This window comes from Streptomyces curacoi, assembly GCF_001513975.1.
GTDB classification, from domain to species: Bacteria; Actinomycetota; Actinomycetes; order Streptomycetales; family Streptomycetaceae; genus Streptomyces; species Streptomyces curacoi.
The window spans coordinates 512,220-567,513 of record NZ_KQ947985.1; the positions used below are offsets into that span (position 1 = coordinate 512,220).

Annotated in this window: 55 protein-coding genes and 5 pseudogenes (1 of these 60 running past the window's edge); 25 read left to right on the forward strand and 35 right to left on the reverse strand. The window is 71.8% G+C overall.

What is annotated here, in order from left to right:
• The 8 genes from AQI70_RS07810 to AQI70_RS07845 all read left to right on the forward strand — a co-directional run.
• Positions 1-174, forward strand: the 3' end of a protein-coding gene (locus tag AQI70_RS07810; protein ID WP_062145825.1) for a carbohydrate ABC transporter permease. It extends 870 nt beyond the left edge of the window; the window shows 174 of its 1,044 coding nt (coding positions 871-1,044); the start codon falls outside the window, past its left edge; the stop codon is at positions 172-174.
• Entirely contained in the window at positions 171-1,007 is an 837-nt protein-coding gene (locus AQI70_RS07815) for a carbohydrate ABC transporter permease (protein WP_062145827.1), read from the forward strand. The genes AQI70_RS07810 and AQI70_RS07815 overlap by 4 nt, the downstream gene beginning before the upstream one ends.
• Positions 1,008-1,046: 39 nt before the next feature.
• Complete coding sequence (locus AQI70_RS07820) at positions 1,047-2,690, forward strand: glycoside hydrolase family 13 protein (RefSeq protein WP_062145829.1); 1,644 nt, start codon at positions 1,047-1,049, stop codon at positions 2,688-2,690.
• A 375-nt stretch (positions 2,691-3,065) separates the two neighbouring features.
• Positions 3,066-3,536 carry a hypothetical protein gene (locus AQI70_RS07825; protein WP_062145831.1) on the forward strand — a complete coding sequence of 157 codons (471 nt, stop codon included), beginning with the start codon at positions 3,066-3,068 and terminating at the stop codon, positions 3,534-3,536.
• A 115-nt stretch (positions 3,537-3,651) separates the two neighbouring features.
• The gene (locus AQI70_RS39040; RefSeq protein WP_003999519.1) at positions 3,652-3,924 is read left to right on the forward strand and encodes a hypothetical protein; all 273 of its coding nucleotides are present in this window, start codon (positions 3,652-3,654) and stop codon (positions 3,922-3,924) included.
• 53 nt (positions 3,925-3,977) lie between these two features.
• A complete protein-coding gene (locus AQI70_RS07835; protein ID WP_062145834.1) occupies positions 3,978-4,892 on the forward strand; it encodes an ABC transporter ATP-binding protein in 915 nt (304 codons plus the stop codon).
• Positions 4,889-5,794, forward strand: coding sequence for an ABC transporter permease (locus tag AQI70_RS07840; protein WP_062145836.1), 906 nt, complete (start codon positions 4,889-4,891; stop codon positions 5,792-5,794). Before AQI70_RS07835 ends, AQI70_RS07840 begins: the two co-directional genes overlap by 4 nt.
• Positions 5,795-5,910: 116 nt before the next feature.
• Positions 5,911-6,447, forward strand: coding sequence for a hypothetical protein (locus AQI70_RS07845; RefSeq protein WP_062145838.1), 537 nt, complete (start codon positions 5,911-5,913; stop codon positions 6,445-6,447).
• A 19-nt stretch (positions 6,448-6,466) separates the two neighbouring features.
• Here the strand turns inward: AQI70_RS07845 and AQI70_RS07850 are convergent, their stop codons facing one another.
• Both AQI70_RS07850 and AQI70_RS07855 read right to left on the reverse strand, forming a co-directional pair.
• On the reverse strand, positions 6,467-7,129 hold the full coding sequence (locus AQI70_RS07850) for a response regulator (RefSeq protein ID WP_062145840.1): 663 nt from the start codon (positions 7,127-7,129) through the stop codon (positions 6,467-6,469).
• On the reverse strand, positions 7,126-8,253 hold the full coding sequence (locus tag AQI70_RS07855; protein ID WP_062145842.1) for a sensor histidine kinase: 1,128 nt from the start codon (positions 8,251-8,253) through the stop codon (positions 7,126-7,128). The genes AQI70_RS07850 and AQI70_RS07855 overlap by 4 nt, the downstream gene beginning before the upstream one ends.
• A gap of 209 nt (positions 8,254-8,462) precedes the next feature.
• On the opposite strand from AQI70_RS07855, the gene AQI70_RS07860 reads away from it, so the two are divergent.
• Together AQI70_RS07860 and AQI70_RS07865 are read left to right on the forward strand one after the other, a co-directional pair.
• Entirely contained in the window at positions 8,463-8,906 is a 444-nt protein-coding gene (locus AQI70_RS07860; RefSeq protein WP_062145844.1) for a DUF6223 family protein, read from the forward strand.
• Positions 8,907-9,064: 158 nt separating this feature from the next.
• Positions 9,065-9,490 carry a hypothetical protein gene (locus AQI70_RS07865; RefSeq protein ID WP_062145847.1) on the forward strand — a complete coding sequence of 142 codons (426 nt, stop codon included), beginning with the start codon at positions 9,065-9,067 and terminating at the stop codon, positions 9,488-9,490.
• Positions 9,491-9,521: 31 nt separating this feature from the next.
• Here the strand turns inward: AQI70_RS07865 and AQI70_RS07870 are convergent, their stop codons facing one another.
• The 4 genes from AQI70_RS07870 to AQI70_RS07885 form a co-directional block, all read right to left on the reverse strand.
• Complete coding sequence (locus AQI70_RS07870; protein ID WP_062145849.1) at positions 9,522-10,076, reverse strand: mycothiol transferase; 555 nt, start codon at positions 10,074-10,076, stop codon at positions 9,522-9,524.
• A gap of 100 nt (positions 10,077-10,176) precedes the next feature.
• Positions 10,177-12,297 (reverse strand): SpoIIE family protein phosphatase, encoded by a 2,121-nt coding sequence (locus AQI70_RS07875; protein ID WP_425264604.1) that lies wholly within the window; start codon positions 12,295-12,297, stop codon positions 10,177-10,179.
• Between the two features lie 227 nt (positions 12,298-12,524).
• On the reverse strand, positions 12,525-13,541 hold the full coding sequence (locus AQI70_RS07880) for an ABC transporter permease (protein ID WP_079051191.1): 1,017 nt from the start codon (positions 13,539-13,541) through the stop codon (positions 12,525-12,527).
• A 40-nt stretch (positions 13,542-13,581) separates the two neighbouring features.
• A complete protein-coding gene (locus AQI70_RS07885; protein ID WP_062145851.1) occupies positions 13,582-14,619 on the reverse strand; it encodes a substrate-binding domain-containing protein in 1,038 nt (345 codons plus the stop codon).
• Between the two features lie 114 nt (positions 14,620-14,733).
• On the opposite strand from AQI70_RS07885, the gene AQI70_RS07890 reads away from it, so the two are divergent.
• The 3 genes from AQI70_RS07890 (at position 14,734) to AQI70_RS07900 (ending at position 19,375) form a co-directional block, all read left to right on the forward strand.
• Positions 14,734-15,501: an ATP-binding cassette domain-containing protein gene (locus tag AQI70_RS07890; RefSeq protein ID WP_062145852.1), complete on the forward strand. Its 768-nt coding sequence runs from the start codon at positions 14,734-14,736 to the stop codon at positions 15,499-15,501.
• A gap of 1,149 nt (positions 15,502-16,650) precedes the next feature.
• Complete coding sequence (locus tag AQI70_RS07895; RefSeq protein WP_062145854.1) at positions 16,651-18,168, forward strand: serine/threonine-protein kinase; 1,518 nt, start codon at positions 16,651-16,653, stop codon at positions 18,166-18,168.
• Positions 18,169-18,412: 244 nt separating this feature from the next.
• Positions 18,413-19,375, forward strand: coding sequence for a DMT family transporter (locus AQI70_RS07900; protein WP_079051192.1), 963 nt, complete (start codon positions 18,413-18,415; stop codon positions 19,373-19,375).
• A 39-nt stretch (positions 19,376-19,414) separates the two neighbouring features.
• Here the strand turns inward: AQI70_RS07900 and AQI70_RS07905 are convergent, their stop codons facing one another.
• The gene (locus tag AQI70_RS07905; RefSeq protein ID WP_063801556.1) at positions 19,415-20,704 is read right to left on the reverse strand and encodes a helix-turn-helix domain-containing protein; all 1,290 of its coding nucleotides are present in this window, start codon (positions 20,702-20,704) and stop codon (positions 19,415-19,417) included.
• 198 nt (positions 20,705-20,902) lie between these two features.
• Between AQI70_RS07905 and AQI70_RS07910 the strand changes: the two genes are divergently transcribed.
• Complete coding sequence (locus tag AQI70_RS07910; protein WP_062145857.1) at positions 20,903-21,640, forward strand: DUF4232 domain-containing protein; 738 nt, start codon at positions 20,903-20,905, stop codon at positions 21,638-21,640.
• 46 nt (positions 21,641-21,686) lie between these two features.
• Here the strand turns inward: AQI70_RS07910 and AQI70_RS07915 are convergent, their stop codons facing one another.
• The 16 genes from AQI70_RS07915 to AQI70_RS07985 all read right to left on the reverse strand — a co-directional run bounded on the left by AQI70_RS07915 (position 21,687) and on the right by AQI70_RS07985 (position 33,405).
• Complete coding sequence (locus AQI70_RS07915) at positions 21,687-22,730, reverse strand: ABC transporter substrate-binding protein (protein WP_062145859.1); 1,044 nt, start codon at positions 22,728-22,730, stop codon at positions 21,687-21,689.
• 101 nt (positions 22,731-22,831) lie between these two features.
• A complete protein-coding gene (locus AQI70_RS07920; RefSeq protein WP_062145861.1) occupies positions 22,832-23,644 on the reverse strand; it encodes an ABC transporter ATP-binding protein in 813 nt (270 codons plus the stop codon).
• Positions 23,641-24,732 (reverse strand): FecCD family ABC transporter permease, encoded by a 1,092-nt coding sequence (locus AQI70_RS07925; protein WP_062145863.1) that lies wholly within the window; start codon positions 24,730-24,732, stop codon positions 23,641-23,643. Before AQI70_RS07925 ends, AQI70_RS07920 begins: the two co-directional genes overlap by 4 nt.
• The gene (locus AQI70_RS07930) at positions 24,729-25,733 is read right to left on the reverse strand and encodes a FecCD family ABC transporter permease (protein ID WP_062145865.1); all 1,005 of its coding nucleotides are present in this window, start codon (positions 25,731-25,733) and stop codon (positions 24,729-24,731) included. Before AQI70_RS07930 ends, AQI70_RS07925 begins: the two co-directional genes overlap by 4 nt.
• 120 nt (positions 25,734-25,853) lie before the next feature.
• Positions 25,854-26,720: a GNAT family N-acetyltransferase gene (locus AQI70_RS07935; protein ID WP_062145873.1), complete on the reverse strand. Its 867-nt coding sequence runs from the start codon at positions 26,718-26,720 to the stop codon at positions 25,854-25,856.
• 234 nt (positions 26,721-26,954) lie between these two features.
• A complete protein-coding gene (locus AQI70_RS07940) occupies positions 26,955-27,464 on the reverse strand; it encodes a DUF5994 family protein (RefSeq protein ID WP_244181519.1) in 510 nt (169 codons plus the stop codon).
• Between the two features lie 183 nt (positions 27,465-27,647).
• On the reverse strand, positions 27,648-28,052 hold the full coding sequence (locus AQI70_RS07945) for a hypothetical protein (RefSeq protein WP_003999504.1): 405 nt from the start codon (positions 28,050-28,052) through the stop codon (positions 27,648-27,650).
• 55 nt (positions 28,053-28,107) lie between these two features.
• Entirely contained in the window at positions 28,108-28,395 is a 288-nt protein-coding gene (locus tag AQI70_RS07950; protein ID WP_062145876.1) for an SCO5918 family protein, read from the reverse strand.
• 73 nt (positions 28,396-28,468) lie between these two features.
• Positions 28,469-28,873 carry a CBS domain-containing protein gene (locus tag AQI70_RS07955; RefSeq protein ID WP_079051193.1) on the reverse strand — a complete coding sequence of 135 codons (405 nt, stop codon included), beginning with the start codon at positions 28,871-28,873 and terminating at the stop codon, positions 28,469-28,471.
• Positions 28,874-28,950: 77 nt separating this feature from the next.
• Positions 28,951-30,456: a DEAD/DEAH box helicase gene (locus AQI70_RS07960; RefSeq protein ID WP_062145878.1), complete on the reverse strand. Its 1,506-nt coding sequence runs from the start codon at positions 30,454-30,456 to the stop codon at positions 28,951-28,953.
• Between the two features lie 228 nt (positions 30,457-30,684).
• On the reverse strand, positions 30,685-30,888 hold the full coding sequence (locus AQI70_RS07965; RefSeq protein WP_007383480.1) for a cold-shock protein: 204 nt from the start codon (positions 30,886-30,888) through the stop codon (positions 30,685-30,687).
• Between the two features lie 231 nt (positions 30,889-31,119).
• Positions 31,120-31,458, reverse strand: coding sequence for a MerR family transcriptional regulator (locus tag AQI70_RS07970; protein ID WP_062145880.1), 339 nt, complete (start codon positions 31,456-31,458; stop codon positions 31,120-31,122).
• Positions 31,459-31,627: 169 nt separating this feature from the next.
• Positions 31,628-31,801 (reverse strand): hypothetical protein, encoded by a 174-nt coding sequence (locus tag AQI70_RS39555; protein WP_167358887.1) that lies wholly within the window; start codon positions 31,799-31,801, stop codon positions 31,628-31,630.
• A gap of 21 nt (positions 31,802-31,822) precedes the next feature.
• A complete protein-coding gene (locus tag AQI70_RS07975; RefSeq protein WP_062145882.1) occupies positions 31,823-32,179 on the reverse strand; it encodes a PRC-barrel domain-containing protein in 357 nt (118 codons plus the stop codon).
• Positions 32,176-32,685: a DUF5994 family protein gene (locus tag AQI70_RS07980; protein WP_062145884.1), complete on the reverse strand. Its 510-nt coding sequence runs from the start codon at positions 32,683-32,685 to the stop codon at positions 32,176-32,178. The genes AQI70_RS07975 and AQI70_RS07980 overlap by 4 nt, the downstream gene beginning before the upstream one ends.
• 300 nt (positions 32,686-32,985) lie before the next feature.
• The gene (locus AQI70_RS07985) at positions 32,986-33,405 is read right to left on the reverse strand and encodes a hypothetical protein (protein ID WP_062145886.1); all 420 of its coding nucleotides are present in this window, start codon (positions 33,403-33,405) and stop codon (positions 32,986-32,988) included.
• 258 nt (positions 33,406-33,663) lie between these two features.
• On the opposite strand from AQI70_RS07985, the gene AQI70_RS07990 reads away from it, so the two are divergent.
• Positions 33,664-34,185 carry a hypothetical protein gene (locus AQI70_RS07990; RefSeq protein WP_062145888.1) on the forward strand — a complete coding sequence of 174 codons (522 nt, stop codon included), beginning with the start codon at positions 33,664-33,666 and terminating at the stop codon, positions 34,183-34,185.
• A 232-nt stretch (positions 34,186-34,417) separates the two neighbouring features.
• On the opposite strand, the pseudogene AQI70_RS38395 reads toward AQI70_RS07990, so the two are convergent.
• The 3 genes and pseudogenes from AQI70_RS38395 to AQI70_RS08000 form a co-directional block, all read right to left on the reverse strand.
• A pseudogene (locus AQI70_RS38395) lies at positions 34,418-34,576 on the reverse strand (MerR family transcriptional regulator); the annotation flags it as partial.
• On the reverse strand, positions 34,512-35,339 hold the full coding sequence (locus AQI70_RS07995; protein WP_063801557.1) for a GAF and ANTAR domain-containing protein: 828 nt from the start codon (positions 35,337-35,339) through the stop codon (positions 34,512-34,514). The gene AQI70_RS07995 and the pseudogene AQI70_RS38395, both read right to left, overlap by 65 nt.
• Before the next feature lie 154 nt (positions 35,340-35,493).
• Positions 35,494-35,868 (reverse strand): STAS domain-containing protein, encoded by a 375-nt coding sequence (locus AQI70_RS08000; protein ID WP_062145890.1) that lies wholly within the window; start codon positions 35,866-35,868, stop codon positions 35,494-35,496.
• 379 nt (positions 35,869-36,247) lie between these two features.
• On the opposite strand from AQI70_RS08000, the gene AQI70_RS08005 reads away from it, so the two are divergent.
• Together AQI70_RS08005 and AQI70_RS08010 are read left to right on the forward strand one after the other, a co-directional pair.
• Positions 36,248-36,532 (forward strand): hypothetical protein, encoded by a 285-nt coding sequence (locus tag AQI70_RS08005; protein WP_062145892.1) that lies wholly within the window; start codon positions 36,248-36,250, stop codon positions 36,530-36,532.
• Positions 36,533-36,698: 166 nt separating this feature from the next.
• On the forward strand, positions 36,699-37,094 hold the full coding sequence (locus tag AQI70_RS08010) for a DUF5994 family protein (protein ID WP_062145894.1): 396 nt from the start codon (positions 36,699-36,701) through the stop codon (positions 37,092-37,094).
• A gap of 329 nt (positions 37,095-37,423) precedes the next feature.
• Here AQI70_RS08010 and AQI70_RS08015 read toward each other — a convergent pair whose 3' ends face one another.
• From AQI70_RS08015 to AQI70_RS08025, 3 genes and pseudogenes are all read right to left on the reverse strand, one after another.
• The gene (locus AQI70_RS08015; protein WP_062145896.1) at positions 37,424-37,645 is read right to left on the reverse strand and encodes a hypothetical protein; all 222 of its coding nucleotides are present in this window, start codon (positions 37,643-37,645) and stop codon (positions 37,424-37,426) included.
• Between the two features lie 169 nt (positions 37,646-37,814).
• Positions 37,815-39,038, reverse strand: coding sequence for a lipase family protein (locus tag AQI70_RS08020; RefSeq protein WP_062145898.1), 1,224 nt, complete (start codon positions 39,036-39,038; stop codon positions 37,815-37,817).
• Positions 39,039-39,199: 161 nt separating this feature from the next.
• Positions 39,200-40,443, reverse strand: a pseudogene (locus AQI70_RS08025) (L,D-transpeptidase).
• Positions 40,444-40,663: 220 nt separating this feature from the next.
• Between AQI70_RS08025 and AQI70_RS08030 the strand changes: the two are divergent.
• The 8 genes and pseudogenes from AQI70_RS08030 (at position 40,664) to AQI70_RS36835 (ending at position 50,091) form a co-directional block, all read left to right on the forward strand.
• Entirely contained in the window at positions 40,664-41,905 is a 1,242-nt protein-coding gene (locus tag AQI70_RS08030) for a lipid II:glycine glycyltransferase FemX (RefSeq protein ID WP_062145900.1), read from the forward strand.
• On the forward strand, positions 41,902-43,620 hold the full coding sequence (gene murJ, locus AQI70_RS08035) for a murein biosynthesis integral membrane protein MurJ (protein ID WP_079051195.1): 1,719 nt from the start codon (positions 41,902-41,904) through the stop codon (positions 43,618-43,620). The genes AQI70_RS08030 and murJ overlap by 4 nt, the downstream gene beginning before the upstream one ends.
• A gap of 23 nt (positions 43,621-43,643) precedes the next feature.
• Entirely contained in the window at positions 43,644-44,336 is a 693-nt protein-coding gene (locus tag AQI70_RS08040) for a response regulator transcription factor (RefSeq protein ID WP_062146534.1), read from the forward strand.
• Positions 44,333-45,904 carry an ATP-binding protein gene (locus AQI70_RS08045; RefSeq protein WP_079051196.1) on the forward strand — a complete coding sequence of 524 codons (1,572 nt, stop codon included), beginning with the start codon at positions 44,333-44,335 and terminating at the stop codon, positions 45,902-45,904. The genes AQI70_RS08040 and AQI70_RS08045 overlap by 4 nt, the downstream gene beginning before the upstream one ends.
• Positions 45,901-46,536 (forward strand): hypothetical protein, encoded by a 636-nt coding sequence (locus AQI70_RS08050; protein ID WP_062145904.1) that lies wholly within the window; start codon positions 45,901-45,903, stop codon positions 46,534-46,536. The genes AQI70_RS08045 and AQI70_RS08050 overlap by 4 nt, the downstream gene beginning before the upstream one ends.
• A 132-nt stretch (positions 46,537-46,668) precedes the next feature.
• Positions 46,669-47,244 (forward strand): hypothetical protein, encoded by a 576-nt coding sequence (locus tag AQI70_RS08055; protein WP_062145905.1) that lies wholly within the window; start codon positions 46,669-46,671, stop codon positions 47,242-47,244.
• Positions 47,245-47,638: 394 nt separating this feature from the next.
• A complete protein-coding gene (locus AQI70_RS08060; protein WP_062145907.1) occupies positions 47,639-49,150 on the forward strand; it encodes an SDR family oxidoreductase in 1,512 nt (503 codons plus the stop codon).
• Between the two features lie 16 nt (positions 49,151-49,166).
• Positions 49,167-50,091, forward strand: a pseudogene (locus AQI70_RS36835) (FAD-binding domain-containing protein).
• Positions 50,092-50,226: 135 nt separating this feature from the next.
• Here AQI70_RS36835 and AQI70_RS08075 read toward each other — a convergent pair.
• From AQI70_RS08075 to AQI70_RS39045, 6 genes and pseudogenes are all read right to left on the reverse strand, one after another.
• On the reverse strand, positions 50,227-52,080 hold the full coding sequence (locus tag AQI70_RS08075) for a PA domain-containing protein (RefSeq protein ID WP_159042630.1): 1,854 nt from the start codon (positions 52,078-52,080) through the stop codon (positions 50,227-50,229).
• Positions 52,081-52,843: 763 nt separating this feature from the next.
• Positions 52,844-53,266 (reverse strand): cytidine/deoxycytidylate deaminase family protein, encoded by a 423-nt coding sequence (locus tag AQI70_RS08080; protein WP_062145914.1) that lies wholly within the window; start codon positions 53,264-53,266, stop codon positions 52,844-52,846.
• A 21-nt stretch (positions 53,267-53,287) separates the two neighbouring features.
• A pseudogene (locus tag AQI70_RS40755) lies at positions 53,288-53,584 on the reverse strand (transposase); the annotation flags it as partial.
• 186 nt (positions 53,585-53,770) lie between these two features.
• Positions 53,771-54,016: a hypothetical protein gene (locus tag AQI70_RS08085; RefSeq protein ID WP_062145916.1), complete on the reverse strand. Its 246-nt coding sequence runs from the start codon at positions 54,014-54,016 to the stop codon at positions 53,771-53,773.
• A gap of 572 nt (positions 54,017-54,588) precedes the next feature.
• Positions 54,589-54,714: pseudogene (locus AQI70_RS40885) on the reverse strand (GNAT family N-acetyltransferase); the annotation flags it as partial.
• Between the two features lie 24 nt (positions 54,715-54,738).
• Entirely contained in the window at positions 54,739-55,287 is a 549-nt protein-coding gene (locus tag AQI70_RS39045) for a hypothetical protein (RefSeq protein ID WP_159042631.1), read from the reverse strand.
• Positions 55,288-55,294: the final 7 nt, after the last annotated feature.

Here is a 55,294-nt window from a genome sequence, read left to right on the forward strand (position 1 = left end):
TTCGGACCGGCCTCCGCGTACTCGGTGCTCCTCTTCCTCTACGTCTTCCTCGTCGCGCTGGCCTTCGTACGGCTGCTCGGCGCCGATCTGATCGGCGACGTCGGCGCGGGCGGCCGTAGGCGGAAAGGCAGCCGCATCCCGGCACTGCGCCGCCGTTCGGAGGTGACGGCATGACGACGCTCACGGCGAAGTGGCGCAGCGGACTGCTGTACGCGGGGGTCATCGCGGTCGTGGCCTACTGCCTGGCCCCCTTCTACTGGATGCTGGTCTCCAGCCTGCGCCGCACCTCGGACATCTTCGACACCTCGCTGTTCCCGTCCGTGGTGTCGTTCGAGAACTACCGTGCGGTCTTCGATCCGGCGCAGGGGTTCGGCCGCGCGCTGCTCAACAGCCTGCTCGTGGCGGGTGTCACGACCGTCCTGGCCCTGTTGCTGGCCACCTTCACGGCGTACGCGATGGCCCGGCTGGAGTTCCGGTTCAAGCGGCTGATCCTGACCCTGATCATCGCCACCTCGATGTTTCCGGTGGTCTCGATCGTGGTCCCGCTGCTGAAGCTGTTCACGGACATCGGCTGGATCAACAGCTACCAGGCGATGATCGTGCCGAGCATGTCCTTCGCGCTGCCGCTGGCGGTGTGGAACCTGACCACGTTCTTCCGGCAGATGCCGGACGAGCTGGAGCACGCCGCCATGGTCGACGGCTGCACCCGCGGCCAGGCGTTCCGCAGGGTCATCATCCCGCTCGCGGCGCCCGGCATCTTCACCACGGCGATCATCACCTTCATCGCGGCCTGGAACGAGTTCCTCATCGCCCTGTCGATGACCAACAAGCCCGGCATGCAGACCGCGCCGGTCGCCATCTCGAAGTTCACCGGCGCCACGACGTACGAGACCCCCTTCGGCAGCCAGATGGCCGCGGGCGTCCTCGTCACGGTCCCGCTGGTGGTCATGGTGCTGGTCTTCCAGCGCCGTATCGTCGCCGGACTCACGGCCGGCGCGGCGAAGTAGACACGTCCACCCTTTCGACTCCCGAGGAGCAACCCACCCGTGTCCCCCACCGCACCCTGGTGGCGCAGTGCCGTCATCTACCAGGTCTACATCCGCAGCTTCGCCGACGGCAACGGCGACGGCGTCGGCGACATCGCGGGCATCCGCTCCCGACTGCCGTATCTCAAGTCCCTCGGCGTGGACGCCATCTGGATCAACCCGTGGTACAAGTCGCCGATGGCCGACCACGGTTACGACGTGGCCGACTTCCGCGAGATCGACCCGCTGTTCGGCACCGTGGCCGAGGCGGAGCAGCTCATCGAGGAAGCGCACGCGCACGGGATCCGCGTCATCCCCGACATCGTGCCCAACCACACCTCCGACCAGCACGCCTGGTTCCGGGCGGCGCTGGCCGCCGGCCCCGGAAGCCCGGAACGCGAGCGTTACGTCTTCCGGCCGGGCCGGGGCCCCGACGGCTCACAGCCCCCCAACGACTGGGTCTCCTGCTTCGGCGGCCCGGCGTGGACCCGGCTGCCCGACGGCGACTGGTACCTGCACCTGTTCGCCCCCGAGCAGCCGGACCTCAACTGGCAACACCCCGAGGTGCGCGCGGAGTTCGAGTCGATCCTGCGCTTCTGGTTCAGCCGCGGCGTGGACGGCTTCCGCATCGACGTCGCCCACGGCCTGATCAAGCACCCCGAACTCCCCGACCTGCCGCCCCGGCCGGAGCCGGACGACCAGCAGCCCTGGCGGCACGTCGAGCACCCGCACTGGGACCGCGACGAGGTGCACGACATCTACCGCGCCTGGCGCAAGGTGGCCGACGAGTTCCCCGGCGACCGGTGCTTCGTGGCCGAGGCGTGGGCGGACACCCCCGAACGCCTCGCCGCGTACGTCCGCCCGGACGGTCTGCACACCGCCTTCAACTTCGACTTCCTGATGTCCACCTGGGACCCCAAGGAGCTGCGCGCGGTCATCGACAACTCGCTGTCCATGCTCGGCGCGGTGGGCGCCCCGGCCACCTGGGTCCTGTCCAACCACGACGTCGTACGCCACCCCAGCCGCTACGGCCGCAGGAGCCCCAGCCGGCGGTGGGTGGCCAACGATATATACCGCCCCGAAGGCCCCCTGGACCTGGAACTGGGCACCCGCCGGGCCCGCGCCGCGGCCCTGCTCATGCTGGCCCTGCCCGGCGGCGCCTATGTCTACCAGGGCGACGAGCTCGGCCTGCCCGAGGTCGAGGACCTGCCCGAGTCCGTGCTCCAGGACCCGGTCTGGGAGCGCTCGGGGCACACCCAACGCGGCCGCGACGGCTGCCGGGTGCCGATCCCCTGGTCCGGCCGGACCGCCCCGTACGGCTTCAGCCCCGAGGGCGCGACCGCCGCGCCCTGGCTGCCGCAGCCGGCCGACTGGGCCGACCGCAGCGTGGCCGCGCAGACCGGCGACGAGACCTCGATGCTGGAGCTCTACCGCGCCGCGCTGCGTCTGCGCCGCGCCACCCCGGCCCTCGGTGACTCCGCACTGACCTGGCTGGACGCCCCCGACGGGGTCCTCGCCTTCCGCCGCGACCCGGGCTTCGTGTGCGTCGTCAACCTCTCGGCCGAGCCGTACCCGTTGCCCGGCCACACCGACGTGCTGCTGGCCAGCGGCTCGGTCGAGGCCGGGGTCCTGGCACCGGACGAGGCGGTCTGGCTCGCGATGTAGGGGCGGGCGGCAGGGGGGGGACCGCTGGTTTTCGGCCTGGTTCAGGGCCGTGCTCCGGGTCAGTGGTCCACCCCCAGCTGGGGTTACTTCACTCGCCCGCAGCTGCAAACGCGTTTATTGGCCAAATGATCTAGGGCCGTGCTATGTTCTCTGCGCGTCGAACGCCCGTTCTGACCAAGCGGGTTGAGGCGGAAGGACCACACGGGCAGTACCTGCGTGCGCGGCCTGATCAACCGCCGGTGGGTCTGTGAAGTGCGTCCGAAGAGAAGTAATCGGGGGAAGAAGTCCGCGGGGGGACCTATTCGGTTTCCACGCCAGTCCAGGTCGCCCACATGGGCTTCCTCCCCTTGCGATTGAACGCAAGGGAGACTCTACATGAAGCGCAATACGCTGCGTCTCGCAGCCGTTTCGGCCCTGGCCGCCGTGACTCTCGGCACCGGTGCCGGTCTGGCGCAGGCCTCGGAGACCACGCACGCCCGTACGGCGGCCGCCGCCGAGGTGACCCTCTCCGCGGCCGACGCCCGCGCCCTGCTCGCCAACCGTGCCGCCGTGGCCGGCCTGAACGCCGCGGACGTGCAGTCGGTGCGCGCCGTGGCCGACGGCACCGCCACCAAGGCGCAGACCCGTGGCGCCGCCAGCAGCGCCGTCAAGGCTCTGTACAACCTGCTGAAGCGGCACGGCGGCAAGCTCTACGACGACGCGGTCAAGGCCGCCAAGAAGGGCTGGACCAAGTTCCGTTCGTACATGAACGGCCTGCCCTGGTACCACCCGGTCCGCATCGCCTGGGTCGCTGCCGGCGGTGAGGTGCAGTACGCGCTGTGGAGCTACATCAACAGCCTGTTCTAGGAGATGAGGGGGTGCCCGGGTACCGGCCGAGCGGCGGCCGTGACCCGGGCACCGCCCGCTGCCGCGCACCGCGCGGCGTTTTCGTACGGCCCGGCTCATCGCGAGGAAGACACCCATGGCCTCCACCACCGAAATGTCCTCCGCCCTCAAGAACCTGTGGGCCTCGCCCCTGTGCTTCATCACGGCGGCGTTCATCGCCTTCTTCGTGGTCGGAAACAACGACGCGGGCTGGGGCCTGATGGCCGCCGGGCTCATCGGACCGCTCGTCGCCCTCGTCTGGGGGGCGGTCCGGCGGGAGCGGCCCGACTCGTTCGTGATCGTCCCGATGGGAGCGATGGTGCTGTTCACCGTGCTCTTCGCCATCAACAAAGGCCTCCCCTGGTCCTGACCTCCGGTCGGAGGGGGACGCGCAGGGCTATTCGTACGGAGAGGAACCCAGCTGTGCCGAAAGGCGACGTGCTGGTCGAAGCACAGCACCTCCGGCGCTCGTTCGGCAGCAGAACGGTCCTCGACGATGTGTCGCTGACCCTGCGCGCGGGCGAGGTGACCGGTTTCGTCGGCGCCAACGGCGCGGGCAAGACCACCACCATCCGGCTGATGCTGGACCTGGCCCGCGGTGCGGGCACGACCCTTTTCCTCGGCCGCCCGCTGCACGCCTGGGGTTCTCCGGGCAACGTCGTGGGCGCCGTCCTCGGCGGCATCGCCGGCCACCCCAAGCACCGGGTGCGGTCGCATCTGCGGATGGTGGCCGCCGGGTGCGGCGCGTCCGACCGGCGCGTCGACGACATGCTGGAACTGGTGGGCCTCACGCAGGCGGCCGGGCTGAGACTCTCCCAGCTCTCCCTGGGCATGGCCCAGCGCGTGGGCATCGCGCAGGCGCTGCTCGGCGATCCGCCGGTGCTCATTCTCGACGAGCCCGCCAACGGCCTCGACCCGCACGCGATCCGCTGGCTGCGCGACTTCCTGCGGGACCAGGCGGCGCAGGGCAGGGCCGTCATGGTCTCCAGCCATCTGCTGGGCGAGATGGAGCAGCTCGCGGACCGCGTCGTGGTGCTGTCGCGCGGTCGCGTGGTGGCCGCGTCGCCGGTCGCGGAGCTGCTGTCCCGGGCGGGCAGCCGGAGCGTGGTGACGGTGCAGACGCCGGACCTGGCCGGGCTCACGCGCCTGGTGGAGGAGCAGGGCGGCCGGCTGCGGCCGGCCGGCGGGCCGAGCGCCCACATCACGGGCCTGGACCGGATCCGGGTCGGCGCCCTCGCGGCGGAGGGCGGCGTGGTTCTGCACTGGCTGTCCGAGGACATGCCGTCGCTTGAGGACTTCTACCTGTCCATCGCGGAAGAGGAGTTCAGGATCTCGTGACCGCGCCCGTGACACACACCGAGCAGGACACCGGTGCGCCGGCGTCCCCGCCCCCCGCCCCTCGGGTCGTCCCGGCCGGAGAGGCGTTCCGCAACGCCTGCCGGTACGAGTGGCGGCACCTCGCGGCGCTGCGGTCCACGTGGGTGCTCCTCGGCGTGGTGGCCGTGCTGAGCCTGCTCACCGGCCCCAGCCTGCTCCTCGACCTGGACCGGACGCGGGCGATCGGCGCGGCCCAGATGGGCGACGTGCTGGCCTGGTCGCCGATGGCCACCCAGATCCCCCTGCTGTGCTTCTTCGTGCTGATCCTCGGCACCGGCCCGGTCTCCACCGACCTGGTGCGGGGCGCGGCGCGCACGACCTGGCTGGCCGTCAACGGCCGCCGCACGGCCTACGCGGCGAAGTGCGCGGTCGGATTCCTGGTGGGCGCGGGCGTGGCGGCGACGAGCGCGCTGGTGGGCGCGGTGTCGGCGGCGGTCGTTCTGGCCGCGGCCGGTGCGCCGCAGCCGGCGTGGGCCGCGGTCCTGCTGCCCGTGGTGCGGTTCGTGCTGTGGATGGGCTGCTGGGCGCTGCTGTGCACGGCGCTGGTGGCGCTGCTGCGGAACAGGATCACGCCGGTGGTGCTGCTCTGCCTGTGGCCGGTGCTGGGCGAGCGGCTGGCGGGTCTGCTGCTGGGGTACGTCCCGGGGCTGGACGGCGTGGGCGACTGGCTGCCGTTCGCGGTGGGCCGGGCGATGCTCACCGACGTATCGGCGTTTGCAGGCGACGACAAAGCGTTCGCAGAAGTAATGGTGGGGTCGGATCTCCCGACCCTGGCGGCCCTAGTGGTCTACCTGCTCTACACGGCCGCCCTGACGGCGGCGGGCTACTGGGCGTACTGCCGCCGGGAGGCCCCGACGGGCTGAGGCACGGGAACGCGCGGGGCGCGTTCGCCCGTCCCTCATGACGTACGGCGCAGGGGATGCCGTACCACCCGACGTGCTGGCCGCCCGGCGGACAGCGACAGCAAAGGAACGACCGCATGCCCAAGGACCCGGAGCCGGCACCCGTCACCGAGAGCGTGGTGGAGGACGACCTCTTCGGCGTGATCACCGTGCGCCTGGACGTACGGCAGGGCGAAGTGACCGTCGAGGGCGAGTCGGTGCCCCGCATCGTGCTGCGCCGCGCCGCCGGGACCGAGGCCGCCGACCACATCCCGGTCGGCACCCGCGACGGCGCGCTCCTCACCCTGACCGTGGACGGCGTGGAGGCCGCCGTCGCCCCGGCCAAGGGACGGCTCACCCGGCACTCGTACCGTGTCGACGTCCGCCACGCGGGCCAGGTTTGGCGGCTGGTGCCCGACTCCATGGCGGGCAGCCGGCTGCTCCGCGACGAGCGGCACATCGGGGACTTCTCCTCGCAGGGCGACGGAGGGGTCTGGGCCGAGTGGCGGCAGGACCCCGCCCCCGACCCGACGGACGCGGCCCTCGGTTACGCCCTCGCCACCGCGTTCGGCACCGGTGCCGACCCCATGTGGGTGATCGCCGTCCAGATGGTCGGCGATCTGACCCCCGGCTGACGTCCAGGGCCCGTCGGGGTCACCGCTGGTGCGGGGCCACCAGGCCCGACTCGTAGGCGAGCACCACGAGTTGGGCGCGGTCACGGGCGTGCAGCTTGGTCATGGCCCGGTTGACGTGGGTCTTGGCGGTCATCGGGCTGATCACCATGCGGTCGGCGATCTCGTCGTTGGAAAGGCCCTGCGCGACCAGGGCGACGGCCTCGCGTTCGCGGTTGGTCAGCTCCTGAAGCCCTCTGGCGGCAGCGGGGTGGAGCGGCTGGCTGACGTACCGGTCGATCAGCTTGCGGGTGATCGCCGGGGCGAGCAGCGCGTCACCGCGCGCGGCGACACGTACGGCGTGCAGCAGGTCCTCCGGCACGATGTCCTTGACGAGGAACCCGGCCGCGCCGGCGCGCAGTGCGTCGAAGACGTACTCGTCGAAGCCGTAGTTGGTCAGGATGACGACATGCACCCCGGCCAGGGCCGGGTCGGCGGCGATGCGCCGGGTCGCCTCGATGCCGTCGAGGACCGGCATCCGGATGTCGATGAGCACGATGTCGGGCAGGTGTTCCCTGGCCAGGGCCAGGCCCTCCGCCCCGTCGGCGGCCTCGGCCACCACCTCGATGTCGTCCTCCAGGTCGAGGAGCGCGCGGAACCCGCTGCGCAACAGCGGCTGGTCGTCGACCAGCAGGACCCGGATCACGACGTGCCGTCCACGGGGAGCTCGGCCTGGACGGTGAAGCCTCCCCCGCCGCGCGGCTCCGCGCGCAGCCGGCCACCGAGGGCGGTGACCCGTTCGCGCATCCCGAGCAGCCCGACGCCGGGCACCGGGGCGGTGTCCGGGGTGGCCCGGCCGTCGTCGTCGACGCGTATCGCGAGGGCGTCCGGACGGCAGTCGATCCGGACCGACGCCGTGGCGGCGTCCGCGTGCCGGGCGATGTTGGTGAGTGACTCCTGGACGATCCGGTAGGCGGTCCGGTCCACCGCGGCCGGTACGTCCTGCCGCTGCCCTTCGATCGTCAGCGTCGCGTCCAGCCCGATGGCACGGGCCCGTTCCACCAGCTCCGGGACGTCGTCGAGGCCCCGCGGCGGTGCCGTGTCGTCGTCGCGCAACGCCCCCAGGGTCGCGCGCAGTTCCCGGGTCGCCTCCCGGCCGGCCTGCTGGATCGCCAGCAGGGCCTCCGGCACCTGCTCACCGCGCTTGCGGGCCACGTGGACGGCGACTTCGGCCTGCACCTTGATGATCGAGATCTGGTGGGTGAGCGAATCGTGCAACTCCCGGGCGATGTGCAGCCGTTCCTCGTCGGCGCGGCGGCGCGCGGTCTCCTCCCGGGTGCGCTCGGCCTCGTCCGCCCGCCGCTCGGCCTGCCGCAGCGCCTCACCGGCGGCCCCGGCCGCGATCAGCCAGGCCAGCTCAAGAGCGCCCCGGGCCCGCGCGAACGCCTCACCCGTGTCGTGCAGGCCCGAGGCCAGGGCCGCGAGGGGGAGGGCGGCCAGCATGGCCACGCTCGCCGCCACCGTGACCGCGCGGTGTCCGGCCCGTACGGCGGCGTACACCGCGAACAGATACGCGACGGCGGGTACGTCGAAACCGGCCGCCTGGTAGCCCACCGCGCACAGCCCGGTGACGGCCAGGACCGGAACCGGGGCCCGGCGGCCCGCCGCCAGCGCCAGCCCGCCGGCCGGCAGCAGCGCCCAGCCGAGCAGGTCGATGCTCGTGGCGGAGTGCTGCCCGGACAGCCCGGTGACCAGCAGGGCCGCCGCCACGCCGACGGCGACCGCCCAGTCTCTGACCCCGGCCGGGACGCCGGACAGCCCAGTACGCATGCGCGCACCCTAACCGGACGCCGCCGCGGGCGAGTCCGGCTTGCGAAGGAGGGGCCGCTACCGCGCCCGCGGTACCCGGGCGGCGTCTGCGGCGTCCGCGGCACCCGGGTGCGCCGTCGGCGGCAGCGCGAAGTGCCTACGTCAGCGGGACGACCGGCGGCGCGGGCGGCGAGAGGATCAGCCACATCCACAAGAGACAGGAGAGGGACATGAGTTCGTCAGACGCCCTGAGATCGGTCCGACGTGTGTGTGCCGTGGCTGGAGCCGCCCTGCTCATGGGCATCGGGCTCGCCGCACCGGCCGCCGCGCACGCCTCGGCGCAGCCGGTCGCCGTCAGTGTCACCTACCTGAGTGCCGGGCGGCTCGGGGCCTCCGTGGCCGCCGTGGTGGCGCTGATCGGCGTGGTCGTCGGCGGCCTGGCGCTGGCCCGCCCCGCCGGCCGTCTCGCCACCGGCTCCGGGCGACTGGGCACCGTCGTGCCCCTGGTGGCAGGGCTGATCGGCGTGGGCCTCGGCGCGCTGGTCGTGGCCACCGCCGAGAGCGGCCTCGGCACCGGGAACGGGCTGGGCGGGGCCCTCGTGGCCCTGGTGGTGGGGCTGATCGCCCTGGTGCTGGGCGGGCTGACGCTGACCCGTTCCCGCCGCACCGGCTGACCGCCGACAGCATCGAGGCGCCGCCGCGGGGGCTCCCGCCCCGAGGTACTTGGTACTTGGTACTTGGTACTCCGTCTTCGGTACTCGGTACTTGGTACTCGGGAGAGCTGAGTACTTCCGCTCTGGTCGGTGACGCGGTGGGCCGAAACGCTGGGGGCATGCGTGAAGGTCTGATGAAACCCGCTCTCCGGCTGCTGCCGTTCCTCGTGCCGGCCGGAGCCGCGATGGCCCTGTGGGCCGCCTGGCTGGGCTGGGACCAGCAGTACGACGTGCGGCCCGACGGCACGACGACCGGCCCGTACGCGGCGTGGCAGGTGGTCGGGCTGGTGCTGACCCTGCTGGCACCGGTGTACTGGGCGGCGTCCCGGCGCCATGTCGTAGGCGCCGTGCTCGGCACCACGGTGGGTCTGACCGCAGCCGCCTTCTACGACTGGTCGGACGATGCCACCGGCCTCTTCGCGGTCGGCGTCGGGATGGTCATGGGAGGAAGCCTCGGGGCGACGGTCGCCGTGTCCGCGGTGATCGCCGCGGTGAAAGGGGACGGACGACAGCTCCCCGCGCAGGGGCCGGGCCCCGCTTGCTGAGCTGTCCGGCCCGATCCGGGCGCGGGCCAGGTCACTGGCCCACTCGGCCGTCGACCCGTTCGCGCAGCAGGTCGGCGTGGCCGCAGTGCCGCGCGTACTCCCCGATGTGCGCCAGCAGGGCGTCGCGCAGCTGGAGCTGCCCGCCGGGTTCGGGGCCGAGGTCGGAGAAGCCGGCGTTGCTGGTGCCGAGGTCGGTGACGTCGGCCAGGTACCGGTCGGTGTGCTCCACCGCTGCCCGCCACTGCCGCCAGGCGTCCGCCACGACCGCCGCGTCGGCGACCGCGCCGGCCATCACCCGCCGGAAGTGCCGTTCCTCCTCGACCATGTGCCGCACCAGCCCGAGCAGCGACATCGTGGACGGCGGTACGGAGCGCCGGGCCATCTGCTCGGCGTCCAGACCCGCGCACTTCATTTCCAGGGTGAGGCGGTAGTGGCGCAGGGCGTCGAGCAGCGTGCTGCGCTCGTCGACGAGTTCGACGTCGGTCTCGCGCGGGTCGTCGTCCGGATCGACCCACATGTCGGGGAAGACGGTGGACCGCGTCCATCGGGTCACCGAGGGTTCACTGGCGTGCTCCGCTGAGCCCATAGGCGCGTGGTGGACCGCGCCGGCGGAGGGCCGCCACGGTGCGAGGCGCGTGCGGCGAGGGAACTCGCGCTCCCGGCTGCCGGGCGGCTACCGGGCTCGGCTACCGGGCCTGGATGAGGAGCAGGGCGACGTCGTCGCTGCGGTGTGCGCACTCCCGGGCGTCGTGGACGAGGGTGTCGGCGAGGGCCTCCGCCCGCAAGTCGCCGGCCCGGGCGAGGCGGTCGGCCAGCGCTTCGGTGACCTCGTCGAGGTCGGCGCCGGGGACTTCGACCAGTCCGTCGGTGTACAGCAGGAGGACCGCGCCCGGCGGCAGGGCGATCTCGCGGGCCCGGTAGGTGGCGGTGGGGTCGATGCCGAGCAGGAGACCGGGAGGCAGGCGGAGCACCTCGGCGTGTCCGTCGGGGTGGCGCAGGACGGGCGGCGGGTGGCCCGCGGTGGCCAGACACGCGTGGTGGCGCGCGAGGTCGAGATGGGCGTAGAGGCAGCTGGTGAACAGGCCGGGGTCGAGGTCCGTGAGCAGGCGGTTGGTACGGGCGAGTACCTCGCCGGGGGGTGAGCCGGCCGTGGCGTGCACCGCGGTGCGGACCTGGCCCATGAGGGCGGCGGCCTGCACGTTGTGGCCCTGGACGTCGCCGATGGCCGCGGCGGCGGTCGTCTCGTCGAGGCGGATGAGGTCGTAGAAGTCGCCGCCGATCCCCATGCCGCGCCCGGCGGGGAGGTAGCGGGCGGCGACGTCGAGCCGCGCCACGGAGGGCAGGGCGTGCGGCAGCAGGCCCGCTTGCAGGCTGTGGGCGAGCTGGTGTTTGGCGTCGTAGAGGCGCGCGCGGTCCAGAGCCTGGGCGATCAGTCCGGCCAGCGAGATGAGCACGGAGCGTTCCTCGGGGGTGAACGGGTGGGGCCGGTCGTAGGCGAGGACGAGCGAGCCGACGGGGCGTCCGGAGGTGAGCAGCGGCAGGAAGGCCCAGGCAGCCATCCCGTCCTGGAGGACGGCCGGGGGATAGGCGCGCTTCAGTTCGGCGAAGGTGCCGAAGAAGCTGGGGGCGCCGGTGGTCAGGCAGCGCACCGCGGGCGTGTCCGAGGTCAGCGGCGCGCCGTCGAAGCGGCTCATGAGCTCGGCGGTGTAGCCGCGGTGGCCGATGATCCGCAGTCTGCCCTCTTCCGCGGTCATCAGGGCCAGCGCCCGGGCTCCGGTGCCGTGCGGCACCTGGTCGGCGACCCGGTCGACGACGTCCTGCACCCCGACGGCCTCGGCGAGGGTCGCTGCCAGATGCATGAAGTGGTACAGCGCGGCGGCCCGGCCCGTGAGGTCGGGAGGGGCCGGGTGCGGCGATGGCGTACGGTCCCGTTCCCGCGCCGCCGGAATCGGGGTGATCCGCACGCTGATGCCCGAGGCGTTCGGGTAGAGGCGGAAGGACAGCCAGCTGTCCGGTGGGCGCAGGGCGGTGAAGGACGTGGGGGAGCGGCTGAACACCGCGGCCCGGTATCGGTCCTGGGCGACCGGGTTGTTCAGCCAGGGCAGCACCTCCCAGGGCAGGGCCCCGAGCAGATCGGACACGTCGGCGCCGAGGAGATCGGCGGCGCTGGCGGTGACGAAGGCCAGCCGGCCGTCCATGTCCAGCGCGCAGCAGCCACCGGGGAGGCGCTCGGCGAACTCCGCGGCGGCCGGTGCGCCGGACGACTCGGACGCGCCGGTTCCCGGCGGGGGCACCAGACGCGGTTCGGCATCGGGCACGACAGGGTGGCCGCTGTCGGCGGCCGCCCGCAGGAGCCGGCCCAGGCGGTGGCAGGCGTCGCCGATCGCCGCACGCTCCTGGGGGCGCAGCTCCGGGGGGTGGGCGCCGGACCACTGGAGCACGAGACCGCCCCACTCCCTGCCGTCGGTGGTGAGCGCGGCGGCGGCCAGCGTGAAGGGGTACGGCAGGACGAGGGCCAGCTGCGGGTAGCGGCGCGCCAGTTCCTCCTGACTGCCGAGCCACACCAGGCGGCGTTCCCGCAGGGCGTCGGCGACCGGGGTCGCGCCCCCGAGGGCGACCCGCGCCCAGGGCGCGGCGATATCCCCCGGGACTCCGCTCAGCACCGCGAGCCGCAGCACCCGCTCGCCCGGCTGCAGCAGGTACACCGCGCCCACCCCGGCTCCCGTGTCGCGCATGGCCTGCGCCAGAGCGTGCTCCAGCAGCTCCGGACCGGAGGCCGGGCCGGCCATGGAGCGGGCGTCCGACACACCCTCACCCCCTGCCGGTGACGACGTCCGGGCAGCCGCGCCCCGGTGACGGGCCACTCGCCCGTCCCCACCACAGAGCGGCGCGCCGACCACCCCGAGCGTCCATAACCGGACAATACGCCCGCATGGTGGCGGTGGCATCCGGATGCCACGGCAGCCCGCGCGAGGGAGACGCGAGGGAGAAAGGAGAAGGACGCCCGGCGGTGGCGGACCTGGGTGTCAGCGGGTCAGCGTGCGCCGCCGCCCCTGCGCAGGACCTTGTCCATGCCGACCGCCACGACGACGAGGGTCCCGGTCGCCACGTCCTGGTAGAGGCTGTCGATGCCCGCCTGGGTGAGCCCGGAACGGAGCACGTTGACGATGAGCGCTCCGATCAGCGTGCCGACGACGCTTCCCCGGCCGCCGAAGAGGCTGGTCCCGCCGATGACGACGGCCGTGATGCTCTCCAGGTTCGCCGTCTGGTACGCGTTGGGGTCGGCGTTGGGGATACGGCCGAGGGCCTGCCAGGCGGCGATGCCGTAGAGGAGACCGGCGATGACGTAGACCGACAGGACCGTGCGCCGGACGTTGATGCCGGTCAGGCGGGCGGACTCGGGTGCGTTGCCGACGGCGTAGATGTGCCGGCCCCAGCCCGTCTTGGTGAGCACGTACCAGAAGAACGCGTACAGGCCCAGGAGCAGGAACGTCCCCCAGGTGACGAGCACGCCGCCGAGGTGGACGCCGTGCCCCCAGAAGTCGAGCAGGTCGCTGGTCACCGGATAGCTGCGGGAACCGGAGTAGAGCCTGCTCGTGGAGTAGACGACGCTCAGCGCGCCGAGGGTGACGATGAAGGGGGGCAGGCCCAGCCGGGCCACCAGCAGGCCGTTGACGAGCCCGAGTAAGGTCGCCACGACCAGGCCGAGCAGCAGCGCCGCCGCGGGGTTGCCGCCCTCGAAGACGAGCTTGGCCATGACGATCGTGCCGAGGACGGCGATGGCCCCGTTCGCCAGGTCGATGCCCGCGGTGAGGATGATCAGGGACTGCCCCAGCGCCAGGGTGCCGATCACGATGGTCTGCTGCAGCACCAGGGAGAGGTTCCCCGGCGTCATGAACGTGTCCGTCGTGAGCGAGAAGACGAGTACGGCGGCGGCCAGGGCGGCGAGCGGGCCGACCGTCGGGGTGCGCAGGGCGTACCGCAGCGCCTCCCGCAGCGCGGCGCCCGGCTCCGGCTCTGCGTCGGGGCTGGTGGTCCCGGGAGATCTCATGATCCTTCTCTGGTTCCTTCCACCGGTCGGCGCCCGCAGGTCATCCCCAGCAGCGCTGGAGTCCCCAGGCCGTGTCGTGGGACGCCAGTCCCCGCACCGGCTGGTCGGTGATGAGTTCCGTGCCCGTGTCGGTGAAGCCGGACGGCTTCTTGCCGCTCCTGGCGAACTCGGTGACCGCGGCCACGCCCCGCTCGGCCATCCGGACCGGGAACTGCATGACGGTGGCCGCGTACTTGCCGGCCTTGACGGCCCGTACGCCGTCGCAGCCGCCGTCGATGGTGCCGATGGTCACCTGCCGGGTGAGGTCGCGTGCGGCGATGGCGGTGGAGGCGCCGTCGGCCACCGGTTCGTTGATGGTGTAGACGGAGTTGACGTCGGTCGTGCGCTGCAGCAGGTTCTCCGTCGCGGTCTGGGCCAGGTTGCGGTCGCCGTTGGTGTTCGCCCGGCCGCGGATCGCCGGTGAGTCGTCGTCGATTCCGAAGCCCTCCAGGAACCCGTCGTGCCGCTGCCGGCTGACCGAGGAGCCCTCGGTGCCGTCCAGCATGATCAGCTCGGGGGCCCGGTCGCCCAGCACGGCCCTGACATAGGCGCCCTGGAGGCGTCCGGCCTTGAAGTTGTCGGTCGCGTAGGTGGCGTCCACGGCGTCTTCCGGGTCCGTGGCACTGTCCAGGGCGATCACCAGGATGCCCTGCCGCCGGGCCTCCGCGATGGCGCCGAGGACCCCTGTGGTGTTCGACGGTGTGATCAGGATTCCCTGGACGTCGCGGGCGATGAGGCTCTCCATCGCGGCGACCTGGCCCTCGTTGTCGCCGTCGAACTTGCCGGCCAGGGCGATGAGCTCGGCGCCGCTGCGCTCGGCCGCGTCCGCGGCGGCCTTGCGCATGGTCACGAAGAAGGGGTTGGTCTCGGTCTTGGTCACCAGACCGATCGTGACCTTCCGCGTCCCGCCGTCCTCCCCCGAGTCCTCGCCCCCGCCGCACGCGGCGGCGAGCAGCACCGTGCCCGCCAGGAGGAGCGCGGCCCACGGCCGGCGGCGGCCTGGCCGGCTGCGCTTGCGGACGGTGTGATGGTGCGCCATCGGTGACACCCTCCTCCGGCCGACGCACATGGGAAGATGATTAATGAATATCCCATTTGTTCCCCTGATGGTGATCTGTCTGACCTGTTCCCGCGATCGGGCGGAGAAGGTGAGATGCGCGTGACCGAACCGCCGCTGCTGTCACTGCGTGGAATCTCCAAGCGGTACGGCGCCGTCCAGGCCCTGGAGGATGTCGACCTGGAGCTCCACCGGGGGGAGGTCGTCGCGCTGCTGGGCGACAACGGTGCCGGCAAGTCCACCCTCATCAGGGTCATCGCGGGCGTCGACCCCGCCGACAAGGGCGTCATCGAGTGGGAGGGCCAGGCCGTCCACATCAGGACCCCCCGGATCGCCCAGCGCCTGGGCATCGCGACCGTGTACCAGAGCCTGGCGCTGTGCGACGACCTCGACGTGGCCGAGAACCTCTTCCTGGGACGGGAACGGCGCCGCCCCGGGGTGCGGGGCCGCCTGTTCCGGCTGATGGACAACGGCGGCATGCGCGCGGAGGCGCGACGGCAGCTCGACGCGCTGGGCATCCGGGTGCCCGACGTGCGTGCCCCGGTCGCTTCCCTGTCCGCGGGCCAGCGGCAGACCGTGGCGATCTCCCGCGCGCTCCTCGGCCGGCCCAAGGCCGTCCTCCTGGACGAGCCCACCGCGGCGCTGGGCGTCCCCCAGGCCGGGCACGTCCTCGACCTCGTCGACGAACTCCGCGACAGGGGCATCGGGGTGATCCTCATCAGCCACAACCTGGGCGACGTCAAGGCCGTGGCGGACGAGGCGGCGGTCCTGCGGCTGGGCCGCAACAACGGCTTCTTCCACGTGCCGACCACGCCCCAGGACAGGATCTTCTCCTCCATCGTCGGCGCCACAAGCAACGCCTGACCACCCGGACCCGCGACCCCGCCCGGGATCACGGACCCACCCCGCAACGCCTCTCGCACGACGGCCATGGACGGCGGCCACGTGAGGCACCGCCCGGCCCGACGCCCGACCCCGCCCCGCCCCCCGCCCGCCCCGGCAGCATGCGGGCCAACGACCGCCGCCCCGTCCCACGCTTTGACCACCCGGGCCCGCAACCACGACCCCGCCGCTGCGCCCCCGCTCCGGTTGCCCGGGCCGGCGACCATGACCCCGACGCCCGCTCACCCGGACCCGGCCGCCCGGGACCACGCCCTCCCCGCATGCCTCGCCCCGCAACGCCTCGGGTACGACCGCCATGGGCGGCGGCCACGTGAGGCACCGCCCGGCCCGACGACCGACACCGCCCACCGCCCGCTCCACAAGCACCGGGCCCACCGCCACCGCCTCCTCCCACGCCCCGGCCGCCCGGGCCCGCGACGTCACCGCCCGCTACCACGCCCGGCTGCCTGGGCCACCGACCGCGACCCGCGTGCCTCCGCCCCGCAACGCCTCGGGTACGACCGCCATGGACGGCGGACACGTGAGGCACCGCCCGGCCCGACGCCCGACCCGGCCCCGCCCACCGTCCGCCCCGGCAGCATGCGGGCCAACGACCGCCGCCCTCTCCCACGCCCCGGCCACCCGCACCCACGACCACGGCGCCTGCTCCCCCGGCCCGCTCCCACGGCCCGGCCGCCCGGGTCCGCAACCACGACCCCGCCGCCCGCGACCCCGCCCCGGCCGCCCGGCCGCCCGGCCCGCCCGGCCGGCAGCCACGACCCCGCCCCGGCTGCCCGGCCGGCGGCCACGACCCCGCCCCGGCTGCCCGGCCGGCGGCTTCGCCCCCGCCGCCCGGGATCACGACCCCGCCCCGCGCGGCTTCCCCCCACACAGCACCTCGCGTACGACCGCCGTGGACGGCGGTCATGTGAGGCACCGCCCGGTCTCCGCCCCCGTCCGGCACCGGTCGCCGGTGACCGACGGGCACGGCTGGTCCGTCGCCCCCGTCCCCTCGGCGCTCCGCCTCACCTCCCCAGCCGTCCGCATGCGGTGGCCGGGCTCTTGGTGAGGTCGGTTACTGTGCAGGGCTAAGTGGCACGAAGGGGGGCAGAGCACGCGGAGGGAAAGGCTGTGTCGGACGAGGGACGGCTCGTCGCCGGGCGCTACCGGCTGGTGGAGCGCGTCGGGCGCGGCGGTATGGGCACGGTGTGGCGGGCCGAGGACGAACTGCTCGCCCGCCAGGTCGCACTCAAACAGCTCCATCTGCAGCCCCACCTGTCCGACGCCGAGGTCGCCACCCTGTACGAGCGGACCCGCCGCGAGGCGCGCAGCGCCGCCCGGATCGTGCACCCCAATGTGGTCGTGGTCCATGACGTCGTCGAGGACGACGGACGGCCCTGCATCGTCATGGAGTACGTCCCCGCGCCCACCCTCGGCGACATCCTCAAGGGCGACCGGACCCTGCCGCCGGAGGAGGCCGCCCGCATCGGACTCGGCATGATCGCCGCCGTCCGGGCCGCGCACGCCGCCGGTGTCCTGCACCGGGACATCAAGCCCGGCAACGTCCTGCTGGCCGACGGGGGCCGGGTCGTCCTGACCGACTTCGGCATCGCGCAGACCGCCGGGGCCTCGACGCTCACCCAGACCGGGGAGATGGTCGGCTCCATCGACTTCATGGCCCCGGAGCGGATCCGCGGCCGGCGGCCCGGCCCCTCCTCCGACCTGTGGTCGCTGGGCGCGACGCTGTTCCAGGCGGTCGAGGGGCGCCCGCCGTACCGCCGTGACACCGCCATGGAGACGGCGTACGCCATCGCCGTGGAGCCGCTGCCGCCGATGCGGCAGGCAGGCCCGCTGGAGCCGCTCATCGAGACCCTGCTGGCGAAGAACCCCGAGGACCGGCCCACGGCGGAGCAGACGGAGCGGGCCCTACGAGCCACCTGGTCCGGCGGCTCGACCACCACGCCCCCACACCGCGAGCCTGAAGGCACCCGGGACGCGGAAGCGACCTCCGCGACGCGCCCCGCCCCGACGCCGCCGCCGGAGAAGGACGAACGCGACCGCCCCCGGGGCCGTGCGCGGCGGCGCGTCCTGCTGTCGACCGTGGCCGTGCTGGCCGCGTCCGCCGCGGCACTCACCCTGTACGCCTCCTCGCACGACGGCGGCACCGCAGGAGGCGCCCGCACCGGCACCACCTCGGCGCCACCCTCGCCGGTCCCCGACGGCTACCACCTGGTCCGCGACCGGGAGCTCGGCGTCTCCTTCCCCGTGCCGGACGGCTGGAAGCCGAAGAAGGGGCCCCACGACGAGGTCACCTACGTCGACCCGACCGGGCTGGCCGGCATCACCATCGGCATGGTGGACCCGGCGGGCTCGCACCCCATCGAGCACTTCGCGGACATCGAGGCGAACACCAAGGCCAACTACTCCACGTACCGCAGACTGCGCCTGCAGAAGACCACGTTCCGGGGTAAGCCGGCCGCGATCTGGGAGTTCACCTTCCACGGCCGCGCCCGCGCCTTCCGCGCCATCGACCTGGGATACGGCACGGCCGGCGGCCGGGAGTACGACATCTATCTGTCGGCCCCGGAGGCCGAGTGGGACACCTACCGTCCCGTCTTCGACGTCGTCCGGAACGGGTTCGCCGACTGACCGAGCGGCGGGCGCAGCCCAACGGGTGGCCCCCGGGGGCGCCGTACGGCCGTGGCACGGCAGCTACCATCCCAGGGTGAACACCTACTGGCACGTCGTTCTGCCGCCTCTCTGCGCCTGACGGGCGCAGACACCGGTGGTTTGACTCCCGGCCCCGACCGGCCCGCAGGGCGGTCAGGGTTCTCGTCGTGCGCCCGTTTCGGATCCGGTCCCCAGACGCATTCGACGACGGAAGTTCACGACTGTGCCGAACCGCACCACCCCTCTGACCCCCGCGCGCCCGGCCGACTCCGGCCCGCGCCGCGCCCTTGCCGGTCTCCTCGGCGGCCCCGCGCCCATCCTCACCTCGGCCGTGCTGTGGGGAACCACCGGCACCGCCGGCTCCCTGGCACCGGCCGGCGCACCGGCCGCGGCCATCGGCTGCGCCGGTCTCACCCTCGGCGGCCTGCTGTTGTTCCTCACCTCTCGCGGCGCCCGCTCGTTGCCCGCCGCCTGCACCCGCGCCGAGCGGTGGCTGCTCGTCCTCGGTGCCCTTGCGGTGGCCGGCTATCCGGTCACCTTCTACCCGGCGGTGGCCCGCACCGGAGTGGCGGTGGCGACGGTGATCGCGCTGGGCAGCGCGCCGGTCTTCGCCGGACTGCTGTCCTGGCTCACCGGACACGCCAGGCCGACCGCACGCTGGACCTGCGCCACCGCCGCCGCCGTGCTGGGCTGCACCCTTCTGGTGCTGGGCCCCGAACTCACCGGACACGCCACGCCGATGGACCTGACCGGCGTCGCGCTCGCGGCCTGCGCCGGACTGTCGTACGCCGCCTACTCGCTGATCGGCGGCAGGCTCATCACCCGCGAACACTCCTCCGACGCGGTGATGGGCGTGCTGTTCGGCGCGGCCGGGCTGCTCGTCCTGCCGCTCTTCCTGTTCGTCGACACGCACTGGCTCGCCACCACCCGCGGCGCGGCGGTGGCGGTGTACCTCGCCCTGTTCACCGTCTACCTGGCCTACCGGCTCTTCGGGCACGGACTGCGCCACACCCCGGCATCGGTGGCCACCACGCTGACGCTTGCGGAACCCGCCGTGGCGGCGGTCCTGGGCGTCACCGTCCTCGATGAACGCCTTCCGGCCGCCTCCTGGTGCGGGCTGGCCGTCCTCGCCCTGGCCCTGGTCCTCCTGACCGCCCCCGCCGGCAGCGGCCGCCGGGCCCGGTAGCCCCACCCCCGGCGCTCCTGCGGTCCGGCCCCGGGCCCGCTAGCGCTCGACCCACTCGCCGCCGCCCAGCGGATAGTCGTAACCGGGGCGGTCCTTGTCGGCGCTGGTGCGGAACGGGCTGCCGTTGTCGTCGATGTGGACGGTGCCGCGGCGGCTGCCGCTGGACCACTCCAGGGTGAGGTCCCAGCGGACGTCGTACGCCTTGGTGTGGGCGGTGACGTAGAAGACCTCCGGGTCGGATTCGCTGACCTGGTACGGGAAGTCGCGCTGGCCGTTCTTGACGGTGACCGTGGGGCTGCCGTGGTCGAGGGCGACGTCGAAGGACCTGGTGTCGACGCCGCCGCCGCAGCCGACACCCATCGAGTAGTCGTTCCAGGCGAGCGGCGCGCCCTTGGTGAGGACGCGTACGTGCAGCTTCTCCAGGACGACGGTGTCCTCGCCGGTGCCCTGGACGGTGAGGGCGACCCGCTGTTCGCCCGAGGAGACCGCCCCGTACGCGTCGGCCCAGCGCGGAGCGTCCTGCTCGGTCGCCGGCGGGCCTACCTGCTCGGGTTCGCTGTCGACGAGGAAGTGCTGGCTGCACGGGCTGTCGTACACGTAGGGACGGGTGCGGACGGTGAGCGGGACGGCGTCGACGGCGTTGCCGTCGGTGGGCCGGGCGGCGCCCTGCCTGCCGTCGCCCTTCGAGGCGCCGGACCCTGCGTCCTCGGAGGCCGTGGGGGAGGCGGAGGCCGCGGCGGGTGGCTTGTTGCCCTTTCCGCTCGGGGACGGGCCGGCGGAGGGCTTTCCGCCGTCCGCCCGGCCGGCGGTCGTCTCCGTCGCGGTGCCCGCCTGCCCCGCCACCGTGTCGTGCCCGCCGCCGTCGGACGGCGGCAGGGTGAGCACCACGGCTGCCAGCGCTGCGGCCACTGCGACGGAGGCGATCAGCGCGGTACGGCGACGGGGGAGCCGACGGGGACGACGTGGCGGCGCGAGCTCGCCCGGCACGCCGGCGACAACCGGGTCACCGTTCGCGCTCTCGTCCGGTCCGGGCGACACCGCCGGGCCGGACGCCGCCGTTTCCGGCCCAGCCGCCCTGCGCCCGCGTGCCGCGTCCGCCAGGATCCAGCGCCGGTGCAGCTCCACCAGCTCCTGCGGGGTGGCCCGGCAGACCCGGGCGAGGCGCTCCACCGGTGCGTACTCGATCGGCACCGCGGTGCCGTTGCAGTAGCGGTGCAGCGTCGACGTGCTCATGTGCAGGCGCTTGGCAAGGGCCCCGTAGCTCAGTCCCGAGCGGTCCTTGAGCTCCCGCAGCAGCAGCGCTAACGCCTCGGTCTCTCCCGCTTCCATTGCCCCCGACACCCGTTCCCCTCTTCCCCCGCGTTCCAGTCGCGTATTCCAGGGCTACTGCTTTCTCCCTGGTCAGAGTGCATTCCGGTGTTCCAGTGTCCCCAACTGCCCGCTGTGCGTGGCGGTTGGGACGGATCACCGCACAGGCTTCGGTCATCCAATCACCACCGCACCCGAACACCGAAGGGGCACGGCCTCATGTCCAGTCTCCGCACCTCCCGCACCCGTCTCGTCGGCGCCGCCGCGACCGCCGTTCTCGCCGCGCTCTCCCTGACCGCGTGCGACGACGGAACAGGCGCCCAGGACGAGGGCGCGGCGGCGACCGCCTCCGCGAGCCCGTCGTCCGGCGCGCCTTCTTCAGGCACGGGCTCCAACTCCCCGGACGCCACGGACGACTCCGCGGACTCGTCGAACTCCACGGGCGCCACCGGCGCCACGGGCTCCTCCGCCTCCAAGCCCGCCACCGACTCGACGCCTCCCGCGTCGAAGGCGCCCTCCTCCTCCGGCAAGCCGGTCACCTGCGAGGCATCCAACACCAAGACGGTCGCGGCCCTGCTGAACCGCCCCGTGAACCACATGCTGCTCACGGTGACCAACACAGGCGGCAGGAGCTGCCACCTCTACGGCTACCCGGCCGTCCGCTTCGGCGAGGCCCAGGCCGTGCCTCCGGTCATCGAGGAATCCCAGCCGCAGGCGGTCGTCACGCTCAAGCCGGGCGAGTCGGGGTACGCGTCCGTGAGCCTGTCCGCCACCGACGGCAGCGGCTCGAACGGCCACACCGTGAAGTCCCTGGCCGTCTACTTCCGGGGCCCCTCCGGCAACGAGAGCGTCGGCAGGGGCGCCCACCCCGCACTGCCCGCGAAGGGTGTCCACGTGGACGACTCGCTCAAGGTGACCTACTGGCAGCAGTCGATGGACGACGCCATCAGCTGGTGACACCTGAGCGGTTCGCCCACGGGGGCCGGTCGCGGGCCCGTCGGGCCTACTTGGTGAGGTGCTCGTCCAGGTCGGCGAGCACTTCCTCGGCGGCCGTCACGCCGAGGCCGAGGTACCAGGTCTCGTCCGGGACGTCGTAGGCGTGACCGGCCTTGACGGCGGCGAGGTTCTTCCACAGCGGGTTGCTCTGGGCCTTGGACTTGTCCGTGGCCTTCGGGTCGCCGTAGACGCCGGTGAAGATGTAGTCGCCGTCCGCCTGGTCGATGTTCTCGGCGCTGACCTCGGTGGCGAGGTCGTTGACCTGCTGGTTCTTGGGGCGGGGGATGCCGGCGTCCTTCAGGATCGTGCCGATGAACGAGGCGCCCGCGTACAGCCGGATGACGCCGTCGGGCATGTAACGGACCATCGAGACGGTCGGCTTGTCGGCGCCGAGCTTCTCACCCAGTGCCTTCGCCTTCTTCTCGTAGGCCGCGAGGTTCTGCTTCGCCTCGGCGGTCCTGTCGAGGGCGGCGGCGTTGAGGAGGTAGTTCTCCTTCCAGGTGAAGCCGGGGCGGAGGGAGAAGACAGTCGGCGCGATCTGCGACAGCTCGTCGTACTTGTCGGCGGCCCTCAGCTGACTGCCCAGGATCAGGTCGGGCTTGAGCCCGGCGATCGCCTCCAGGTTGAGGTTGTTGATCGTGCCGACGTTCTTCGGGCTGCCCGCGTCCTTCTTCAGGTAGGAGGGCAGTTCGGGGGAGCCCTCGGTGGGGGCGAGGCCGACGGGCTTGATGCCCAGCGAGACGACGTTGTCGAGTTCGCCGACGTCGAGGACGACGACGCGCTTGGGCTGGGCCTTCAGCTCGGTCTCGCCCATGGCGTGGGTGATGGTGCGCGGCCACTCGCCGGCCTTGGCGTCGGTGCCCATGGCGGCCGTCTTCCTGGCCGCGTCCGCGAACTCGTCCCCGCCCTGGGCGACCGCCTTCTTGTCGCCGGCTCCGGCGGAGGGCCCGGAGGTGCCCGCACCGTCGGAGGAGCCGCCGCACGCCGTCAGGGAGAGGGCGGCGGCGAGGGCGAGGGCTGCAGCGGCGGTGCCGCGGCGGCGGACGGACATGGAGGACTCCCGTCGTACGGTGGAATCTCGGGCAATTCTTAGGCGAGCCTTACCTTATGAGAATCCTGTGAAACGGCCACATCCGGAGGGTGTGGTTCCGATCACGCTCCGCGTGGGGGCCCCGCCTGGCGCGGCGGCCCGGGAACCACCAGCGGATCCCCCGTCACCGGATCCGGTACGACGACCGACGCCAGCCCGAAGACCTTCCCCACCAGCTCCGCCGTGACGATGTCGGCGGGCGGCCCCTGCGCCACGATCCTCCCGGCCCGCATGGCTATCAGGTGGTCGGCGTAGCGCGCCGCCTGGTTCAGGTCGTGCAGCACCGCCACCACCGTCCGGCCGCGCTCACGGTTCAACTGCCGTACGAGGTCCAGTACTTCCACCTGATGGGCGATGTCCAGATAGGTCGTCGGCTCGTCGAGCAGCAGCAGGTCGGTGTCCTGGGCGAGGGCCATGGCGATCCACACGCGCTGGCGCTGGCCGCCGGACAGCTCGTCGACCTGACGCTCCGCCAGGTCGGCGGTCGAGGTGCGTTCCATCGCCTCGGTGACGGAGGTCTCGTCCGTCTCGGACCACTGCTGCCACCACTTCTGGTGCGGCTGGCGCCCGCGCGAGACCAGGTCCGCGACCGTGATCCCCTCGGGCGCCACCGGCGTCTGCGGCAGCAGCCCGACCACCTGGGCGATCCGCCGGGTGGGGATGCGGGACAGATCGGTGCCGTCGAGGAGCACCGCGCCCCGACGCGGCTTCAGCAGCCGGCCCAGGGCACGCAGGAGAGTCGACTTGCCGCAGGCGTTGGGGCCGACGATGACGGTGACCTCTCCGTCCGGGATCTCCACGTCCAGGTCCTCGACGACCACGCGGTCCTCGTAGGCGAGGGTGAGTCCCTGGGCGGTGAGGCGGTTGCCGGTCACGCGGTTCCTCCGGTACGGCTGCTGCGGGCGCTGACGATCAGCCACATCAGATAAGGGGCGCCCACCAGGGCGGTGAACACGCCGACCGGCAGTTCCAGCGGCGCGAGGAGCCGCCGGGCCAGCAGATCGGCGACGACCACGATCAGCGCGCCCATCAGGGCGGAGCACATCAGCGGGATGTGCGGGGTGCGGGTGAGCCGGCGGGCGATCTGCGGGGCGAGCAGCGCCACGAAGTCGACGGGGCCCGCGGCACCGGTCGCCACGGACGCGAGGACGACGCCGAGGACGCTCAGGCCGAGCCGCACCCGGCCGAGCCCGATGCCGAGAGCGGTGGCCGTGTCCTCGTCGAACGCGGCCCCGCGCTGCGCCCGCGCCGCCCACAGCAGGAACGGCACGAGGAGCACGAGGACCGTCGCGAGCGGTGCCGCCTGGTCGTAGCCGCGGCCGTTGAGCGAGCCGGTCAGCCATGTCTTGGCCTGCTGGGCGACGAGATAGTCGCCCTTGGTCACGAACAGCCGGGCCAGCGAGCCGAGCGCCACCGAGATGCCGATGCCCACCAGGACGAAACGGGAGGCGGCGAGACCGCCCCGCCACGCGAGCACGTAGACGAGCAGGGCGGCGAGGAGGCCGCCCACGACGGACACGTACGGCAGGACCGCGTACGAGGTGAGACCGAAGGTCATCGCGGCGACCGTCGCCGCGCCCGCGCCGTGCGTCACGCCGATGACGTCGGGACTGGCGAGCGGGTTGCGGGCCACGGTCTGGATCAGCGCACCCGAGACGCCGAAGGCGGCGCCCACCAGCACACCGGTCACCAGGCGCGGCAGCCGGAGGGTGCCGACCACCAGCTCGTCGGGACTGGGCAGCCCCAGCAGCACGCGCACGACCTCGCCGGGCGCGACGTACGACTCACCGACACACAGGGACGCCACCACGGCGGCCGCCAGCAGGACGGCGAGCACGACGGCCACGGCCAGGGCCCTGCGGTGCAGCAGGAAGCTGCCGCGGTGTCCGGCCCGGACGACGGTGTGTCCGGCGGGGCGCACAGGCGACCGGCCGGACGGCCCGGCCGGGGGGAGGTACGTCATGCCGCCGCCACCTTCTTCCGCCGGACCAGCGCGACCAGGAACGGCACCCCGGCCAGCGCGGTCATCACGGCCACCGGCACCTCCGAGGGCCGTACGACGACCCGGCCGAGGACGTCCGCCAGGAGCAGCATCACCGGACCGAGCAGCGCGGCCATGGGCAGCAGCCAGCGATGCTGCGGGCCCACGAGCGCGCGGGCGATGTGCGGGACGGCGAGGCCCGTGAAGGCGATGGGGCCCGCGGCGGCGACCGCGGCACCCGTCAGCACCGTCGCGCCCAGGGCACCGGTCGCCCGCAGCAGCGCCACATTGCGGCCGAGGCCGCGGGCGATGTCGTCCCCGAGCGCGAGCGCGTCCAGCCCGCGGGCCATGGCCAGCACCAGCAGCAGTCCGGCGAGCAGAAAGGGCCAGACCTGGCCCGCGATCGACGCGTCGCGCCCACTGATCGAACCGACGTCCCAGAAGCGGAACTCGTCCAAGGCCCGGGCGTTGGTCGTCAGGACCGCCGAGATGAGGGAGGCGAGGAACGCGTTCATGGCGGCCCCCGCGAGGGCCAGCTTGACCGGCGAGGCACCGCCCCGCCCCCCGCTGGCGACGGCGTAGATGCACACCGCGGCGAGGCCGGCGCCCACGAACGCGTACCAGACGTACCCGGTCAGCGAGTGCACCCCGGCGAAGGCGATGGCGCAGACCACGCCCAGCGAGGCCCCCTGGCTGATGCCCAGGATGCCCGGCTCGGCGATCGGGTTGCGGGTGATGCCCTGCAGAACCGTTCCGGCGACGGCGAGTGCGAGGCCGACCAGCACACCGATGACCGTCCGCGGCACCCGCAGCGACCGTACGACCTGCGCGTCGTCGCTCATACCGCCGTGTACCAGGGCCTCCCAGACCACCGAGGGGGCGATCGCGCGGCTGCCGACGGCGAGACTCAGCATCACTGCCGACAGCAACAGCAGAAGGCCGAAGGCCATCCACCCCACGCGGCGGCTTGCGGCTCCTGACATCCACCCTCTCCGTAATCCCTTAGCCAAGGCTGGCCTAAGACTACGTGGGGCTTCCGGGCCGTCGCGGCCGACGTCGCAGGCGCGGCAGGAGGCGCGGCAGGGGGTCCCCGGCCCGCCTCCTCAGTAGAGGATCGAGGGCAGATACGCCCCAGTTGGCTCGTTGTAGAGACCGATGGTCATCAAGCTCAGCAGCTGCACCACTTTGAGGCCGTTGGCCAGGCACCAGCCGAGCAGCACGCTGTTGCTCGCGGGCACGAGGATGCCCGGGCCGCCGAAGGCGCGAGCCGAGCCGATCAGGGCCTGGAGGTCGGTGGTGGTCTCGGCCACCGCGTGCGCGAAGAACGCCAGATCGGTGGCGTAGCCCGTGACGCGCCCGTCGTGCTCGACGACCCGGGCCGTGCCTTGTTTGAGCGCGTCGACGACCTCGCCGCCCCGGTCGACGCCGTGGACCCGTCGGCACAGGTCGTTGCAGGCTCTGAGGTCGGCGTCCGTGGCCTCCCGAACGGTGTGCCCGGGCACCACACGCGCCACGGCCGGCCCCTGCATGCACGCGACCGTTTCCCGGAACGCGAAGCCCAGGCTCGCGTAGAGCGAGAACGACCTGTTGTGGTACCCGCTCTGCAACAGCCGGATCCCCGGCACCCGGCGCTCGGCGGCCCGGTTCATCACGTCCAGCATCAGCCGGCGGCCCACCCCGCGGTTCTGCACGGCGGGATCGATGGTGATGGGCCCGACGCCCACGACGGCCGAGCGCTCGTCGAGGAAGTTGCTCCCGACGACCCGGCCGTCGAGTTCGGCGACGACGCTGTAGAACCCCGGGTGGGTCAGGCCCGCCTCGATCAGCGCGACACCGACTTCGAGGTTGGGAACGTCGGGTGGAAAAGCATGCTCACGGGCGATCTCGGCAAAGGCCTCGAAGCAGATCCTGCCGCACTCCGCGGCGTCGTCCGCGGTGCCTGGACGCAGTACGAGATCCACGACGGCCATCCCCTTCCGTGCGCCGCCCCTGCGCACCGCAGGAGCTACGCAGGCGGGGCAAGGTCCCTGCCGGAGGCGCCGGGGGTTGAGTGCGGGAGGTTCTGGACGGCGCGGGCCGTACCGGCCTCGTGCGGCTCGCGGCTCTTGGCCGAACCGCTCGCCCTACGGGACGCGGTTCCTGCGTACGGCCCGCACACAGGCCGGGTGCCACATCCTGCGGCGTTCCACACCGCGCGCCCCGGATTACCTGCCGTCGTCCTCGAAACCGGCCTCGGCGAGTGCCAGCATGTGCGCGGCCGTCAGGGCGTTGCGCGGATCGGCGGCCGTGTTCAGCAGCCAGGCCGCCGCCGCGACCGACTCGCCGGGCGGGATGACCAGCAGCTCCCAGCGGCCCACCGCGCCACAGTCCAGGACGATGGCGTGCGCCTCCGCGTCCACGGCCGACAGGGTCACGTCGATCACCCTGCTCGGCGCCAAGACCGTGCGCGGGGCGTCGGGCCAGGCGACGGCGTCCACGATGACACGGGCGACGGTGCCGCGCCCGGGGTCCAGTGAGCCGACCAGGGCGGGCAGCTCCAGCTCCAGCAGGTCGCAGCGCGGCCACCAGGCCCCGTCCAGCGGACCGCGGCCGGCGCCCGGGGCGAGTGCCAGCCGGGCGAGGGGCATCCGGTAGGTGTGTGCTCCCTCAGGGGAGCCACCCTCGTCCGACGTGCCGGTGACGTTCATCATGCGGTCCCGTCCCGAGCGGCTCATGGCCGTTCGCTTCCGCCGTACGCCGAGAACGGCACCGCCATGGTCGCGCTGCGCGAGATGCCCTCGGTGGAACCAGCGTACGTGCGGGCCGCCGGCCCGCGCCGTCCGAAGCCCGGATGGGCCGGAAGGTGCCGGTGCGAGACGACGACCCGAGCGGAACGAGGAGAGCGCGGCGCCGGGGCCTCACTGGTCCGAGTAGCCGATGTCCCCGATGGTCCACGCGCTCACGTCCTCCAGCGCGACGCGGTACATGCCTCCCGTCTCGGGGATGCCGAAGCTCCCCTGGAGGATCCGGGCGACGTGGAAGTGGAGGTGCGTGGGCGGGCCGTCACCGTGCTCCGGCGGGCCGTCACCGTGCTCCGGCGGGCGGTCGCCGTTGCCCGGGGGCGGGCTGAACGCGGCGGCGAACCGCCCCAGGTGCTCGGAGTCCCGCAGGACTTCGGCCACGCGTTCCTTCCACAGGGCTTCCGGGGCGAGCCGTCCCGTGATGACGGCTCCGGGAATCACCACGGTCAGGGACATCTGACTGCTGTGCTGCGACTCCACCATCGCAGCGATGGCGACGAGCAGGTCGTCAGGGCGCTTCATGTCTCGGGAGCCTAGCCCGACGACGGGTGTCGGCGCACGGCCGGAAGCCGAGTCGTCACCAGCCCAGCATGCCTTCGTCGGGACGCGCGTTGCCGGCCGACCTGACCGGAGGGGTGTCGTGGCAGGTGAAACCGAGGCGGGTCAGTGCCCGGCGCATCTCACCCGAGGTGAAGTCACGGCGGTCCTGTTTGGTGATCACTTCCCCGACCTGCATCACGGGGTAGACGCGGCGGCCGATGGTCACGGCCACGCCGGTGACCGGTTCCGGCTTGATGCCGCTCATCGACTGCTCGACCTCACTCTTGATCAGGTCGAAGGGGAAACGGGCGATGACACAACGCATGGATGCCTCCACAGAGTTGGGGGATAAACACCGAAGGGGCCGACCGTGCGACGGCGGTCAGTGGCGGTCAGTATCAGTAGGGGAGCGCGAGGACGCCCAGGGCATAGCCGTGCTCGTCGATCACGGGGGACACGTCCAGGGCCCGGCCCCGCATCGCGGCCTCGGCCTCGCCGAGTTCGGCCCCGGAGGAGGTGAACGGCCCGCGGTCCAGCGGGATGTCCCGCAGCCGCGTCCGGTCGCCGTACCACGAGCCGCCGCGGTACGCGGAGAGCTGGGCCAGGGTGACAAGACCCGTGCACCGCCCGTCGTCGTCCTGGAGGAGCAGGTGCGGGACGCGGGCGCCGAGGAGCACGGACAGGGCCACGTCGACGGTCATGTGGCCGTCCACCTGGGGTCCGGGGGCGTCCATGGCGTCACGGGCGGTCAGGCCGGTGCCGTCGGCGGGCCGGGCCTGCGCCGGGGTCGGAATCGGCGTCAAGGGCTTCTCCTCTTCGTCGGGTCGGCAGGACGGGCCACGGCCCGTCCCGACCACGGGGAGCGGATGTGCGTGCCGGACTAGGGGTCGTTGCGCGGAGCGGAGCGCTGGCTTCGGACGGCGGTCCGTCCGGCCCCGCCCCGGCCCGCGGCCCGTCCCCTGCGGCCACGACCGCCGCGTCCCTTCCGGCCGGGATCGGCTGATCCCGTGCGGTCGCCCGGCCCGGCGGCCGGTGCGGTGACGGTGACGGGCACGCCGGAGGGGGTCCGGGCGCCGGTGATGCGATGCAGTGCGTCCTCGCCCGGGCGGATCTGGGCGGTGCGCGGCGTGATGCCGGCGTCGGCCATCAGACGGTCCACCGCGCGCCGCTGGTGCGGCAGGACGAGGGTGACGACGGTGCCGGACTCGCCGGCGCGGGCGGTACGGCCGCCGCGGTGCAGATAGTCCTTGTGGTCGCCGGGAGGGTCGACGTTCACGACGAGGTCGAGATCGTCGACGTGGATCCCGCGGGCGGCGACGTTGGTGGCGACCAGGGCCGTGACATGGCCGTCCTTGAACTGGGCGAGCGTCCGGTTGCGCTGCGGCTGGGACTTGCCGCCGTGCAGGGCGGAGGCGCGCACACCGACGGACAGCAGGTGCTTGGCCAGCCGCTCCGCCGCGTGCTTGGTGTCCAGGAACATGATCACTCGGCCGTCGCGGGCGGCGATCTCGGTCGCGGCGGCGTGCTTGTCGGCGTCGCGCACGTGCAGCAGATGGTGGTCCATGGTGCTGACGGCGCCCGCGGACGGATCGACCGAGTGCACCACGGGGTCGTGGAGGTAGCGGCGCACCAGGAGGTCGATGTTGCGGTCCAGGGTGGCCGAGAACAGCAACCGCTGGCCGCCGGGGGCCACTTGGTCGAGCAGCGCGGTCACCTGGGGCATGAAGCCCATGTCGGCCATCTGGTCGGCCTCGTCCAGGACGGTGACGCCGACGTCGTCCAGCCGGCAGTCGCCCCGCTCGATGAGGTCCTTGAGGCGGCCGGGCGTCGCCACGACGACCTCGGCGCCGCCGCGCAGGGCACTGGCCTGGCGGCCGATCGCCATGCCGCCCACCACGGTGGCGAGCCGCAGGCGCAGGGCGCGGGCGTAGGGGGCGAGCGCGTCGGTGACCTGCTGGGCGAGTTCCCGGGTGGGTACGAGTACGAGCGCGAGCGGCTGCCGGGGCTGGGCTCGCTGTCCGTCCAGCCGGGCCAGTACGGGCAGGCCGAAGGCGAGCGTCTTGCCCGAGCCCGTGCGCCCGCGGCCCAGTACATCCCGTCCGGCCAGCGCGTTCGGCAGTGTGGCGGCCTGGATCGGGAAGGGCACGGTCACGCCCTCGGCGCCGAGCGCGCTCAGCAGCCGGACGGGCATGTCCAGTTCGGCGAACGTGGCGACCGCCGGCAGCGGCTCGGTGAGGGTGACCGGAAGGGTGAACTCCTGCGGGCGTGTCGTGACGCGTGTCCGTGGGCCACCGTTGCGCCCGGTGGCCGGGCGGGGACTCTGCCGGCCCTTCTCCTGGGCGCGGAAGCGGCCGGCGCTACGGCCGGTACGGCGGGTGCGGTTCATGATGGAACCTTCCTCGATGCGGCGTATCGAGGAATTCCGTCCAGCGGTACACAGCCGCATGAGGATTCACAAGAATGAGCCGAGGGAATGCGAAAGTCGGCCCTCTCGGCACTGAAGCCGGGGGTTGTGAAGAATGCGAGAGATCCGGGAATCCCGGGAATCTGGAAAGTAACGAGCTGGGGCCCGCACCCCAAGAGTGCGGGCCCCAGTCACATGTTCGCGTCAGCGTCAGGCGGGAACGATGTTCTCGGCCTGCGGGCCCTTCTGGCCCTGCGTGACGTCGAAGGTAACCTTCTGGCCTTCCTGAAGCTCGCGGAAGCCGGAGGTGGCGATGTTCGAGTAGTGGGCGAACACGTCAGCGCCGCCGCCGTCCTGCTCGATGAAGCCGAAGCCCTTTTCCGCGTTGAACCACTTCACGGTGCCAGATGCCATATTGAATCTCCCTTGGGGGGCAGTGCCGGAATCCGCACTTTACGGATCCGAGTCGCCGCGATGATCACCCCTCCGGAAAGATCCGGAAAGCTCTGCAAAGAATAAAATCTCTGGCAACCAAAACTGCAACTGCTATCACGCTAACACAGATCGAGTGGAAGGCCCCACGGTTTTTCGGGGTCGATCAGGCGTTCTCATCCCGTGGCAGCCCGTATTTCTGTAGCGGCGGGACTAGGTATCCGCACCGTGCTCGCCCAGCCTCCGGCGCATTTCCCGGTTCAGGCGGAGGGCGTCGTCGAGCTGGTCCTCAAGCGAGATGATGCGGCAGGCGGCCTCGATGGGAGTCCCCTGGTCGACCAGCTCACGGGCCCGGGCAGCGATGCGCAACTGGCGGCGGGAGTACCGGCGGTGGCCGCCTTCCGAACGCAGCGGAGTGATCAGCTCCGCCTCGCCGATGGCCCGCAGGAAGGCCGGGGTGATGCCGAGAACGTCGGCGGCCCGCCCCATGGTGTAGGCGGGGTAGTCGTCGTCGTCGAGGTTCCCGGCGACCGGGGCGTTGTCAGCGGGCATAGCACCTTTGTTTCGGGGACGCGGCCAGGTGCCCGGGCGTGTGCGGCGCCCGTGCTGCGAAGGACTCGGCACCCTCTGCCTGGTGCGACAACCCTAACTCCGGCAGGCGCGAGGATGTGGCCCCGCCGCAGCAGACTTTCCGCTGCCGCGCGGGCAGGGCCGCGCACGGTCAGCGCACCGGGCGCCGGCGGGCGCGCCGGGACATCACCACGCCGACGAACGCGAGATCGGCCACGAAGAGCACGATGCCGATGGTCAGCAGGTACCCGAGGCCGTCCGCCGTGGCACCGATGATCCCCAGGGCGACGGCCCCCAGCAGGACCAGCAGAAAGGTCACCGGCACCCCGACCACCTCCTGGCGCGGTCAGCGCCGGGCGAGTTGGCGTTCACCATGCTCACCCGGCCGGTACGCCATGTCGTAGTAGCGGAAGATCGTCTCCTCCTGCTCGGCGGGCAGTACGTCGTCGGTCCCGATCGACGGTGCCTTGCGCACCGTCCCCTTGGCATGGGTGACCCTGACGTACCCGGGGCCCAGGACCGCCTCGTCGAGCGGTACGAAGACCAGACGCTGACGGGTGGGCAGCCCCGTACGGACCGTGGCCATGGTCGGTTCGTCCGTGGCCGTGTCCACGTAGACCGCTTCGAGGGTGCCGATCTTCCGCCCCTTGGGGTCGACCACGTCGTGTTCGCGCCACTCCCGGACATCGGCCGCGCGGATCATGCCCGCTCCGTGTCTCCGCCGCCGGAGGCGGTGGAGAGGGGCTCGGCACCGGTGTCGACGAGTATCCGCCGGGCTCCTTTGACGTTGTCGGCACGCACCGCCTGGGCCATCGCCGCCCGCGCCGCGGCGGGGGGTGTGTCAGGCGGTACGACGAGCAGGGAGAAGAGGTCCTGATCGCCTCGGGTGACCAGGACGGTGTCGTCGCCCACGGACGACGCGTCGATGTGCACGACCCGCCCGTCGACGACCAGCCGCGTCGGCAGTCCGTCCCAGGCGGCGGAGTCCAGGCCGACCCGGGAGACCGGCCCGAGGTGTTCGGTCAGCGCGCCGATCAGGCCGGGCAGCTCGGCGGCGATGTCACGGGAACGCGGCCACCACGCCCCGTCCAGGACGCCCCGGCGGTCATGCGTCGTCTCCATCCGCAGGAGGGCCGTCCCGGGGCGCAGGGACTCGTGGGCGCCGTCCGGGAGCAGTCCCGTCGCGGGCGGGGGATCGGTACCGGGCACTGTTCTCACCTGCCTGTGCGGTCCCGCCGGCGGCTCCGGGGTACGGGCGCGGCGGGGAGGCCGGGAAGATCTCCTGGTCTTCTCGTTCCACGCTACTCCTGCGGCTGTCCGGCGGCCGGACGCACCGGGTACGGGAACCGTGCGCGGCACGCCGCGAGTGAGCGCTCACCGACTCGTCGATCACGCCTGTATCGACCCGACTTATCGGCGTGTGTTTCTGGAACAGAGGAGGCGCTGTGATCACGAACTCCTCCATCCGCTCCCTGCAACGCATTCCGTAGACCGCGGCGGCGAGGGCGGTCAGCCGGGTGGTTCGGTCCCTGCCGCGTTCGACGGCGTCGGTACGACACCGGGCAGCGGGGCCATCACCCAGGTCCCGTTCTCCCAGGTGACCGTCTCGGTGACGCGGACGGGTCTGTCCTCGGTACGCGCGGTGCCGACCATGTCGACTCGCCATACCCCCTCGAACTCCGAGGTGCGGCTCCATCGGACGTCCCAGTCCTGTCCGCCGTACGCCTCGGTCCGGGCGCGGGCGTCCTTGTCGCCCTGAGGGTGGGCGTCGAGAAGGCGGGCCAGGCCGCTCTCGTCCGACTCGTTGAGGAGCTCCACGTAGTCGTGTAGGAAGCGGTCCTGGTCCGCCAGGTCGGGGGGCTTCACCTCAGCGCCGTCCCCACCACCGCACGCGGTGAGCAGTACCGCGCAGAGCACGGCCAGTCGCATTCGGGTACCGCGCCACACTGCTCCTCACCGACTTCCGGTAGGTGTTCGTCGAATGGTAGGCGGCGTAGGCGACTTCACCACCACCTTGCAGTCGATGGCTCCAACTGTGCTTGAAACCACAGAGCACGTGGAGTTCGTATGGCAACCGGAACGACAGACGCGCCCAGCAGCACATCCTCTGGAACACCGAACCGCGAACCTTCGAACTCTCCCACGCCTGGACCTGTCCGGCCGCGGCAGCGCCTGGAGGCGACATCCATGGCGACCGCACTGATAGGGGCGGTCGGTGGGCTGCTTGCCGCGCTGATCACGGGACTGTTCACCCTCGCAGGGACCGATCCCGGCCCTCCGGAAGGCCCTCCCAAGATCAGTCTTGACTCGTGGACCGAGCAGCCTGGCTCCACCCCGTCGAGCAAGACCTATGAGTTTTCGGGAACGGTGACCCGTGCCACGGAGGGCATGGTGATTCACGTCATTGCCGAGGAATCGCAGTCGGTTGCCGAAGCGGTGCCTCCGGCCGGCAGGTCCCACGAGTGGCGGGTCTCTCCCAGGGCGGACATCCTCCAGGACGGCCGGTGGAAGGTCACGTGGACCGTCGAGAACCCCCCGAGCAGGGCGCGCTGGAGGGCTGTTCTTGTCAATCCCGAAACGCAGCTGCCCCCGTCATGCGGCGAGTGCAGCATCAACGTCCCCTCTTACCTCGATGACCTGAGGAGTGAGGGCGTGCACTCGGAACGTGTGCTGACAGCCGGGACGGCCAGGGCGACCAGACAGTCCTAGAGGAGAACGGCAGCGGTGTGTCGACGACGATGCGGCTGATGCCGGGCCTGGACCGGGGAGCGGGTCTGCCGCGTCGGCGGGCGGACGAGGTGCTGGAGATGGCGGGCCTGGGGTCGGCCGCGAACCGGCGTGCCGGTGGTTTCCCACCCGGGATGCGGCAGCGGCTCGGACTCACCCACGACGGCCAGGCCCCGGAGGTCACCGTCCGCGACAACGGAGGCGGCGGCTCGGCTCAGTTCGTCCCCCGCTCCCGCCGCCCGTCCGTGCCGTACAGCCGTGCCGAGGCGTCGACATGGGCCAGTCTGCGCAGGGCGCTGAACACCGCCTCACCGAGTACGGTGCCGATCACCACGCTCTCCACCATGTCCTCGACCGCCACGCGCCGGTCCACGTCGGTGCTGATCCTCGGCCGACGCAGCGGGCGCCGGGATGGTCACGGTGTCGAAGGAGCCGTCGATGATCCGGGCGGCGAACTCCGCCAGCCGCAGGTGATGGGCGCGCGCGTACGAGCGGAACGCGGCGAAGGCCGCGTCCACACCGCAGTTCCACCGCTCGGCCAGCACGCCCTTGACCTGCTCGATGAGCACGCGGGCGGTGAGCGCATGCTCCACCTGGCTCTTCTCCACGTGCGCCTGCTCCAGGGTGCGCTGCTGGAGAATGGTGATAGTGGCCACGTCGGCGAGGGCCCGGGCGAGGGCGATGCCGTCGTCACCGAGCCGGCGCGGGGCGGTCTGGAAGAGGTTCAGCGCGCCCACGACCCGGTGGCGCAGCCGCAGCGGTACGGCGTGCGTGGTGACGTAGCCCGTGGCGCGGGCCTGCGGGGTGAAGCGGGGCCAGGCCGCGGCCGCCAGCGAGCCGGTCAGGTCGATGTTGGAACGGGCCGCGCCCGAGCGACAGCACTCGACACAGGGGCCCTCGTCGTGCTGGAGGGCGAAGAGCTCCAGGAGGCGGGCGTGCTCGTCGGAGGCGGCGATGGTCCGCAGTTCGCCGCGCGCGTCCGCGAGGACGATTCCCGCGGCGGCGATACCGAGCAGTTCCACGCATCGGGCCGACAGCCGCTGGAGCAGGTCGATGACGTCGAAGTCGTCGATGAGGGAGTCAGCCACCTCCACGAAGACTTCCGCAAGGCGTCGTTCGCGAGCCAAGCCGATCACCCCTTTCCAGCTGGACGCTGATCACCGGCCGTGTCCTGATCTCCGGGTCGAAGCGCCCTGGACGCGCTGTGCGGTGTTGCGGCCGTCGCCGGCACGCACGGGCGGGCCGCCCGTGGACCCTCGCCGAGCACTACGCCGTGGCTTCCGGCTCCCCTCACTCCGACCCGGGCCGGGAACGTGTCCCGTGCCAGGCGTCCTGGGCGGTGGCGTACCGGGGAAAGCGGCCCAGGAGTCCGCTCGCGCCCAGCACCATCCAGGCGCTGGCCGGGCCGCGCACCACCCGCACCCAGCCGTGCCGGGCACGACAGTCCGCCCAGGCCGCGCACAGCGCGTCCAGGGCGCTGCAGTCCATGAACGTCACGTCGCTCAGATCGACTATGAGGAAGAGCCGCCCGGCGCCCGCGCGGGCTTCGGCCAGGGTGCGGGCGAAGGCCGGAGCGGTCGTCAGGTCCAGTTCGCCGCGGGGGCGGACCACGCGGCACTCGTCGTACAGCTCGGGCGGGTCCGGAAGATCGGAGTGCGGGCACACACGGCCCAGCTCCCTCTGTCGCTGGTGATGCTCGCTGGTGCGCAGGGCCTCTGTTGCGCGGAAGGGACTGCACGGAGAGGGCCGGGGTCACGGGCGACCGCACGCTGAGCGTACTGCGCGGCACCGGCCGGGCGGTGCCGACCGGCGTAGCTCACGTCGGAGCAGTGCTATTTGACCGCCGGTGACCGTTCGTGACGCCTCACGCGCGGAAACGGCCGATACGTGACCGGTGCCGTCCCCCTTCGCCAGGCGCCATTTCCCTTGTCGATGGGGAGTACGGTGGAGGTGTCGAGGGCATCCCGCACACCGGTGACCGAACCAGTCTCGTCCTCGTCGCGCACCGACACGGACCGTTCCGGTCCGGGGCAGGGGCTGTCCCATGACATCCGAAACCACGCACCTTCCGGACCGCTCCGAGGGGGTGGGGGGCAGGGTGGAGGTGCGCATCGTCTCCGACGACGCCGAAGCAGCCCGGCGCGTCGCGGACGCGCTCCGGCTGATGTTCGCCGGCGACGAGCAGCGCAGCTATCCCGTGGGCCCCTCGGGGACCGGGACGCGACTGCACCTGACGCTCAACGCCGCGCATGCCGCCGGCCCGCTCCGCTCCTGGCTCGACACCAGCAGGCCGCCCGTCGACCGCACTCACCGGGGCGAGACCGGCTGACGGTCCACAATCGGGCGCTCACCCCGAAGAGGCGCAGCCCCTGCCCCCGGCCGCACTCTTCACGCCGAGGCCCGGGAGACTCCGTGTCCCCCAGTCCCACCAGCCCTTCGCGTGGCATCCCGTCGGACGGCACCCGTCCCGTCCGACGGACCGGTCAGGAGCTCTCATGACACTCGCCCCGCCACCCTCGGGTCCCTCCCCGACCGATGCCCGCCTGCGGCTCGCGGCCCAGACACCTCACGTCCGGCAGGCCCGGCGCATCGACGGCGCCTGGTGGCCCCGCTCGTACGACCTGATCACGGAACTCCCCAGCCTGCTCGGCGGATTGCCACCAGCCTGGGGACAGATCACCAGCATCGTCGTGAACGGCGGCAGGTGGACGGCCTCTCCCGGTCGGCTGCTCATCGCCAACCAGGTCGTACGTCTGCGCCGGACGAACGTCACACAGGCCGAGGACACCGTCTGCCTGCTGGCGCCGGGTCTCGGCCGGTGGGACCTGCTGGTGGTGCCCCCCGACGCGGCGGAGTCGGAGGCCGGGCAGCTGATGGACCGCTGCGTGTGAGGAAGCCACGGCATCAGGAGTCCGACCGGAACGCCGACTGGAACGCCGGCTGGGCGAACGGCTGGGGCGTGGCCTGATCGCGGTCGGTCAGGAGATCGTCAGCGCCGCCTGTCCGAGGCGGGCTCCTGTCCGTCCTCGGACAGCGAGGTCTCGTCCTCCCCGAAGTCCGGGGCCTGGAAGGGGTTGGTCGTCGGAGGCGGCAATGCCGCAGTGGAAGAGCGGGACTGCCCTTCCGGAGCGGAGAACAGCGATGTCAGATGGATGAGAGGTCTGCCTTTCGTTACAGGTCCCTGAAGGGACCTGGCGTGCCGTGACCGGGCACAGCGGTCCTACAGCTTGGTCATCTTGGCGTACGGGCTCAGGACCCGCACTTGCGTCGAGCCGAAATCGACGAGCACGGCGATTCCGTTTTCGAGGCCGATCACCCGGCCGAGGCCGTACATGTCATGGGTGACCTGGTCGCCCATGGCGAAGTGCTTGCGGATCGGTGTGGCCGGGGCCTTGAAGGGGCTGGTCGGCAAATGGCGCTTCGGTGCAGCAGGCTTTGTCATTGCCTCCAGTATGCGCCTACGAAAACTGGGCCACTGTCGGGACCGAATCCGGCCGACCGCGGCAAGACCGGATCGAAAACCCACTGATCATGGTCCGGAGCCCTCGCAGGCGACGAACGGCACGGCCGGGTGCGCCCTCCGCTCGACCAGCCGTTGCCGGTGGCGCGCTTCAGCCGGTCTTCGCCGACTCGTCGAAGAACCTGATGATCCGGGGCAGGGCTTGCCGTACCGATGCGTTGTGGTCGTAGTCGCCGACGTCGGTCAGCCGAGGCGCGGCGCCGTTCCTCGCCAACTGGTCGGCACAGTACGCCGAGTGACTGAAGTCGATGTCCTTGTCGCCCCGGCCGTGGAAGATCTCCACCGGTACGTTCGGCCGCCAGTCGCACGTGTTGTCCATCGGGCGCAGCTTCTCCTTCAGGACGCCGTCCGGCTTGCGGATCTTGTTCAGGAAGTCCTCGGTGAACAGGTCCCTGGAGGCCATGGGGATTTCGCTGACGATCTGCCCGACGGTGTGGTGGCCGTCGAAGAGACCCTCCACCTTGCTGTCGTAGGGGGAGCGGAAGGCGTCGCCGGGGGCTGTGTAAAGGCCGTACATCCTGTTCCAGGCGATGGCGAAGTAGGCGAGGTAGATGCTGGCTTTGGCGATCTTGTCGTCGGCCGCGGCGGCCTCGAAGGCCGAGAGGTTGTAGGGGCCGCTGACCGGGGCGAGCGCCCCCAGCCTGAAGTAGCGGTCGGCGCCCTTCTGCTCAAGCGCCCGGCCCACCAGCATGGTCGCGGGGCCGCCCTGCGAGAACCCGCTGACCTGAACCTTCCGCTTCAGCTCCCGGCCGGTGCGGTGGGCGAAGGTCCGGGCCGCGCGCAGGCCGTCCACCGACGCCGCGACGGTGGCCCGAGGGTCACCGTAGGGGTGGAAGCCCTCGCCCGAGCCGAGGCCCACGTAGTCGGGCGCCGAAACGGCCCGCCCGGTCGAGGCGAACAGCAGGGCGACGAGCCGGTCGTTCGACCTCGGATTCTCCGTGGCGACGTCCCCCCGGTAGACGGTGGTGCCGTGCAGCCAGGAGACGGTGGACAGGTGGCGGGCCCCGTTCTTGGGCAGGACGACGAGCTGGCTCGCGGTCGTGGGGGCGCCCGCGCTGTCAGTGGTGCGGTAGGTGACCCGATAGGCGGTCACGCCGTAACGGACTTGGGACGAGTCGATCTTTCCCCGGAGTTCCCCGGCCACTTCCTCCGCTGTGAGGTCGGCCGCTTGCTCGACGGAGACGACGGCCCCGCCTTGGGCCCGCCGCTCGCTGGGGGAGCCGGCCGCCGCCGAGACCGGGGCCGGCAGGGCGGACACACTGCCGAGGACCGCCGCACCAGCCAGAATCCGGATTCCTGTTCGCCGTAAAGTCATGGATGGATCATGTCCGTCGGGCGCTCCGCCGGGCCATGGAGCGACCCCCCGGGCTGCGAAGGGGGATAACCCCCTCGGGGCCCCCTAGGGGATGCCGGGGGGATGCCGGAGGCCCTCGGCAGCGGGGGAGGGGGCGGGCCGAGGGCGAGGTGACCCCCTTCTCAGCGCAGCGCGCTCTTCTGCTGCCACTCGGTCCACGAGAGGTTCCACGCGCCGAAGCCGTTCCCGGGGGCGACCACGCCCTTGGTGTCCTTGCCGGTGATCTCGAACGGGTCGCCCGGCCGCACCTGCCCGTAGAACCAGGCCGCGTTCGCGTCGCTCATCCCTATGCACCCGGAACTCTGGTTCGAGTTGCCGAAGTAGCGGGCGTTCCACGGGGCGGCGTGGGCGTACATGCCCGACCAGGTCAGCCGCATCGAGTAGTCGACCATCTTGTTGTAGGCGTCGGCGAGGCCCACCGTCTCGGAGTTCATGTTGATCGTGCCCTCCTTGGCCATGAGCACGGCGGTTCCGCGCCAGGAGCGCTTGTCACCGCCGGGCGTGCCGCCGGAGACCGGTATGCGCCGGACCGTCTCGCCGTCGCGTACGAGGGTGAGTCGGTGGCTGTCGAGGTCGACCTTGACGATCTGCTCGGCGCCGATGGTGAAGGTGGTCGTGTAGTCGCGTACGAACCAGCCGCCGGCCGCGCCCGAGTCGGTGCCGTTCAGCTCGGCGTTCAGCGTGACCTTGGTTCCGGGCTTCCAGTACGCCTTGGGCCGCCAGTCCACCCGGTCCCGGCCCGACCAGTCGCGGATCCAGCCCCAGGAGCCCTCGGTGCCGTTCGAGGTGGTGACCTTGAGCTGCTTCTCGACTTCCGCGCGGTTCTTGACGGGGTGGTCGAAGACCAGGGAGATCGGCTGGGCGACGCCGACGGTGGTGCCGGTGCCCGGCCGCCAGTCGACCTTGTTGACCTTGTCCGCCGGAGCCGTGGTGAAGGCGGATGTGGTGGTCTTGGTCGTCTTGGTCGTCTTGGTGGTCTTGGCGGTTCCGCCCTCGGGTCCGGTCGCCGCCTTCACCGTGTACGCCGTGCCGGGGACGGCCTTGCGGTCGGAGACCCACGACCGGCCGTCGGCGGCGACCTTGCCGGCGAGCCGATGGCCCTCGGCGTCGGTGACGGTCACCGAGATGAGTCTGCCGCCGGAGGCCGTGACCCGCACGGGCTCGCCCGCCGGGACCCGTTGGCCCTTGGGCGTGACGGTGACCGTGACAGGGCGGTCGTCGGCGCTCGGCTTCACCTCGCGGTGTCCGGGGCGCCGGTGGAGGCGCTCGACGAGCAGGCGGCGAGCGGTGCCAGCAGGGCGGCCACGACGGCGGCCCGGACGGCGGCCCGGACGCGGGCAGGGGCGAGTACGCGGGTGCGGGGCAACAGGACCTCCGGGAAGGCGAGGGACGAGGGCGGGACGAGTCGGCGATGTCGTGACTGTAGAGGCGGAAAACCCGAGGTCAGCCGCTATGCGGCTATGTGACGGCGACTGGTGAGGAACGGTCATCGTCCGGTCACATTCGCCGCGCGGAGCGGTCATGGGCCGCTGTGAGCCTTCTGTGCGTCCCCGCGACAGGTCCGGGGAGAAGGAGAGGCTCAGACTGTGTCAGCGCTGCTCGTGCCGCCCGGCCGCGTGTGCCAAGCACGGAACCGGGACGTGGCCCTGCGAACCATCACCGCGGAGACCTACCGCGCCTTCCTCGCGTCCCCCGACGGCGCCGCGCTCGGTGCCGGTTTCCTCCAGTGCCCGTCCTGGGCCGACGTCAAGGAGGGCTGGCGTGCCCAACTGCTCGGCTGGGGGCCGGATCCGGAGGCGGGCGCACTGACCGGCGTGGCGCTGGTGCTGATGCGTCAGTTCCCCGGCACCCGCAAGTACTTCGCCTACCTCCCCGAAGGGCCCGTCGCCGACTGGACCGCCCCCGACATCGACCGCTGGCTCGGCCCGCTGCTGGAACACCTGCGCCGCGCGGGCGCCTTCGCCGTGCGCATCGGCCCGTCGCCCGCCTACCGGCGCTGGGACGCCGCCCTGCTCAAGCCGCTCACCGGCCCGGGCCGACGCCTGGGCGACGTCCTCGCCAGTGAGGTCGACCCGCTCGGCACCGCCGTGGCCGAGCGGCTGCGGGCCCGCGGCTGGCGCCGCTGCGGGGGTGACGGGACCGGAGGGGGCGGGACCGGCGGCAGGGGAGCCGGCGGCAGCGGGGCCGGTGGGGACGGGGACGCCCAGCCCCGGCACGTCTTCCACGTGCCGCTCGCCGGCCGCACCACCGAGGACCTGTGGTCCGGGCTCAACCAGGAGTGGCGCCGCAATGTCCGCCGGGCCCAGAAGGAGGGCGTGGAGGTGGTCGTGGGCAGCGCGGCCGAACTCCCCGAGTTCTACCGGCTGCTCGGCATCACCGAACGACGCGACGGCTTCCGGCTCGGCCGCTCGCTCGCCTACTACGAGCGTCAGTACGCGGCGCTCAACGCCGAGGAACCGGGCCGGATGAAGCTGTACCTCGCCCGTCACCGGGGAGAGATCCTGGCCGCCCACACGATGATCACGGTGGGCCGTCGGGCCTGGTACCAGACCGGCGCCTCGGCCGACCACCGCCGCGAGGTCCGCCCCTCCAACGCCCTGCAGTGGCGGATGCTGCAGGACGCCCACGCCCTGGGCGCCGACGTCTACGACATGCGCGGGGTACCCTCCACTCTCGATCCTGGGGAACGTGCGTACGGACTGCTGCGGTGGAAGCTCGGCACCGGGGGACAGGTCGTCGAGACGTTGGGGGAATGGGAGAGGCCTTTGGCCGGCAGCGCCAACCACACGCTCTACCGCGCCTTCCAGGCGTACCTGAACCGCCGATGAGGCAGCCGACGCCGACCACGTCGACCAGTACGGAGACTGCGGAGACTGCGGAGACTGCGGAGACTGCGGAGACTGCGGAAACGACGGTGCCCCGGGCTCCGAAGGTGGGCTCCGCGGCGCGCGGCAGCGCCGTCATGGCCGCCGGATCCATCGTCGCCCGCGCCACCGGTTTCGCCCGGTCCGCCGTCGTCGCGGCGGCGATCGGCACCATCGGGCCGACCGCCGACGGCTACGCGGTCGGCAACGCCCTGCCCACCATCGTCTACATGCTGCTCCTCGGCGGCGCGCTGAACGCCGTCTTCGTACCCGAGCTGGTCAAGGCCGCCAAGGAGCACGAGGACGGCGGCGCCGCGTACACCGACCGGCTCGTCACCGTCTGCGTCGTCGCCCTGCTGGCGATCACCGCGACCGCGGTATGGGCGGCGCCCGCGATCGTCGACACGTACACCGACTACACCGGCGGGCAGGCGGCCATGACCACCGCGTTCGCCCGCTACTGCCTGCCCCAGATCTTCTTCCTCGGGCTCTTCACGCTGCTCGGGCAGGTACTCAACGCCCGCGGCCGGTTCGGCGCGATGATGTGGGCGCCGGTCCTGAACAACGTCGTCGTCATGACGGTCTTCGGCCTGTACCTGGCCCTGGCCATGGCCGGTGGGGCCGGTGGGGCCGGCGGGGGCACGCTCACCGCGACCGAGACCGCCGTACTCGGCTGGGGCACGACCGCCGGCATCGCCGCCCAGGCACTGGCCCTCCTCCCCGCCCTGCGCGCGGCCCGCTTCCGCTGGCGCCCCCGCTTCGACTGGCGCGGCAGCGGACTGACCCGCCCCCTGCGCTCGGCCGGCTGGCTGGTGCTGCTGGTCCTCGCCAACCAGGGCGCCTACTGGGTCACCACCCGGCTGGCCACCACCGCGGGCCTCGACGGCGGTCCCGGATACGGCGCGTACAACAACGCCTATGCCCTGTGGGTCGTACCGCACGGCATCATCACGGTCTCCGTGGTGACCGCGCTGCTGCCCCGGATGAGCGCCGCCGCGGCCGACGGGGACACCGCCGCCGTGCGGCGCGACGTCTCCCACGCCCTGCGCGTCAGCGCCTGCGCCGTCGTACCCGCCGCCTGCGCGCTGTTCGCGCTCGCCCAGCCGGTGATGGCCCTCGTCTTCGGGTACGGCAGGACCAGCGCCGCCGACACGGCCGCCATGGCCGGGATCCTGATGGCCTTCGCGCCGGGACTGATCGCCCTGTCCGGCCAGTACGTCCTGTCCCGCGCCTTCTACGCGCTCTCCGACACCCGTACGCCGTTCCTGCTCAACCTCGTGATCGTCGCCCTCAACGCGGGACTGTCCCTGGCCGCCGCCCACCTGCTGCCGGCGCGCTGGGCCGTGACGGGCATGGCGGCGGCGTACTCGCTGGCGCTGTGCGCGGGCTGGGCGGTGACCGGCCGGGTGCTGAGCCGTCGGCTCGCCGTCGCACGCCCCCTGCGCTCGACCACCGTCGGCACGCACGCGCGGCTGGTGCTCGCCGCCGTCCCCGCCACCGCGCTGGGCCACCTCGCGGCGCTGGGAACCGCACCGGCGGGGGCGGTGGTCTCCACGGTTGCCGGAGCAGCCGCGGTCGTCCTCACCTTCGCCCTGCTCGCCCGTCCGCTGCGACTCGCCGAACTCGACGCGCTGCTCTCGGGCGTACGCCGGCGATGGACCCGGACCCGACCGACCTGACCATCACCGAGGGAGAACCGCCGATGCCCCGCGTACTCCTCATCGAGGACGACCCTTCCGTACGCGAGGGGGTCGGACTCGGTCTGCGCCGCCGCGGCCACGAGGTACGGGCGGCCGCGACCGGCGAGGCCGGCCTCGCCGCGCTGGCCGAGTTCCGCCCCGATCTGCTGCTGCTGGACCTGATGCTGCCCGGAATGAACGGCGTCCAGGTCTGCCGGCGGGTCCGCGAGCACAGCCAGCTGCCGATCATCATGCTCACCGCGCGCGGCGACGACTTCGACGTGGTCGTCGGCCTGGAAGCCGGTGCCGACGACTACATCGTCAAGCCCGCCCGCACCGAGGTGATCGAGGCCCGCATCCGTGCCGTACTGCGCCGCCTGGACGACAGCGGCCCGGGCCGCCAGGGCCGCCCGGCCATCGAGGTCTACGGCGAACTCACCATCGACCGGGTCGCCCTGACCGTCAGCAAAACCGGCCGGCCGCTCGCGCTCGCCCCCTCGGAGCTCAAGCTCCTGCTGCACCTCTCCGCCGCCCCCGAGCAGGTGTTCAGCAGGCAGCAACTGCTGGAGCACGTCTGGGACCACAGCTACCACGCCGACGCCCGCCTGGTCGACGCGTGCGTCCGCCGCCTGCGCGGCAAGATCGAGGACGAGGCCGGCAGCCCTCGTTACGTCCAGACACTGCGGGGCTTCGGCTACCGCTTCGGGCCGCTGTGACCACCGGCTCCGGCGCAGGTTCCGGTCCAGGTTCCGGCTCCGCCACCGGCTTCAGCCCCGACCGCGGCCCCGATCCCGCCACCGGCTCCGGCCCCGACCGCGGCCCCGGCCGGTCACGGATCAGGGCGTTCGGGCTGCGCACCCGTCTGCTGCTCGCATTCCTCCTGGTCGCCGCCGTCAGTGCCGGCACGACGGCCGCGCTGACCTACCGTGAGGCCCGTAACGCGATGCTGCAGACCGCCCAGGACACGGCGGTCACGTCGTTCCGCGACCAGGTCCAGCAGACGGCCTTCGGGCTGCCCCTGCAGGGCGGGGAGGACCTGGAGGCAGTCCTGCGGGACATCGCCCGCAAGGGCAAGCCGCACCCCTGGGTGGTGTTCGCCGAGTACGGCTCGATCCGCGCCTCCTCGGGCGAGAACCCCGTCTCCACCGTCATCACACCCGAACTGCGCCGCGCGGCGCGGGCCAACCCGCACGGCAGCTTCGAGCGGGTCGTCAAGGACGGCGTTCCCTACCTGACCATCGCCATGCCCATGGTCTTCAAGGCGAGCCCGGACAGCGTGCTGCCCAGCGGACTCGTCCTCTACGCCGTCATGCGGATGACCGACGAACAGGTCAACGTCGACGCCCTCCTCATGGCCGCCCGGGACGGCGCCCTGCCCGGCCTCGCCGTCGCGCTGATCCCCGGCCTGATCGCCGCGCGCAGCGTGCTGCGCCCGGTGCGGGAACTGCGCCGAGCGGCCCGGAGCATGGGCAGCGGCAGACTCGACACCCGGATTCCGGTGCGCGGCAGCGACGAACTGGCGGACCTGGCACGCACCTTCAACGAGTCCGCGGCCCAACTGGAGTGCTCGGTACGGGAACTGCGCGAGGCCGAGGAGCGTGCCCGCCGCTTCGCCTCCGACGTCTCGCACGAACTGCGCACCCCCCTCGCCGGCATGCTCGCCGTCACCGAGGTCCTCGACGAGGACGCGGACCACCTGGACGCCGACACCGCCCGGGCGGTCCGGCTGGTCAGCGCGGAGACCGGAAAGCTCGCCGTACTCGTCGAGGACCTGATGGAGATCTCCCGCTTCGACGCCCGCGCGGCCGAACTGAACACCGACGAGGTCGACGTCGCCGAGGCCATCCGCAAAACCCTCCACAACCGGCACTGGAGCGACGACCGGATCCGCACCGAACTCCCCGACGGCATCCGCGCCCGGCTCGACCCCCGCCGCTTCGACATCGTGATCGCCAACCTCGTGGGCAACGCCCTGCGGCACGGCAGCGCGCCCGTCACGGTGAGCCTGCGCACCGAGACACGCTCCCCGTCCCCGCCCGTGCTGATCACCGAGGTGATGGACAGCGGCCCCGGCATCCGCCCCGAATCGCTCCCGCACATCTTCGACCGCTTCTACAAGGCCGACGCGGCCCGTACCCGCTCGGCGGGCAGCGGCCTGGGACTGGCGATCACCCTGGAGAACGTAAAGCTGCACGGCGGAACGATCCGCGCGGGGAACCCGCCCGGCGGCGGTGCCGTCTTCACCGTCGAGATACCGCTGCACGCGGAGGGGGCCCGGGGATGAGGCGCACGCGGACGCGCAGACGTGCGAGGGCCGTTGCCGCCGCCGTCACGGCGGCCGCACCGCTGCTCGGTGCCTGCGGCATCCAGGAGACCGACGTCATCGAGGCGGGCGGTCCCGCCTCCTTCCAGGCCTTCCTCAACCGCGACCACGACATGCTGCTCTTCTTCCGTTCCCCCGACGGAGGACTGAGCCCCGTGATCCGGACGACCGAGCCCTCGGCCGGGTTCGGCGACGAATACGTCGAGCCGGGCTCCGCAGACCAGAACAGCACCGACACGGCCGGACCGGTCCCCACGGAGAAGGCCGTCCTGGCGTTGCTCGCCGGCCCCCGGGAGGAAGACCGAGCCGCCGGCCTCAGCACCTCCCTCCCCGCCACCCGCCCCGGCGGAACCGTCGAGGTCGAGCCCCCCTCGAACGGCAAGGTAACAACCCGCCTCCCCCTTGCCCTGCAGGACCTGAACAGCACTGCTCTACACCAGCTGACCTGCACGATCGCCTACAGCCACAACACCGACGGCCAGGTCGTCGTGGAACTGACGGACCAGGACGGAACATCGAGGACCGGCACTTGCGGACTCGCTCCCCGCAACAGCGGGGAGGCGCCCGCGGAACCAGGGCCGAGCACTCGATGATGTGGGATGAGAGGGGCCTTTCCGGCCTGCAGGCGCAGTTGGCACACGAGATGCTGAGTCGTGTCACGGCGTTCTCGCTCGGGCGGGAAGTCCGGCTCGTCCGTGGGGTGGTGACTTCCCCGGACCGACGCGGTGTCGGTCGCGTGGTCCTGTGGGACGGGGCAGCAACTGGACAGCTCGGTCGCGTTCGACGTGCCGCTCACGGATCGGCACGGCGGAAACATCCCCTCGGGGGACCTTGCGGCCGCCCTGCGCGGCGCATTGGCCGCCTGCTCCGGACGCGAGGTCGAGGAGGCTCCACGTGACGTCTTCGGTATCCCGGTGATTGACGCTTCCGCCACTGTCCACGCCTTCGTCGCCCAGCCGCGGTTCCAGGTGGCGGATGCACTGCATGCCGCGGCGGCAGCGTTCTCCGTCCCCCCGGAGCCGGACGAGCCCGCGGAACTGCGCCTGTGCGGGTTCTTGCTCCTCGATCAGGCGACATGCCGTCTCTATCTGGACACCCCCGCGTCAGAGGGCGCTCCGCCATTCGGTGTCGACCTTCCCCTTCGGGACGAAGAAGGCACCGTCGTCGCCGGTGTGACGGCAGTGCACGCCGCCCTGCCGGTCCTTCTGCTGCTGGGGGAGTTGGAACGTATGCGGAAGAACGTCCACGACCCCTACTGCCGTGCCGTCTACGACTTGGTGGACTGGCTCTCGGGTCGCTGACTGAGCAGTCCCGGGGGTGCGGGGCGTCAGGCCTCGTTCGAGCCGTGCGCTGCGATGCTGCGGCGATCAGCCACGCGCAGGCGCGGACCGTTCAGCCGTACGGCAGCTCCTGGTGCGGGAGTTCGGCTGGGACCGGCGCTCGGGAACGAGCCGGGGAACAAGCCGGGTGGCCGACGTCGCTGTCCGCCCCGGCCGGAATGGGTCAGGTTGCGGTAATTCTCCCCGCCTCCAAGCATGGGCTCAGGTGAACAGCGACAGAGCCCGTGGGAGGGCACGTCCCGGGGAGACATGAGAGCCATGACGTTTCTTGCGGTTCGGTCCGCCGACCGTCGCCGGACCAGGCGCACGCGACCGGCGCGCGTGCGGTCGACATGACCGACGAGGGCAGGCCGCTATGACCGACGAGGACAGGCCGCTGCGCTGTCTGGTCACCGGCGCCACCGGTTACCTGGGCGGCAGGCTGGTGCCGGAGCTGCTGGCCGCCGGGCATTCCGTGCGCTGCCTGGCCCGCTCGCCCGGCAAGCTGCGGGACCATCCGTGGGCCGGGCGGGCGGAGACCGTGCGCGGGGACGTGACGGACGAGGTGTCCGTGCGCGCGGCGATGGAGGGAATGGACGTCGCGTACTACCTGGTGCACGCGCTGGGCACGGGGCGGGATTTCGAGGAGAGGGACCGGCGTGCGGCCAGGATCTTCGCCGAGCAGGCGCGCGCCGCCGGGGTCCGGCGGATCGTCTACCTCGGCGGGCTGACCCCTTCCGGAGTGTCCGAGCACGAGCTGTCGCCCCACCTGCGGTCCCGCACCGAAGTGGGCCGCATCCTCCTGGCCTCAGGGGTGCCGACCGCCGTACTGCGGGCAGCCGTGATCATCGGTTCGGGGTCGGCCTCGTTCGAGATGCTGCGGTATCTGACCGAGCGGCTCCCCGTCATGGTGACTCCGAGCTGGGTGCGCACCCGTATCCAGCCGATCGCCGTCCGCGACGTGCTCAGCCTGCTCGTGGGGTGCGCGCGGCTGCCGTACGACGTGAACCGCGCCTTCGACGTCGGCGGGCCGGACATTCTCACGTACCAGGACATGATGCGGCGGTACGCCGCCGTCGCCGGCCTGCCCAGGCGCGTCATCCTCCCCGTGCCGCTGCTCACCCCCCGGTTGTCCAGCCTCTGGGTCGGCCTGGTCACCCCGGTGCCGGGTGCCCTCGCCCGCCCGCTGGTCGAGTCGCTGAAGCACGAGGTGATCTGCACCGAGCGGGACATCGACCGATACGTGCCGGGCCCGCCGGAGGGACCCCTCACCCTCGACCGGGCGATCCGGCTGGCTCTCAGGCGCGTGCAGGACGCGGACGTGGCCACCAGATGGTCCTCGGCGTCGGCTCCCCGCGCCCCCAGCGACCCGCTGCCGACCGACCCCGACTGGGCGGGCGGAAGCCTCTACACCGATCACCGGGAGCGCACGGTCGCGGCCTCGCCGCAGGCGCTGTGGCGGGTGGTCGAGGCGATCGGCGGCGAACACGGCTGGTACTCCTCACCGCTCGCCTGGTCCCTGAGAGGGTGGCTGGACACGCTGGTCGGCGGTGTGGGCCTGCGCAGGGGCCGCAGGGACGCCACCCGGCTGCGGGTCGGCGACAGCCTGGACTTCTGGCGCGTGGAGGAGATCGAGCCGGGCCGGCTGCTCAGGCTGCGCGCGGAGATGCGGCTGCCGGGACTGGCCTGGCTGGAGATGGCCGTGGCCCGGGACACACAGGGCCGCACGGTGTACCGGCAGCGGGCACTTTTCCATCCGCACGGACTGGCCGGACACGCGTACTGGTGGGGCGTGGCGCCCTTCCACGCCGCGGTCTTCGGCGGCATGACCCGCAACATCGCCGCCGCGGCCGAGTCGGCCGCCGAGGAACCAGCCCGTGCGCACTGAAGGGGGCCAAGGAATCGTGCGCGTCTCGGTCGCCCTGTTCACCGCGGACCTGCGGGTGCACGACAACCCGGTCCTGGTGGCCGCCCTGAAGGGCTCGGAATATGTGGTTCCGCTCTTCGTCGTCGACACCGGCATGCGCCGCACCGGCTTCGTCGTACCCAACCGGGCGGCGTTCCTCGCCGACAGCCTGGCCGACCTGGACTCGGCCCTGCGGGCCCGGGGCGGCCGGCTGGTGGTGCGCGTCGGCGACGTGGTCGAGGAGACTGCCGGGTCGCGGCGCAGACCGGGGCCGCGGTGGTGCACATCGCGGGCGGGACCAGCCGCTACGCGGTACGGCGCGAGGACCGGCTGCGCACGGAGCTGGCCGGCGACCGACGCACTTCGGCTGCCTGTCACCGACCGAACTGCTGCACCGGGCCCGCGCCCAGGACAACCCCGGAGCGCATGCCTTCGTACGCCAACTCGCCTGGCGGGACTTCCACCACCAGGTCCTGGCGGCCCGCCCCGACGCGGCCACGTACGACTACCGCCCCCGGCGCGACCACTGGCGCCACGCCCCGGAGGAGACCGAAGCCCGGCAGGAGGGCCGCACCGGCTACCCCGTCGTCGACGCGGCCCTGCGCCAGCTGAGCCATGAGGGCTGGATGCCGGGCCGGGCCCGCCTGCTCGCGGCGAGCTTCCTCACCAAGACGCTGCATGTGGACTGGCGGGTGGGAGCCCGTCACTTCCTGGACCTCCTCGTCGACCGCGACATCGCGAACAACCAGTGGCTCCCCGAACTCCGAAACCTCGACGCCCCGATGATCCACCGCGCCCCGCACCTCGCCGCCGCCGCCCGCGCGGACCTGGACTACCCGGCCCCCATCGTGGACCTCGCGACGGCCACCGCCCGGTTCAGGGAGGGGCGGGGGCCCGCCGGGTCACATACGGCACGCGGGTAGAACACCCAAGGTCCAGCCCGCCGGAGCTTCGCGAGCGCACAGTACCGAGGCGTTCACAGCGTGACATGCGGGGCCGCGCGCGCGTCGGCGCGGCCCCGCGTGGTCAGTGGTCCCGTTCCGGACCGCGCCCGGTGCTCACATTCCTCCTGTGTACTCGAAGATGTAGAGCCCGTGGTCGCGGTCCGAGGCGGCGACGTACTCCTTGCCGCCCGACTCGAAGACCTGGGCGCCCCAGAAGTTGTTGCCGCTCTCGTCGATGTAGTGGCCCACCTCGACGATCTCGTCGTCGACGATCTTCGCGACGCGCAGACCGGCCGTGTAGTACGAGAAGTAGAGCAGGTCGGCCCGCTGCTCGGAGACGGCCACCTCATGGATGGAGAGGTCGCCGGAGCCCGACGCGTGGGCGGGGTCGTGCGCCTCGGGAACGGCGTAGGTGTCCAGCTCGGTGAGCTTGCCGTTCTCGTTGCGGTAGAGGTGCGCGTAGCCCCAGCCGTCGAAGTACGACGAGAAGGTCAGCCGGTCGCCCTTGGTACCGAGCGCCACCGGCAGCTGCGCCGGGCCCGTTCCCGCCAGGCAGGCCGCGTCGTCATAGGGCTGCCCGAAGATGGCGAAGCCCTGGCCGCGCGGTGCGACGCCGAAGGTGGGGATGTCGCCCTCGACGCTCATGCCGAGCGTCTGGTCGCAGGCGTCCGTGCCGGTGCGGTTGAAGACCAGCACCGCGTCGTAGCCGCCGGCCGCGACGACGCTCGCGACCTTCTCACTGAACGTGCACACGCCCCGTTCGACGACGGCGACGTCCACGGCGTTCGGGTCACCGGCAGGCACAGCCGGGTCGCCGGGGCAGGCCTGGCCGGCGAAGACGGAGTCGCCGGTGATGCTCTGGCCCTCCTCCAGGCGCGTGGTGTTGCTGCCCTGGCTCGCCGTCAGCTCGGTGCCGTCGGTGAGGTTGCGGGCGGTGAGCGCGTACGGCCCGAAGTCCTCGTCGGCGCCGATGACGTACTTGTTGTCGAGGGTGAACTCCGCCTGATGGGCGTTGCCTTCGGGCGCGACCTCCAGCCCGCTGTCCAGTGCCTCGGGGTCGAGCGCGGCGAAGTCGGTGTCGCCGAGGTAGGTCGCTTTGGTCGGGTCGGTCACGTCGAGGGTGACGTAGCCGCCGTCCCAGTAGGAGGCGAGCATGATCTGCCGGCCGCCGATCTCCTTGACGACCATGTCGTGCAGGAAGATCTCGGTGAGGTTGGCCGGGGCGTCCTGGACGATCTGCGGGAACGCCTCGTCGAGGTCGTACTCCGCGATGACCTTCGCCTTCTTCGGGTTGGTGATGTCGACGATGTCGACGTCCGGCCCCTCCTCGTTGTCGACGATGACGGCGTACGCCTTGCTGCCCGCGTCCCAGGCGTAGACGCTGTGGATGTCGTTGGCGTCCTTCTTGCCCTGGCCCATGACCGTCTTGTCGCCCAAGCCCTCCGCGAGCGGGGTGGGGTGCGCCGGGTTGCTGACGTCGTAGATGTTCATGCCGCCGAAGCCGGCGGCGTCCTTGCACTTCTCGTTGTTGCTGACCAGCACGTCGCCGTTGAAGTACGGGGTGTCGATGTGCAGGGTCTGGATGCCCTCACCCGGTGCGCTGCCCTCCTTCGCCTGGATGAAGGCGACCTCCTTCGGCGCGGCGGGCTTGCGGATGTCCACGACGTGCACGCCGTTGTACTTGCAGGTCGCGCCGCCCCAGGCGGCGAGGTAGGCGTACCCCTTGAAGACGCCGACGTCGGCGATCTTCTCCGGTTCGACGTTCTTCAGGCCCAGTTTGCTGACGAGGCGGACGTTCTCGCTGCCGGCGGGGAGGTGGCCCTCGTCACCACCGTGCTGGTGGCTGTGGTGATCGTGTGTGGCCCCGGCGTTGTCGATACCGCCGTCGTCGGCGGAGACACCGTCATGTGCTCGGGCGACACCGGCGAAAGCACCGGCGACGAGACCCGCCACCGCGAGACAACTCACGGCACGTACGCGGATCCTTGCTCTGCCCACGGCTCTTCCCATGGCTCTCCTTGGTATGAGAGTGAAGGGGCGCGGGGGGCAGCCAGGGCAACTTAGTCTGTGCGAGTCCTGTGAGGGAAGGGTTGTGCCACCGCGTCGACGTGATCGTATTCGCCGCTGGCTCGGAGGGAGCGTCAGCGGTGGGATGCCGGTGGTCTGGTGGGCCCGGGGGTTCTGCAGACCCTTAGCGGACGGTGGCGAGCGGGAGGCTCGTCTCACCATCGACACAGGCACCGCCACAGGCACAGACACTGACCAACGGTCTCCTCGCGTGTTCTGCTCCACCGAGTCGTAGACGAGGAGGGCGTCAGGGTTGCGGTATCCCCTCAGGTATCGGTACCTGCTGAGAGTCCTGCGCTCACTTCTCAAGCGCATCGCGGAGACCGCCGTCGACGATCCGAACCTGCCTCAGGGCCGCATTACCAAGAGCGTCGGCGGAATGCAGGAGGTGCTCGTCTCGGGCCACAATCTGGTCCGGATTCTCGATGTGTTCCGCACCGTCGCACATTCCGAGGATCCGGCCCGCGGTGCTCGGGGCAGGACGCTGTACGAGAGGATCTCGGCGGTGGCCGACATGGCGGATCCGGCTGACTCGGCGGGCAAGACCACTGGCTTCATTGTGCGTATCGACGACAGCTTGCGTGAGCGACACCCACAAAAGCCCTCATGGGCCCTGACCACGCCAGCTGCACTGACAACGACTCCGGCGTCCGCCACCGCCGTGCTACGTGGTTTGTTCAGCGTCGAGTTGGTGGTCGGCCCAAATGTAGCTTTCGGGGAGCAGGTCGGTGATGGAGACGGTCCGGAGACGGTCGTCTGCGCCGACGATGACCTTCAGGGCTGGGAAGTAGTCGAGAAGGACTTGGCGGCAGCGGCCGCATGGGGGAACGACCCCGCGGTCGCGGTCGCCGACGGCGACGATCGTGTCCAGCTCGTAAGCGCCCTGGGCAGCCGCCGCACCGATGAGGACCAACTCGGCGCACGGGCCTCCCGTGAAGTGGTAGGCGTTCACCGCGGTGACGATCCGTCCGTCCCGGGCACGGGCCGCGGCGGCCATGGTGTGGTTGTCGCCGCGGCATCGAGTGCGCGCGACGTGGGCTGCGGCCTGGATGAGTTCGTGGTCGGCGGGGTAGGGGTGTGTGGTCATCTTCTCTGCCTTCGTGCGGTGTCAGGCGACGTTGGCGCGAGTGACGATCGTGTGCAACCGAATATCGGCGGTGTGCTTGTTCCGCCAGATGATGTAGCGGCGGATCATGCTGCCTGGGCCTTGGGGGCGGGGTGGTCGGTGCCGTCAAGGGCGAAGTAGCGCAGGGCGGTGAACTGGGCCTCGATGCGGTTGAGCCAGGAGAGGTGTTCGGGGCGTAGGCGATCTCGACGTTGTCGGCCTCGGTCAGTCCGCCACCCGGCGGCACCGCTTGGTAGTCAGGTGCGGGGAGTAGTTGTCGCACACGATCGCAATGCGGACTGTGGTTGCAGGTCACGGTAGGTGGCGTCCGGGTCACGGCCGGGATCCGGGGCGAGCGCGTCCCAGGCGGCGACATCGAATTGCGGTCGGTTCTTCGAGGGGCCTAAGAAGACCCTCGGCTGGTTGGCCAGCCGAGGGAATCAGTCGCAGTAGCTATGTCTGCTGCTGGTGGCCTGCTGAGCCTATTCAGCCGTCGTGGTTCGAAGTCTCGTCCTCGCCCTGACTGTGCGGGGTACCACCGCGCATCGCCTGGACAGCCCGCCGCCACGAGCTCACGACTTCGGGTAGCTGGTCGAGGGCGCCTTTGACGACGAACAGCGTCACGGTAACCACGCTGGAGATCGTCAGCAGGGCGATGATCAAGCTGTCACTCAAGGCTCTGGCCTCTCTGATGAGCGGTCGAACCTCTCCCGGCGGGATCAGTTCGACCATTTCTGGGCATGGTCGAACTGGCTTCCCGCCGGCACAAGAATTCAGCTCGGGGGCTTCGGCCCCCACGTTGGGTACTGCGGGTCCTGCAAAAGGGGCGGCCTCGGAGAGGCCAACAGGGCCCAACAGGGAGTGGTGCCGGCCACTTCTCCTGCAGGCGTCTGTTCTTCCTGGCACCCCAGCACGAGGCCGGGCCGCCCAGGGCGCGGACAGGTACGTCGGAATCCGCACCTGAGATTGCCTGGAACCTAGCGCGAGCGCTTGGGATCCGCATCTTTCTCGGTGTTTGAGCACATATCAGCCCTGGTTCATGTCACGATGCGCCGCTGCTGCTTGGCGGCGATCCACGCAGACTGCTCGGCGAGCAGTGGCCCGGCGTCCCTGCCCGAGGACGCGGCGCCAGCGAGCGGGGCGATGTCTGCCGGCATCCGATCGCCAGGCGCCACAGCCTCACGGCCAGCCTCCGCCACACCCGCGTATCTCATGTGACGGACCCAGTGGGGGCTTCGCCGTATGCAGCCGGGGCCGCCCCACGCCACGTTCGCTCGACATCGGAGGGCTGTCGCGGGTGCCGGTCAGTGGCAGGCGCGGATCATCACTGCGAGGACGGGCGAGGCCGGCGACGGCTGGCTGTGTCCGATGTCCTCGTATCCCCACGACTCGTAGAGCGCGTGGACCTTTCCGTCACAGGCGGCCGGGTTGTCACTTCGCAGGACGGTGACGCTTCACCCCTCTTCCAGATCGAGAGCCGTTTCCTCAACTGCGAGGTACGTGCCTGTGGTTGCCGCCTCCAGGTATCCATCCCGGGCGGGGATCGCGGGCTCAGGGCTGAGGTCGATGAGCTGCTCCCACGTCCGCTCGTCCCCTTCTGCAAAGCCACGCCGAACAGCTGCCAGGTAGCCGCTCCTCTGCTCAGTCCTGAGGTGCTGCACCAGGCTTCGATCCTCGGCCGCTTGCTGTGCGTATCGCATGTCACTCACTTGCCGATCTCCATCGTCGGCGATCCGACGAAGTGGAGACTCCAGTGAACGGACATCAGCCGGTAGTGGCAATCCGCTTATGTAGGGCGTGTATTCGGGGCGCATCCTGCGAGCTTCTTCCACGATGCGGCGTTCCAATCCAGCGAGTTCGCGGCACGCGCTGTACAGCCGACGAGACATCCCGAGGACGAGGTCCGCTCCTGGAATTCTGCTGGTCAGCATGTCCAGGCCGTTCTGGTTACGGATCGTTCCCTCAGCGGCGGATTCACCGACCCGGCGGCGCAGATCATCCATAGCAGAG

What these genes read in the sequence shown, in the direction of transcription:
- AQI70_RS07815 (WP_062145827.1), top strand. Translation starts at nt 171, where the DNA reads ATGACGACGCTCACGGCGAAGTGGCGCAGCGGACTGCTGTACGCGGGG.
- AQI70_RS07825 (WP_062145831.1), top strand. Translation starts at nt 3,066, where the DNA reads ATGAAGCGCAATACGCTGCGTCTCGCAGCCGTTTCGGCCCTGGCCGCC.
- AQI70_RS39040 (WP_003999519.1), top strand. Translation starts at nt 3,652, where the DNA reads ATGGCCTCCACCACCGAAATGTCCTCCGCCCTCAAGAACCTGTGGGCC.
- AQI70_RS07845 (WP_062145838.1), top strand. Translation starts at nt 5,911, where the DNA reads ATGCCCAAGGACCCGGAGCCGGCACCCGTCACCGAGAGCGTGGTGGAG.
- AQI70_RS07855 (WP_062145842.1), bottom strand. Translation starts at nt 8,253, where the DNA reads ATGCGTACTGGGCTGTCCGGCGTCCCGGCCGGGGTCAGAGACTGGGCG.
- AQI70_RS07860 (WP_062145844.1), top strand. Translation starts at nt 8,463, where the DNA reads ATGAGTTCGTCAGACGCCCTGAGATCGGTCCGACGTGTGTGTGCCGTG.
- AQI70_RS07865 (WP_062145847.1), top strand. Translation starts at nt 9,065, where the DNA reads ATGCGTGAAGGTCTGATGAAACCCGCTCTCCGGCTGCTGCCGTTCCTC.
- AQI70_RS07870 (WP_062145849.1), bottom strand. Translation starts at nt 10,076, where the DNA reads ATGGGCTCAGCGGAGCACGCCAGTGAACCCTCGGTGACCCGATGGACG.
- AQI70_RS07880 (WP_079051191.1), bottom strand. Translation starts at nt 13,541, where the DNA reads ATGAGATCTCCCGGGACCACCAGCCCCGACGCAGAGCCGGAGCCGGGC.
- AQI70_RS07885 (WP_062145851.1), bottom strand. Translation starts at nt 14,619, where the DNA reads ATGGCGCACCATCACACCGTCCGCAAGCGCAGCCGGCCAGGCCGCCGC.
- AQI70_RS07890 (WP_062145852.1), top strand. Translation starts at nt 14,734, where the DNA reads ATGCGCGTGACCGAACCGCCGCTGCTGTCACTGCGTGGAATCTCCAAG.
- AQI70_RS07905 (WP_063801556.1), bottom strand. Translation starts at nt 20,704, where the DNA reads ATGGAAGCGGGAGAGACCGAGGCGTTAGCGCTGCTGCTGCGGGAGCTC.
- AQI70_RS07910 (WP_062145857.1), top strand. Translation starts at nt 20,903, where the DNA reads ATGTCCAGTCTCCGCACCTCCCGCACCCGTCTCGTCGGCGCCGCCGCG.
- AQI70_RS07915 (WP_062145859.1), bottom strand. Translation starts at nt 22,730, where the DNA reads ATGTCCGTCCGCCGCCGCGGCACCGCCGCTGCAGCCCTCGCCCTCGCC.
- AQI70_RS07925 (WP_062145863.1), bottom strand. Translation starts at nt 24,732, where the DNA reads ATGACGTACCTCCCCCCGGCCGGGCCGTCCGGCCGGTCGCCTGTGCGC.
- AQI70_RS07930 (WP_062145865.1), bottom strand. Translation starts at nt 25,733, where the DNA reads ATGTCAGGAGCCGCAAGCCGCCGCGTGGGGTGGATGGCCTTCGGCCTT.
- AQI70_RS07935 (WP_062145873.1), bottom strand. Translation starts at nt 26,720, where the DNA reads ATGGCCGTCGTGGATCTCGTACTGCGTCCAGGCACCGCGGACGACGCC.
- AQI70_RS07940 (WP_244181519.1), bottom strand. Translation starts at nt 27,464, where the DNA reads ATGAGCCGCTCGGGACGGGACCGCATGATGAACGTCACCGGCACGTCG.
- AQI70_RS07945 (WP_003999504.1), bottom strand. Translation starts at nt 28,052, where the DNA reads ATGAAGCGCCCTGACGACCTGCTCGTCGCCATCGCTGCGATGGTGGAG.
- AQI70_RS07950 (WP_062145876.1), bottom strand. Translation starts at nt 28,395, where the DNA reads ATGCGTTGTGTCATCGCCCGTTTCCCCTTCGACCTGATCAAGAGTGAG.
- AQI70_RS07960 (WP_062145878.1), bottom strand. Translation starts at nt 30,456, where the DNA reads ATGAACCGCACCCGCCGTACCGGCCGTAGCGCCGGCCGCTTCCGCGCC.
- AQI70_RS07965 (WP_007383480.1), bottom strand. Translation starts at nt 30,888, where the DNA reads ATGGCATCTGGCACCGTGAAGTGGTTCAACGCGGAAAAGGGCTTCGGC.
- AQI70_RS07970 (WP_062145880.1), bottom strand. Translation starts at nt 31,458, where the DNA reads ATGCCCGCTGACAACGCCCCGGTCGCCGGGAACCTCGACGACGACGAC.
- AQI70_RS07975 (WP_062145882.1), bottom strand. Translation starts at nt 32,179, where the DNA reads ATGATCCGCGCGGCCGATGTCCGGGAGTGGCGCGAACACGACGTGGTC.
- AQI70_RS07985 (WP_062145886.1), bottom strand. Translation starts at nt 33,405, where the DNA reads ATGCGACTGGCCGTGCTCTGCGCGGTACTGCTCACCGCGTGCGGTGGT.
- AQI70_RS07990 (WP_062145888.1), top strand. Translation starts at nt 33,664, where the DNA reads ATGGCGACCGCACTGATAGGGGCGGTCGGTGGGCTGCTTGCCGCGCTG.
- AQI70_RS08005 (WP_062145892.1), top strand. Translation starts at nt 36,248, where the DNA reads ATGACATCCGAAACCACGCACCTTCCGGACCGCTCCGAGGGGGTGGGG.
- AQI70_RS08010 (WP_062145894.1), top strand. Translation starts at nt 36,699, where the DNA reads ATGACACTCGCCCCGCCACCCTCGGGTCCCTCCCCGACCGATGCCCGC.
- AQI70_RS08015 (WP_062145896.1), bottom strand. Translation starts at nt 37,645, where the DNA reads ATGACAAAGCCTGCTGCACCGAAGCGCCATTTGCCGACCAGCCCCTTC.
- AQI70_RS08020 (WP_062145898.1), bottom strand. Translation starts at nt 39,038, where the DNA reads ATGACTTTACGGCGAACAGGAATCCGGATTCTGGCTGGTGCGGCGGTC.
- murJ (WP_079051195.1), top strand. Translation starts at nt 41,902, where the DNA reads ATGAGGCAGCCGACGCCGACCACGTCGACCAGTACGGAGACTGCGGAG.
- AQI70_RS08040 (WP_062146534.1), top strand. Translation starts at nt 43,644, where the DNA reads ATGCCCCGCGTACTCCTCATCGAGGACGACCCTTCCGTACGCGAGGGG.
- AQI70_RS08050 (WP_062145904.1), top strand. Translation starts at nt 45,901, where the DNA reads ATGAGGCGCACGCGGACGCGCAGACGTGCGAGGGCCGTTGCCGCCGCC.
- AQI70_RS08060 (WP_062145907.1), top strand. Translation starts at nt 47,639, where the DNA reads ATGACCGACGAGGACAGGCCGCTGCGCTGTCTGGTCACCGGCGCCACC.
- AQI70_RS08080 (WP_062145914.1), bottom strand. Translation starts at nt 53,266, where the DNA reads ATGACCACACACCCCTACCCCGCCGACCACGAACTCATCCAGGCCGCA.
- AQI70_RS08085 (WP_062145916.1), bottom strand. Translation starts at nt 54,016, where the DNA reads ATGGTCGAACTGATCCCGCCGGGAGAGGTTCGACCGCTCATCAGAGAG.
- AQI70_RS39045 (WP_159042631.1), bottom strand. Translation starts at nt 55,287, where the DNA reads ATGGATGATCTGCGCCGCCGGGTCGGTGAATCCGCCGCTGAGGGAACG.